Raw genomic sequence first — 55,957 nt, forward strand, 5'->3', positions numbered from 1 at the left:
TTGATCACGGTGATGTGCACGGGTGCGTGTCCGTTCGGTGGAGCGGTCGAGCGATGGGCTGTTACTGGATGACCGACGCGGTCTCGTGCTCTTCGGCGGCCTGCATGCTGCGCGCCGCCTGCGGGCTCACCTTCTCGGCGATCCAGTAGACGAGCAGGGCGATTCCGCAGCCGATGAACCAGGCGTACGACGCAGCGCCCTGAAGAGCGGGGATGAACACCGTGCTGGCCGCGAGCACCGCACCGACGGCGGTCGCGATGACGGCGTTCGGGTTGAAGCCCTTCTTGTACCAGTACCGGCCCTTCTCGCTCATCGTGTAGAGGTCGTCGACGTAGACCGTCTGCTTGCGCACGATGTAGAAGTCGCAGATCAGCACTCCGAACAGCGGGCCGATGAACGCACCCAGCGTGTCGAGCGTGTAGTGGATGATCTCCGGGCTGGAGTAGAGGTTCCATGGGGTGATCAGAACGCTTCCCACGGCGGCGATCATGCCGCCCATGCGCCACGAGATCTTCTGCGGTGCCACGTTCGAGAAGTCGAACGCGGGCGACACGAAGTTCGCCACGATGTTGATGCCCACGGTCGCGATGGCGAAGGTCAGGGCGCCGAGGATGATCGCGTAGACGTTGTCGATGCGGGCGACCGTCTCGATCGGGTCGGTGATCAGCTCGCCGAACACCGGAACCGTGGCGGCCGCGCAGATCACGACGAGGATCGAGAAGACCAGGAAGTTGAGCGGCAGACCGAGCAGGTTGCCGCGCTTGACCGCCTTGAACGACTTGCCGTAGCGCGAGAAGTCGCCGAAGTTCAGCATCGGGCCCGAGAAGTACGACACCACGAGCGCGATGGCGCCGAGCATGACGGGAACGGCGTCCCAGCCCTCGAACTGCACCGAGCCGAGGTTGAGGTCGATGTTCTCCCAGCCCGCCTGCGACACGAGGTAGATCGCGAGGATGATCATCACGACGTAGACGGCGGGTCCGCAGAAGTCGATGAACTTGCGGATCGACTCCATCCCTCGCCAGAAGACGAAGGCCTGCGCGACCCAGAGGATCAGGAAGGCGATCCAGCCGAGCAGCGACAGACCTGCGAAACCGACGGTGTCGGCATCCGCGATGCCCGCCAGGTCGGGCCACAGCTTGAGTGCCACGACCACGAGCGCCGCCGAGGCGAGGTAGGTCTGGATGCCGTACCAGGCCACCGCGATCAGGCCGCGGATGATCGCGGGGATGTTGGCCCCGAGAACTCCGAAGACCGTTCTCGAGATCACCGGGTACGGAACGCCGGACTGCTGGCTGGGTTTGGCTACGAGGTTGCAGAGGAAGTAGACGATCGTGATGCCGACGAGCAGGGCGATCAGCACCTGCCAGCTCGCGAGCCCGAGGGCGAACAGGCTGCCGGCCGTGACGTATCCGCCGACGCTGTGCACGTCGGACATCCAGAAGGCGAAGAAGTTGTAAGCGCTCCAGGTCTGCTTCTTGAGGGGCGCGAGATCCTCATTGCTGAGGCGCGGGTCGTGGAACGACTCGACGACGCCGCTGCCCGTGGGCAGGCCTGCGGCTTCGAGCACGTCGCCGGGCTTCTCCCCGTGGGGATGGATGACCTCGGTCATGGAATTCTCCGGTTTCTCATCAGTGATGCGACAGGTGTGTGGAGGGTGGTGGTCGGCGCACCGTAGTAGTCGGAACACGTTCCCTATCCGGCAGCTCCCCAGGGGCTCCGTCAGTGCTCATAAAGCTATTGCTTAACACCACGTCTGCGATTTCGCGCCTGTTACAGGCATGTGACAATTGACGGGTGGAGAACGCGCTCGAGTCGGATGACGGCGCCCTCAGCGCCAACGAGTCGCTCGGTCGACGCCTCCGCGAATTGCGCACCCAGTCAGGGCTGTCGCTTCGGGCGCTCGCCCGCTCCCTCGACATCTCGCCGAGCGCCGTCTCCCAGATCGAGACGGGCGTGATGGTGCCGTCGGTCAACCGCCTCATCGCGATCGTGACCGCGCTGGGCGTACCCCTGTCGGCCGCGTTCGAGGCTCCGGGGGCCGACTCGTCGGCATCCACCGCACCCGCCGACACCCTCGGCGACAGGCTCGCCGGCCTCGCCGACGACCCCGTCGAGGGCGACGGCTACGTCATCTCGCGCGCCGGCCGCACACCCGACATGAATCTCGAATCGGGCGTGGTCTACCGCCGCCTCTCCCCCGGCCCGGTTCCCGGCCTCGAGATCTTCGAGTCGACCTACCCGGCCGGCTCGACCGGCAGCGCCCACGGCGACCTCATCCGGCACGACGGTTTCGAGATCGGCAGCATCACCTCCGGCACGCTGACGATCACGTTCGAATCGGAGGACGTCACCCTCTCGTCAGGCGACTCCATCACGTTTCCCGCGACCAGGCCGCACCGTCTGAGCAACCGATCAGGCGAGCCCTGCGTCGCCGTCTGGGTGATCGCGCACTCGTAGCAGGTCGGGTCGCACGCGGGACGTGCGTTCGAGCTGTTGCTCGTGGCGCCACGCCGAGATGAGGCGGTGGTTGCCGCTCAGCAGCACCGGCGGCACTTCCCGGCCGCGCCACTGGGCGGGCTTCGTGTAGCTCGGATACTCGAGGAGTCCGTCTTCGTGCGACTCCTCGACAAGGCTCTCGGGGTTGCCGACCACGCCGGGAATGAGACGGCCGATCGCCTCGATCATCGCCATGACGGCCACCTCGCCGCCATTCAGCACGTAGTCGCCGAGGCTCACGAGGCGCACCTCCGCGCGTTCGGCCGTCTCGTCGAAGACCCTCTGGTCTATGCCCTCGTACCGACCGCATCCGAAGATCAGGTGCTCTCGCGTCGACAGTTCGCGCGCCATCGCCTGCGTGAAGACCTGGCCGGCCGGCGAGGGGAAGATGACGAGGGGCGGGCCGGATTCCTCGGGTGCGGCATCGAGGATCGCGTCGAGAGCCTCGCCCCACGGCTCGGGCTTCATGACCATGCCGGCGCCACCGCCGAAAGGAGTGTCGTCGACCTGGCGGTGCCTGTCGTGGGTATGGTCGCGCAGGTCGTGCACGCCGAGCTCGATGAGACCGGACTGGCGGGCCTTGCCGAGCAGCGAGATGTCGAGCGCGTCGAAGAAGCTCGGAAAGATCGAGACGATGTCGATACGCATCCTGAAAGCCTATCGGCGGCCGCCGGCTCGGGTTGCCGCCGAGCAGCGGCGACGCATCGGGCGGAGTTATCGATAGTCCGTCAGCCTCTGAGCGGCGGCATACCTGAATCTCCGCCCGAATGTCAGCTGTCCGACGGAATCAGCCCGGCGATCCGATGCCTGGCGGCCCAGCGATGCTCGTTCCGCCGCACAACGGCCCGGATCGCCCGCTCGACCGAAGACCATTGATTCATGACCTGGTCATATGTGACCCGGAGAACGATGTACCCCCGTTCGATCAACTCGAGGTCACGACGGCGGTCTTCGGCATAGGCCTGAGCGCTCGTGTGCCAGGCCTTACTGTCCAGCTCGACGACGAATCGCTCCCCCACCACGAGATCGACCCGACCGACCGTGCCGATCTGCACCTGCGTGAGGTATGGGATTCCCAGAGCTCGAAGCCGCAACCGCGCTTTCGTCTCGAGACCGGATTGAGCCGTCGCATCGATGAGGTCGAGATAGTGCCTGTATTTCTTCGGAAGGGACTCGATCACCGCACGCACGTCGTAGATGCCGACGAAGCGACTGTTCAGCGCCGAATCCAGTGCGACGATCACGTCTTCGCGCGGTTGACAGACGACGAGGTGCCGGAGCGCGGGGGCCACCCTGTCGACCGCGAGATCCAACTCACCGGGCAGAAGAACGGCCGTTCCGCGATGAAGTCGCACCCCGTGTCGCGCAGGATCGGTGAGGCGTACGGACCGGTCGTGAGGTGCAGCGATATGACTTGCATTCCGGCCCACGGCCACATGCAGTAGTCCGTCATCGACGCACCAGACACCCTTGCGTCGCAATGCCGAGACACAGGTCAGATGTCCGCCCACACGAACTGCCGCAACGAGTTCCGGCTCGGCGCGCGACGTCGCCCACCAACGGCGACGAGGGCTTGTGAGAAGGCCGGCTTTCACCGCTCGCGACACATCGGACGATGCGAAGCCGTGCGCCGAGAGGGTGCTGAACGAGGCGACACCGCCATAGCCATCGATGACGTCGAGTAGAGGCTGCATGAGTACATGTTGGCCGCTTCGAAAGCTGGGAAACGGCGTCTGAAGCGATCTGTGGAAAACACGAACGGGCGGAGTTCTCGACCCTCCGAACGCCTCTCGGCGCCGGTGGAACGAAATCTCCGCCCGTTCGGGTGAAGGGCCTACTCGGCCGGAGTTTCCTCGGCCGGGGACTCCGCAGTCGGAGCCTGCTCGTCGTCGTCGGACTCCGGGAGTTCCTCGAGGAGGCCCGGAGGCGGTGTGATGGTCATCGTGCCCGCGGCGATGTCGACCGCCGGAACGATCGCCTTGACGAACGGAACCAGCACCTCGCCGGATGCCTGTTCGATGACCAGCAGGTCTTGCGCCGGCATGTGGTTGACCTGGCGCACGACGCCGATCTTCTCGCCGTCGCGGATGACGTCGAGGCCGACGAGCTGGTGGTCGAACCAGGCGTCTTCTTCGGCCGACTGCTCGTCGGAGTCCTGGTCGATCCAGAGGATCGCCTTGACCAGCCCCTCGGCGGCCGTGCGGTCGGGCACGCCCTTGAAGAAGCCGACGGCGTGGCTGTTGAACCACTTGAGCTCGATGAGCTCGAGGGTCTTTCCGTGCCACGGCGAGCCGGTGGGAACCTGGAGGGTGAACACCGCGCCCGGCACGAAGCGTCGTGCCGGGTCGTCGGTGAAGAGCTCCAGCTTGATCGCTCCCTTGAGCCCGTGGGCCTTCAGGAGGCGACCAACCCGGAGTTGCTGCGTCTCGTTCTTAGAAATCGGTATCCACCACGTCTACACGAACGCGCTTGCCATCAGCGAGCGCGGCGACGAGTGTGCGGAGAGCCTTGGCCGTGCGACCCGCACGACCGATCACGCGGCCGAGGTCGTCGGGGTGCACGCGCACCTCGAGGACCTCGCCGCGCGGAGAGCTCTTCGCAATGACATGCACGTCGGCAGGTTTGTCGACGATGCCCTTGACCAGGTGCTCGAGAGCAGGAGCGAGCAAGGCTAGGCCTTCTCTGCTTCGGCCTCGGGAGCCTCGTCGGCGGCCGGCGCCTCTTCGGCGGGGGCAGGAGCCTCGACCTTGACCTCGGCCTTGGGCTTCAGAACAGGCTTCTTCTTCTCGTCGGCGACGAACGCCTCCTTGGGCTCCTTGACGCGAACGGTCGAGACCGCGTCCTTGTCGCCCTTGAACTTGCCCCAGTCGCCCGTGAGCTTCAGGAGCGCGGCGACCTGCTCGGTCGGCTGTGCGCCGACGCCGAGCCAGTAGAGGGCACGCTCGGACTCGATCTTGATGACCGACGGTTCCTCGGTGGGGTGGTACTGGCCGATCTCCTCGATGACACGACCGTCGCGCTTGGTGCGCGAGTCGGCAACGACGATGCGGTAGTACGGTGCACGGATCTTGCCCATGCGCTTCAGACGGATCTTTACAGCCACAATTCTTCCTAGGTTTTTCTCTCGGCCCTGCTGGGCCTAAATGTGGGTGAACTGGCAGCCGTGAGCGTGGGGTGCACACTCGGCGTAAAAAGTTCTCGAGGGTTCTGCCGCAACCTGATTAGAGGGTCGGGCGGGCAGACTCGACAGATCATTCTGTCAGATATTCGCCCTGCGCGCGTAATTCGAAGGTGCGATCGGCCCAGTCTGTCAGGATGAGGCGACCCGCTGCTATCGATCGGAGCCGCTCATGGAGATCTCGTTCGCTCACTCAGAACGCTCGACGCTCGGCATCGAATGGGAGATCGCCCTCGTCGAGCAGAGTTCCGGCGATCTCGTCAACGTGGCCGGCGAGGTGCTCCAGTCGCTTCGCGGCCCCGACGGCGAGGCCCATCCGCGCATCACCGAAGAGCTGCTGCTCAACACCGTCGAGCTCGTCACGGGCGTGCACACGCGGGTGTCGGATGCCGTCGACGACCTCCAGGGACAACTCGCCGAGGTGCGCGCCATCACCGACCCGCTCGACGTCGAGCTCATGTGCGCGGGAACCCATCCGTTCGCGCAGTGGTTCGACCAGCAGGTCACCGACAAGGAGCGGTACCACAAGCTCATCGACCGCACCCAGTGGTGGGGTCGCAACATGATGATCTGGGGCATCCATGTGCACGTCGGCGTGGAGAGCCGCGACAAGGTGCTCCCCCTGCTGAACGGCCTCCTCAACTACTACCCGCACCTGCAGGCACTGTCGGCGTCGAGCCCGTTCTGGGCGGGCGAGAACACCGGCTACGCATCGAACCGCGCCCTCATGTTCCAGCAACTGCCCACCGCGGGTCTCCCCTACCAGTTCTCCGAGTGGAGCGAATACGAGTCGTACGTCGACGACATGAAGGTGACGGGCATCGTCGACGACCACACCGAGGTGCGCTGGGACATCCGCCCCTCGCCCCAGTGGGGGACGATCGAGATGCGCGCCTGCGACGGCCTGTCGAGCCCCGAGGAGATCGGAGCGGTCGCCGCCCTCATCCAGTGCCTGGTCGAGCACATGTCGCAGCGGCTCGATGCGGGCGAGACCCTCCCGACCCTGCAGCCCTGGTACGTGCGCGAGAACAAATGGCGCGCTGCGCGCTACGGCCTCGACGCCGAGATCATCGTGGATGCGCACGGCGCCGAGAAATTGGTCACCGACGACGTGCGAGAGCTGCTGGTCACACTCGCGCCGATCGCCGAGCAGCTCGACTGCGTCGACCAACTGGCCCAGGTGAACCTCATTCTCGAACACGGCGCCAGCTATCAGCGCCAGCTGCGGGTCGCCGAAGAGAACGGCGGAAGCCTCAAGGCCGTGGTCGCGTCGCTGACTCGCGAGCTGCGCCACGGCCTCGGCAAGGCCTAGGCGTTCTTCTCGTCGCGCCAGGCGAGCAGATCCTTCACCGGTCCGAGGTCGATCGACGGTCCGGTGATGCCGAGGGTGAAGAGCGTGACGCCCACCTCGGCCTTCTCGTCGAGCACGGCCGCGTCGGAGGAGCCGAAGGCACCCGTCAGCTTGACGTCGTTGGAGATCTCGATCTCGGACACGTCGCGGCCCACGTCTGAGGCGTGCCCCTTCAGGACCTCGAGCTTGTGCTGCAGGGTCGGCACATCGGAGAAGCTGTGCCAGATCGTGGCGTGCTTCGCGACGAGCTTGAGGGTCTTCTTCTCGCCACCGCCGCCGATCAGCACGGGGATCCTGCGGGTGGGAGCCGGGTTGAGCACGCCCCAGCGCGCCTCGATGCGCGGGAGCGCCTCGCCCAGCGCATCCAGTCTCTGGCCCACGGTGCCGAACTCGTAGCCGTACTCGTCGTAGTCGCGCTCGAACCAGCCCGAGCCGATGCCGAACACGAGCCGGCCCTCGGCACCGGGGGTCTTGGCGCTGATGTGGTCGACGGTACGGGCCATGTCGGCGAGCAGGTCGGGGTTGCGGTAGCTGTTGCACGTGACGAGCGGTCCGAACTCGATCGTCGATGTCTGCTCGGCCCAGGCGGCGAGCATGCTCCAGCCTTCGAAGTGCAGACCCGCCGGGTCGCCCGACAGGGGGTAGAAGTGGTCCCAGTTGAAGGCGATGTCGACGCCGAGCTCCTCGAGCTGTCGCAGAGTGTCGCGGATGGTCGTGTAGTCGGAGTGCTGGGGTGCGATCTGGATGCCGATGCGCACGGGGCGCGAAGAGTGTGTCGTCATGATCAGAGCCTACTTATCCGTCGTGATCGCACACTCACCTTGCGGCATAGGACATCGCACCTCACAATGAACAGGTGAAGTCGATAGAGCCGAAGTCTGCGAACGTGCGCCCTCAGCGCACCCATCGCAACCTCGCCTCCCGGTTTCTCCCCCCTGCGGCCCTGCTGTTCGTCGGGGCCCTGGCCGTCGCCACATCGCTTCCCGCCGCCGCCTTCGGCCCCGGTTCGTCGTTCGGAATGACCGGAGCGACGGGCGGCCCGCAGTCAGCGGACCAGTCGCTCTCGGTCGATGCCTCCGCCGCCGACGCCAGCGTGCTGCGCGACGGCTACACCGTGAACACGCCCACCCCCACGCCGACACCGACGCCCGTGGCGAAGGCCGTCGCGGCGTCGACGGGCGGAAGCCCCGGAGGCTGGGGCTGCCAGCGGGACGCCCCCGCCGAGACGACCCGGCTCACCTGGCCCTACGACCACCCCGTGAAGATCGGCGACGGATTCGGTCCCCGCGCCGAGGGCATGCACGACGGCGTCGACATGCTCGCCGGCGACGGCACCCCGATCCAGGCGATCGGCGACGGCATCGTCACCGCGTCGGGCTACAACGGCTCGGCAGGCAACTACGTGGCCATCGCCACCATGGTCGGCGGCCAGCGTCTCTGCAGCATGTACATGCACTTCCAGGACGGCTCGGTGACCGTGACGGTCGGCCAGGAGGTCACCGCCGGAACCGTGATCGGTCTCACCGGCGACACGGGCAACGCGAGCGTCGAGCACTGCCACTTCGAGCTGTTCTTCGCCGACGGCGTGCGATTCGACCCGATCCCGTACCTCGAGGCGAACGCCAGCTACTGAGCGCGGCCCCTTCGGCAGGCTCAGGGAACGGCAGGCCAGTTCGTCGAGCTTGTCGAGACGCCCCCTTCGACAAGCTCAGGGAACGCCGCCTAGCGGCCCAGGAACTTCTGCAGCGAGGCCAGTTCTTCTTCGCTCGGCGCACCGGGCGCACCCTTGCCCTTGCCCAGCCCCAGACCGAAGCCGGAGCCGCCTGCGGTGACGGGCGCCGCATCCGGCTTGATGCCCGCGGCACGCGCCGCGTCTTCGGCCGCGCGCTTGGCCGGGTTGCCCGACTTCGAGCCCTTCTTCTTGGCGACCTGCTTGCGTCCGCCGTGGGCGCCGGGGACCGGGCCCATTCCGGGGATGTTCGGCATGCCGCCCTTGGCGACGGTCTTCATCATCTTGGCGGCCTGTTCGAAGCGCTGCACGAGCTGGTTCACATCGGTGACCGTCATGCCGGATCCCTTGGCGATACGCACGCGACGCGAGCCGTTGAGCAGCTTCGAGTTCTGCCGCTCGGCCTTGGTCATCGACTGGATGATGGCCTCGGTACGCACGATCTCGCGCTCGTCGAAGTTCTCGAGCTGCTGCTTCATGCCGCCCATGCCGGGGAGCATGCCCATCATCTTCTTGATGGAGCCTGCCCCGCGGAGCTGCTGCATCTGCGACAGGAAGTCTTCGAGGGTGAAGGTGTCGGTGGCGAACTTCTCGGCCATCTTCATGGCCTCGCCCTCGTCGAAGGCCGACTGGGCCTGCTCGATGAGGGTGAGGATGTCACCGAGGTCGAGGATGCGGCTCGCCATGCGGTCGGGGTAGAAGGGCTCGAAGTCGTCGAGCGACTCGCCCGTCGACGCGAAGATGATCGGGCGGCCGGTGACGGAGGCGACCGAGAGTGCGGCTCCACCGCGAGCATCGCCGTCGAGCTTGGTGAGCACGACGCCGGTGAAGTCGACTCCGTCCTGGAAGGCCTTGGCCGTGGCGACCGCGTCTTGACCGATCATGGCGTCGATGACGAACAGCACCTCGTCGGGGTCGACGGCCTTGCGGATGTCTGCGGCCTGCTTCATCATGTCGGCGTCGACACCGAGACGGCCGGCGGTGTCGACGATGACCACGTCGTACTGCTTGTCGATGGCGAACTTGATCGAGTCCTTCGCGACCTTCACCGGGTTGCCGGTTCCGTTGCCAGGCTCGGGCGCGAACACGGCGACGCCCGCCTGGCCCGCGACGACCTGCAGCTGGTTGACGGCGTTGGGGCGCTGGAGGTCGGCGGCGACCAGCAGCGGGGTGTGGTTGTCCTTCGCGAGCCACTTGGCGAGCTTGCCCGCCAGCGTGGTCTTTCCGGCTCCCTGGAGACCGGCGAGCATGATGACGGTCGGCGGCTTCTTCGCGAACTGGATGCGACGGGCTTCGCCACCGAGGATCGCCACCAGTTCTTCGTTGACGATCTGCACGACCTGCTGCGCCGGGTTGAGCGCCTTGTTGACCTCGTCGCCCAGGGCGCGCTCGCGCACCTTGCCGGTGAAGTCCTTGACGACCTCGAGCGCGACGTCGGCGTCGAGCAGGGCGCGCCGGATCTCGCGCACGGTCGCGTCGACATCGGCGGGGCTGAGCTTGCCCTTGGTGCGAAGGTTCTTGAAGGTCTCTGCGAGCCGGTCAGACAGGTTTCCGAAAGTAGCCATGGTGAGGCAAGTTTACCTGCCCGCCGCAGGGGGCGTCTCGACAGGCTCGGCGATCGGCGGGTCGTTAGCCTAGCTAATGAGTTAGGCTAACGATATGGCTCCACCTCTTTCGCTTCCCGCCCTCAGCTCGGAGCTGCGCGGCGTCACGATGCACCTCTCTCGCAGGCTGCGCAACGAGCGTGCCGACATCGATCTCGGCGACTCGCAGTTCAGCGTGCTCGCCTACCTCGTGCGCACGGGCCCCCACACCCCGAACGAGCTCAGCGTATGGGAGCACGTCACTCCCCCGTCGATGAACCGCACGCTCAACGTTCTCGAGACGGCCGGCCTCGTCTCACGAACGCCGGATGCCTCGGACGGCCGCAAGGTGTTCGTCACGGCCACCGAGAGCGGCGTCGCGGTCGTGAAGGAGACGAGGCGCCGGCGCGATGCGTGGCTGCACTCGCGACTCTCCGCGCTCACCCCCGCCGAACGACGCGTGCTCGAGGAGGCGACGGTCATTCTGAGAACGATCGTGGCTCCGTGAGCGCGATGTTCCGCTCGCTCTCGAGCGTCAACTACCGCATCTGGTTCGCCGGGGCTCTCGTCTCCAACGTGGGCACCTGGATGCAGCGCACCGCCCAGGACTGGATCGTTCTCACCGAGCTGACGAACCACGACGCGGCGGCGGTCGGCATCGTGATGGCGCTGCAGCTCGGCCCGCAGCTGCTCCTGGTTCCCTGGTCCGGCCTGATAGCCGACCGTCTCGACAGGCGGCGCACGCTGATGGTGACCCAAGCATCCATGGGTGTCTTGGGGCTGGGGCTCGGTCTCATCGTCGTGACGGGCGTCGCACAGCTCTGGCACGTCTACCTGTTCGCCCTGCTGCTCGGCATCGCCTCGGCGATCGACGCGCCCGTGCGGCAGACGTTCGTCTCCGAGCTGGTCGGCGGATCGAACCTCTCGAACGCCGTTGCCCTCAACTCCGCGTCGTTCAACGCGGCCCGCATGATCGGGCCCGCCGTCGCCGGCATCCTCGTGGCCGCGATCGGCGCCGGTTGGGTGTTCCTGCTGAACGCGGTGACGTTCGGCGCTGTTCTCGCGTCGCTCGCGTTCATCAGGGTCGATCAGCTGCGGGCGACCAAGCGCGCGCCGCAGGGTCGGGGCCAGCTGCTGGAGGGGTTCCGCTACGTGCGCTCACGGCCGGACCTGCTGATGATCTTCGTGATCGTCTTCATCATCGGCACCTTCGGCCTCAACTTCGCCATCTTCACCTCGACGATGGCGAGCGTCGAATTCGGCCGTGGGGCCGAGGCATTCGGGCTGCTCTCGTCGGTGATGGCGATCGGCTCCGTCGCGGGCGCCCTCCTGTCTGCACGCAGGGACAGGCCGCGGCTCCGGCTCACCTTCGTGGCCGCCGCCGCCTTCGGGGTGAGCTGTCTCGTCGCAGCGGTGATGCCCAGCTATTGGGGGTTCGCGGCCGTGCTCGTCTTCGTGGGCCTCTCGGCCCAGACGCTGATGACCACAGCGAACGGCACCGTGCAGACGACAACCGCTCCCGAGATGCGCGGGCGGGTGATGGCGCTCTACATGGCCGTCTTCATGGGAGGCACACCCCTCGGCGCCCCCGTCGTCGGCTGGGTCGCCAACACGTTCGGCCCACGCTGGGCCATCGGTGTCGCCGCCGCTTCTGGTCTCGTCGCGGCCGCGATCGGGCTCGGCTGGCTCATCGTCTTCCGGCACCTGCGGCTGCACTACGACGGCGCGGCGCATCCGAGGTTCGTCGTGAGCCACGACGGTCGGCCCTATGTGCCGCGTCGGTCGCCCGAGACGACGGAGGAGTTCGAAGAGGATCTGGCTCTCGATGAGGCGGATGCGCGCCGCACCTGAGTGCGGCCCGCCGCGTCACGCGATGTCGACGACGGTGACTCCCGATGACCGATCTCCCGCTGCGATGGCCTGGAGCGCGGCCGGCGCATCGACCAACGGGATGCGATGCTCGATGAGGCGCGCGGGGTCGAGGGCGCCGCTCAGCACGAGGTCGAGGAGCGCCGGGTAGTCCGTCGCCGGCATGCCGTGGCTGCCGTGCAGCGACAGTTCCTTGGCGATGATCGTCGGCAGCGGCACCACCGGCTCTGCCGAGAACAGGCCGATCTGCACCTGCCTGCCCAGGGGCGCGAGGGCGAGCACGCTGAGCCGCATCGTCGCCTGCCGACCCAGGGCCTCGACGGACACCTGCACGCCCGCTGGCGCCACGGATGCGATCGCATCGAGGATCTCCGACTCCGAGAGGCCGGACGAGTCGATCGTGTTTGCAACTCCGAGCGATGACGCCCGGTCGAGCGCGACGGGATCGATATCGACGGCGATCACCTCGGCGCCGAGAGCGACGCCGATCATCGCCGCGCTCAGCCCTACGCCGCCGCAGCCCACGACGAGCAGTCGCTCGCCGCGCTGGAGCCGTGCCCGGTGCACGAGTCCTCGATAGGCGGTCGCGAAACGGCAGCCGAGGAGCGCCGCAGCACCCGAGTCGAGCCCGTCGGGAACCCGGATGAGATTGATGTCGGCGTTGTGCAGCGCGACGAGCTCGGCGAAAGACCCCCAGTGCGTGAACCCGGGCTGGGTCTGATTGCGGCAGACCTGGCCGTTTCCGTCGGCGCATTCGGGGCATGTCCCGCAGGCCGAGACGAAGGGAACCGTCACCCGCTCTCCCACTCGGAAGTTCGTGACCTCCGGCCCCACGGCGGCGATGCGGCCGACGAGTTCGTGCCCGGGCACGTGAGGCAGGGCGATTCCATCATCGTGGCCGAGCCACCCATGGGCGTCGCTGCGACACACTCCCGTCGTCTCTACCCTGACGACGACTCCCGCGGCGGAGGGAACCGGGTCAGGCACCTCTCGGAGCTCGGGGACACCGCCGAACTCGGTGAATACAACAGCGCGCATGAGCCTCTTCCCTCTGGTGGAACGTCTCCGACGATACCGTTCTCGATGGCCGTCGGAGGCAGTCTCTAAACTCGGACTCATGCGCCACGGAATCGTCATCCTGCCCCAAGACCCCTGGTCGATCGCCCGCCGAAAATGGCAGTCGGCAGAAGGGCTCGGGTTCGACCACGCGTGGACGTACGATCACCTCTCCTGGCGATCCCTCGCCGACGAACCGTGGAACGCCACCATTCCCACGCTCACCGCGGCGGCCGTCGTCACCGAGACCATCCGCCTGGGCACCTTCGTCTCGTCGCCGAACTTCCGGCATCCGGTGCCGTTCGCCAAAGAGGTCGCCACGGTCGACGACATCTCGGGTGGCCGGTTCCTTCTGGGCATCGGCTCCGGCGGCACGGGGTTCGACGCATTCGTTCTCGGCCAGCGCGAGTACACGCCCCGCGAACGCCACGCGCGCTTCGCCGAGTTCGTGACGCTGCTCGACGAGCTGCTGCGACACGAGGGCGACAATGACCGGGGCATCGGCTTCGACGGCGAGTGGTACACGGCCGTCGATGCGCGCATGGTCGGCATCCCCGCGCAGCAGCCGCGAGTTCCGTTCGTGCTCGCCGCCAACGGCCCCAAGGGCCTTGCGCTCGTGGCCGAGCAGGGCCAGGGCTGGGTCACCACGGGCAAAGACGGCGCCACGGGCGAGGAGTGGTGGTCGGCGGTCACGACCCTGGTCGGCCGTCTCGACGACGCGGCCGACAAGGCGGGCCGCGACCCGGCATCCATCGACCGCTACCTGTCACTCGACTCGGGCGGCCAGTTCTCGCTCGAGAGCGTCGGTGCGTTCGACGACATGGTGGGGCGAGCGGCACAGCTCGGGTTCACCGATGTAATCTCGCACTGGCCGCGGGCCGAGGGCATCTACGCAGGCGACGAAGAGGTTCTCTACCAGGTGGCCTCGCGCTTCTAGGCGGCTAGCCGACGAGATTCTGCGCGAAGACGTGCGGCGTGAAGCCGGTGAGGTCGTTGATGCCTTCGCCCTGTCCGATGAGCTTGATGGGAATGCCCGTCTTCTCCTGCACGGCCAGCACGAAGCCGGCCTTCGCAGACCCGTCGAGCTTGGTGAGAACCAGTCCCGTCACGCCGGCATGCTGAATGAACGCCTCGGCCTGGGCGAGCCCGTTCTGGCCGGTGGTCGCGTCGAGCACGAGCAGCACCTCGGCCACGGGGGCCTGCTTCTCGATGACCCGGCGGATCTTGCCGAGCTCGTCCATCAGACCGCCCTTGGTCTGCAGGCGGCCGGCCGTGTCGATGACCACGATCTCCGTGCCGTGCAGCTTGGCGTACTCGATGGTCTGGAACGCCACCGAAGCCGGATCCTGCCCCTCGTGCTGCGGACGGACGATGGCGGCGCCCGCCCGTTCTGCCCACGTGGCCACCTGTTCGACGGCGGCTGCGCGGAAGGTGTCGGCGGCGCCGATCACGACCGAGCGGCCGTAGGTGGCGAGGAACTTCGCGAACTTGCCGATGGTCGTGGTCTTGCCGACGCCGTTGACGCCGACGACGAGCACGATGGCGGGGCGTTCCGACAGATGCAGCGTCGTGTCGAGCCGCGACAGCCGCTCCTCCATGGTCTCGCGGAGCATGCGCTGCAGGTCTTTGGGATCGGTCGTCTTGAAGCGATCGACCTTGGCCCGCAGGTCGCCGACGACGGAGTCGGTGACGTCGGGGCCGAAGTCGGCCTTCAAGAGTGCGTCTTCGAGGTCCTCCCACGTGTTCGCGTCGATCGTGGGCTTGGTGAACATGCCTCGGAGGGCGCCGGACAGAGACCAGGGGGTGCGTTCAGCCATGCGACAAGACTACCGGCGCGCCCCTAGCCGACGGCCTGCACGAAGCCGTCCGAGCGCTCGGCCTCGGCGGCGAGGTGAGCGAGCCTTTCTGGCAGCTCGAAACCCTTGCGGGCCATCGACTGGGCCCACAGGCGGCCAGCCCTGTAGCTCGAGCGCACCAGCGGACCGGCGAGCACCCCGAGGAAGCCGATCTCCTCGGCCTCCTGCTTGAACGCCACGAACTCCTCCGGCTTGACCCAGCGCGACACGGGCAGGTGGCGAGGGCTCGGTCGCAGGTACTGCGTGAGCGTGATGATGTCGGTGCCGGCATCGTGCAGGTCGCGCAGCGCCTGGCTCACTTCGGCCGGCTCCTCCCCCATGCCGAGGATGAGGTTCGACTTGGTGATGAGGCCCGCCGCTCTTGCCTGCGTGAGCACGTCGAGCGAGCGCTCATAGCGGAAGGCAGGGCGGATGCGCTTGAAGATGCGCGGAACAGTCTCGACGTTGTGGGCGAAGACCTCGGGCCTCGACGAGAAGACCTCGGCGAGCAGCTCGCTGTTGCCCGAGAAGTCGGTGGCGAGGATCTCGACGCCGGTGCCCGGGTTGCGCCGATGGATCTCCCGCACGGTCTCTGCGTGCAGCCACGCACCCTCGTCGGGCAGGTCGTCGCGGGCGACTCCTGTGACGGTCGCGTAGCGCAGATTCATCTTCTCGACGGATTCGGCCACGCGCCGAGGCTCGTCCGTGTCGTAGTCGGCGGGCTTGCCGGTGTCGATCTGGCAGAAGTCGCACCGGCGCGTGCACTGCGAGCCCCCGATGAGGAAGGTCGCCTCCCTGTCCTCCCAGCACTCGAAGATGTTGGGGCAGCCGGCCTCCTGGCAGACCGTGTGCAGTCCCTCGTCTTTCACGAGGTTCTGCAGGGCACGATACTCAGGGCCGAAACGGGCCTTCGTCTTGATCCACTCGGGCTTCTTCTCGATCGGCGTCTCGGCGTTGCGGATCTCGAGGCGAAGCAGCTTGCGCCCTTCGGGCACGGCGCTCACGCGGCGACCCCCAACGATGATGCGAAGCCCGCGAGCGCCGCCGAGTCGACGAACCGGTCGGAGACGAGCGGCGCGACCTCCTCGGGTGTGACGACACGACCGAGACACTCGCTCACCGTGGTCACCCCGGCATCCCGGATGCCGCACGCCACGATCCGCGCGTACGGCTCGAGGCTGTTGCTGCAGTTCAGGGCGAATCCGTGCATGGTCACTCCGTGGGCGATGCGGATGCCGATGGCCGCGATCTTGAGATCGGCGCCGTTCTTCGAGACCCACACCCCGGACCGCCCCTCGACCCGACCACAGTCGACTCCGAGTTCGATCAGGACGTCGATGAGCAGCCCCTCGAGCCGGCGCACGTAGCCCACGACATCGATGGGCTCGGCGAGTCTCAGGATGGGATAGCCCACCAGCTGTCCAGGGCCGTGCCACGTGATCTTGCCTCCGCGATCGACATCGATCACGGGAGTTCCGTCGATGGGCCGTTCCGAGGCATCCGTTCGTCGCCCCGCGGTGAAGACCGACTGGTGTTCGAGCAGTATCACCGTGTCGGGCGCGTCGCCCGCGACGACGCGCTCGTGGATGCCCCGCTGGAGCGCCCATCCATCGGCATATTCCACGGCATCGACACCGAAACCGGCCAGAAGAAGCTGAGTCATTCCGGCAGTCTAACTATTTAATGGACGCGGTCCAATTAATCATGCCGACTGGTTCTCGCCCACTCGCTGGCCGACCACGGCCGAGACGCCGTCCTGCCGCATCGAGACGCCATAGAGGGCGTCGGCGATCTCCATGGTGCGCTTCTGGTGCGTGATCACGATGAGCTGGCTCGTCTGCCGCAGGTCTTCGAAGATCGTGAGGAGCCGGCCCAGGTTGGCATCGTCGAGCGCCGCCTCGACCTCGTCCATGATGTAGAACGGGCTCGGACGGGCCTTGAAGATCGCGATCAGCAGTGCGACCGCGGCGAGCGATCGTTCGCCGCCCGACAGCAGCGACAGCCGCTCGATCTTCTTGCCCGCCGGCTTGACCGAGACCTCGATGCCGGTCGTCAGCAGGTTCGAGGGATCGGTGAGGCTGATGCTGCCTGTTCCGCCCGGGAACAGGATAGGGAACACCTCGTGGAATGCGGCCTTCGTGTCGGTGAACGCCTCGTCGAAGATCACCTGCATCTTCACGTCGATCTCGTCGATGATCGTCAACAGGTCTGCTCGGGTCTTCGTGAGGTCGGTGAGCTGCTCCGTGAGGAACTTGTGCCGCTGCTCGAGCGCGTCGAACTCCTCGAGCGCGAGCGGGTTGACCCGGCCCAGCTCGGCGAGGGTGCGCTCAGCCTTGGCGAGTCGGGCCTGCTGCGCGGCCCGGTCGAACGGGATGCCCGTGGGCTGCCCCTCCACAGGCTCGGGGTGCGGATCGGCATCCGGATCGGGGATGAGCTGGTCGGGGCCGTACTCGGCGACCAGCACGTCTTCGACGAGACCCAGCTCGCTGCCGACCCGCTCCAGCACGCTCGACAGGTGCAGCTTCTTCTCGTAGATCTGCAGCTCGAGACCGTGCACGTTCTCTGTGATCGCCTGCAGCCGCTCGCGCAGGGCCGCCTCGTCGCGGCGCAGGGCCAGCAGCTCCTGGTTCTGCTCCGCCCTCTCGGCCTCCGCCCGCGCCTGTTCGAGACGAGCCTCGGCCACCGATGCGTCGACCGAGGTGAGCACGGCCGGCAGGGACTGCACCACGTCGGTGGCGGCGTCGATCTGGCGGCGCCGAATGACCGCGCGCCTCGCCGCCTCCTCGGCCGCGGCCCTGTCCGCCTCGACCTGCTTCTCGAGCGCGACGCGCCTCGCCTCCTCGGCGCGCACCCGCTCGCGAGCGGTCTCGAGCTGCAGTCGCGCCTCGACCTCGCGCTCCCTCGCCCCCTCGAGTTCTGCGTACAGAGTGTCGCGCTGGCTCACGTCGAGCATCGGGCGCGGGCGGGATTGCGCGGTCTCGAGCTCGTCTTTCGCCGTCGCGGCCGCACGCTCTGCCTGGGCCACGGTCTCCTCCGACGCCGCCAGGGCGGTGCCGAGACGATCGAACTCTCCGGTCGAGGCGTCGAGCTGGGCCTTCAGCCGGGCCAGCTTCTCTGTCTGCGCCGCGAGAGCGGAATCGAACTCCCGAAGGGCGGCAAGCGCGTTCGCCGATTGCTCTTTCGCGACCTGCACGATGCCCCGCTGCTCGGCGAGCGCGAACTTCGCCCTCTCGATCAGCGAGACCGTCTCGTCGAGGCTCACCGATGCGGTGTCGCGCTCGGCCCTCAGCTCGATCCGGCTGCGCTTGGCTCCGGAGCCGCCGCGCAGAACATACTCGGTGAGAACGTCGCCCGAGCGGGTGATGAGGGTGACGCCCGCCTGGTGCGCCACCGACGGCCACACCTCGCGGGCCGTCGCGAGGTCGTCGACGATCAGCGTTCGGGCGAGCAGGCCCAGCACACCGGCAGGGGCCGCGATCACGTCGACGGCGGCGGTCGCGCCGGCGATGTCGGATGCGAGGGGAGACTCGTGCGCGTCGGCGTCGGCCACGACGATCTCGACCCGGCCGAGCTCGTCGCCGTGCGCCAGGTCGATGGCCGTGCGCGCCGCGTCGAGCGACTCGGCGAGAACGGCATCGGCGAGCGTTCCGAGGGCCGCCGCGATGGCCGCCTCGAAGCCCGGATCGACCGTGACGTTGTCGGCCACGAGCCCGAGCACGCCCGGAACCTTCGCGGCGATCAGGTCGCTGGTGCCGTCTTTCTGGTCGAGCGCCAGCGTCAATGCGCTCGTGCGAGCGGCGAGCGCGTCGCGTTCACGCTCGTGGCCGTGGAGGGTCTCGCGCAGGGTCTCGATCTCGGCCTCGGCCTCGAAGAGCCGGGCCTGCGCGAATTCGTAGGCCTCGTCGAGATCGGTCTCCGAGGTTCCCGAGACGGCGGCCTCGGCTTCGAGCAGAGCGAACTCGGCCTGCGCGGACTCGCGACGGGCGGTCGCGGCCTCGAGCGCGTTCGTCTGACGCAGCACCTCGCCGCGCACGGCCGCGAGTCGGGAGTTCGCCGTGTCGACCTGGCCCTGCAGCTTCGAGATCTCGAGGTCGTGCTTCGAGACGAGGGCGCTCTGCGCGGCGATCTCCTCGTCGACGGAGTCGAGGGCCGAGCGCGCCGACACGGAGCCGGCCTGCGCCGCCACCAGAGCCAGTTCGGCCGCGGCGACCTGGCCGCGAAGCCGAGCGATCTCGTCGACCGCGTCGGCGACCATCTGCGGTGTGACCGTGGGCCCTGTGGCCGCGCCCTCGGCATCCGAACCCAGCAGCGCGAGCCGCTGGTTGGCCAGGGTGTAGAGGCCGCGCAGGCGCTCCTGCACCGATTCGAGGCCGAAGCTGGTGCGGCGGGCGATGTCGACGGCGTCGCCCACCTGAGCACCCTCGATGCGGGCGACACGCAACTGGTTCTGCTCCAGGCGCTCCTGCAGCACGATGCGCTCGGTGCGGCGCTCGTTCTCGGAGCGCCCGTGGTCGGCGAGGGCTGTACGCAGGGTCACGACCTCGTCGGCGAGCAGCCGGGCCCGGGCGTCCCGCACGATCATGGCGATCGACTGGGCCTCTTTCGCGATCTCGGCCTGGCGACCCAGGGGTTTGAGCTGGCGCCTGATCTCGCCCGCGAGGTCGCTGAGCCTCGTGAGGTTCGCCTGCATGGCCTCGAGCTTGCGCTGCGTCTTCTCTTTGCGGCGTCGGTGCTTGAGGATTCCGGCCGCCTCCTCGATGAAGCCGCGCCGCCCCTCAGGGGTGGCGTGCAGCACGGCATCGAGCTGGCCCTGGCCCACGATCACGTGCATCTCGCGGCCGAGCCCGGAGTCGCTCAGCAGTTCTTGAACGTCGAGCAGGCGGCAGCCCTCGCCGTTGATCGCGTATTCGCTTCCCCCGTTGCGGAACAGGGTGCGGCTGATCGTGACCTCGGAATAGTCGATCGGCAGGGCGCCGTCGCTGTTGTCGATCGTGAGGATGACCTCGGCCCGGCCGAGCGGACCCTTGGTCGCCGTGCCGGCGAAGATCACGTCCTCCATCTTGCCGCCGCGCAGGGTCTTCGCGCCCTGCTCGCCCATGACCCAGGCAAGAGCGTCGACGACGTTGCTCTTGCCGGATCCGTTCGGACCGACGACGCAGGTCACGCCCGTCTCGAAGGCGAACGTGGTGGGGTGCGCGAACGACTTGAAGCCCTTGAGGGTCAGGCTCTTGAGATACACCCGGGACCCTCCGCTTCGTTCTGGCTGCCAGTGGTTGCTCTACGGTACCGAACCCGCGCCGCTGCGCGGGCGAGGCTCGTCAACAATGCTCGAACACGTAGTCGGGCTCGCCCTTCTCGACCAGGTCGCGGTCGCGCAGGATGGTCGTGGCGGGCCGGTCGTCGGAGGCGCACACCTCGTCGAACGGCACAGGCAGATCGTCGGTGTATTCGATGTCGATGACGGCGTCGCCGTAGACGTCTTCGTAGGCGCCGCACTCCTCGAATCGGAAGCACTCCTCGGTGACGGCGAAGTCGAAGTTCGCGGCACTGCGGCCGCGATCTCCCAGTTCGGCGGAGTTCTTCTGACCGATCGCCATGGCGTGCCCGTGGGCCCGTTCGGCGAAGAGCTTCGCGAGTGCGAGGTTGTCGTCGATGCTCAACCGGCCCTCGCTGCGCGAGTAGGTGTCGAGGTTGTCGATCTCGACCGCGTCGAACCCGCTGTCGGCGCACGCCTCGATCGATGCCCCGATCATGCGCGAGATGCGCTGCCTCTTCTCGGGAGTCGAGGTGTCGAGGATGAACTCGTCGGGCCAGTTCGGGTCGATGATCGCCGCGCCGTCGTCGTCTCGCAGCACGAGGTCGGGATTGTCGACGACCCAGCGCTCGTCGTCGCCGGGCTGCGACTGGAACCCGTTGACGTAGCAGATGGAGTACACGCCCTCGGCCGGCTCGGACGTGCTGTCGCGAGTGACGATCTTCACGTCGGAGTCGACGTCGTAGCTGCCTCCGAGCTGGTAGTCGGCCGGTTCGCCGAAGGGCGGGAGGGTGACGTCGTCTTCTGTCACCGTCCACGAGTCGCTCGGCGTGGGCGACGTCTGCTCGCCGTCTCGCGCATCCGTGGTGCACGCCGCGAGAAGGCCGAGGATCGCGACGGTCGCTGCGCCTGCGGCCAACGCCGTCGAGATCCTTGCCTGCATATCGCTCATGCTAGGCGGCGTACGCTTGAAGCGTCTGCTCGCTCCCGGTCGCACCGGGGCATCGATCCGATAGGACTCCCGCCGGAATGGCTCATCCCCCGCTCGTCTCCCCCGGCCCCGCGCTGACACCGGCCGAACTCAGCCGCTACGCCCGGCAGCTCACGCTCCCGCAGATCGGCATGGACGGCCAGCGCCGGCTCAAGGCCTCGCGCGTGCTCGTGCTCGGTGCGGGCGGGCTCGGATCGCCCATCCTCACCTCTCTCGTGGCGGCGGGCGTCGGAACCGTCGGTGTCGTCGACTCCGACACGGTCGAGCCCTCCAACCTGCAACGCCAGACACTGTTCGGCACGTCCGATGTGGGCCGGCGCAAGGCCGAGGCGGCGGCATCGGCCCTCACCGAGCTGAACCCTCTGGTCGACGTCCTCCCGCTGGCCGTCCGAGTGACGAGCGCGAACGTGCTCGCCCTCGTGGCCGATTACGACGTGATCGTCGACGGCACCGACAACTTCGAGACCCGCTACCTGGCCCACGACGCGGCCAAGCTGCTCGGCAAGCCCTACGTGTGGGGGTCGGTTCTGCGATTCGATGGCCAGGCGACAGTGTTCTGGGCCGCACCTCCGGCCTCGCTCGGCACGGGTGTCACCGTGCGCGACCTGTTCGCCGAGGAGCCCCCGGCCGTCGAGGGCGAGACCTGCGCCACCGCGGGAGTGCTCGGCTCGATCTGCGCGTCGATCGGCTCGGTTATGGCGACCGAGACCATCAAACTGCTGCTCGGCTTCGGCGAACTGCTGCTGGGCCGGCTGCTCGTGCACGACGGTCTGGATGCGACGTGGCGCGAGATCCGCTTCGGCCCGGCCGCTCGCGACTCGGCTCCCCGCGAGCGTGCGGCGGCCCCGTCGTCCGCTTCGGAGCTCTCGCCGGACACCACCCCGACACCCCCGGAATCCCCCGCGACCGACCAAACGAAAGGCACCCCCGTGACCCAGCCCGACGCATCCACCGCCCTGCCCGAACCGACCGCCGAGCGTATGACGCCCACCCAGCTGAAAGCCCTGCTCGACGCCCGCGAGCGCGGCGAGCAGAGCTTCGTACTGGTCGACGTACGCGAGCCGTGGGAACGCGACATCGTGCACATCGAGGGCTCCGAGCTGATCCCGATGAGCCAGCTGCTCAGCGACGAGGCGCGCGAGAAGATGCCGCAGGACGACCGCGTGATCCTCTACTGCCACCACGATGGCCGCTCAGGACAGGCCCGCGACTACATGGCGCAGAACGGCTGGTCGAACATCTCCGACCTCGGTGGCGGCGTCGACGCGTGGGTCGCCGAGGTGGAGCCGGAGAAGGCGCGGTACTGAGTCGGCACTCATCGGTCGCGGGTGACCGGCCCGACCGGAACGTCGCTGTGGGGAGTTGTCCCCATCGACCTTCTCCGCTCGGGTGCGTAGAGTCACAGGAATCCTAGGGCGAGGAGAAGGGGTCGGAATGTCTGGATTCGTTGGCGCGGACGTCGCCGAGCTTCGACGCCTCGCACGCACCCTGGCCCAGGGCGGTGAGCAGCTCTCCGGCATTCGCGCCTCGCTGTCGGTGACCGTAGGACAGTCGGCATGGGTCGGCCCCGATGGCGCGGACTTCACTGCCCTCTGGCACAGCAAGCTCGCGCCGGGACTCCAGAGTGCGAGCGTGCTGCTCGCCGCGGCGAACGAGACCGTGCAGCGCAACGCCGACGAGCAGGACGAGACGAGCGGAGGCGGGTCGGATTCGAGCTCGCCCCACGGCGCGACGCCGGCATCGTTCAGCCCGGGATCGGGAACCCCGGGATCGGATGGGACCCCGTCGACGACAGCCGATGGACAGTACACCGTGGGGCCGCCCTCACGACCCGACATTCCGTGGGACGAAGACTTCGAGTACGACTCCAAGGACCCGGGCCCAGGAGACTACGCGTCTGCAGCGAAATGGAAGGCCATGCTCGCGGGAGCAGGCGTGCTGAAACGCGATCTCGACGATGCGATGGACGCGTACGGGCACTATTGGGACAACAACGGCGATCCGCTCGAATTCGACTACGAGGAAGCGGTTCGGGAGGACTCCTCGATCGCCAGCAACGTCGACGGCGAGATCACCAGGGCTCAGGCGGCGGCCGAAGAGCTGATCGCATCCGGGCACGATACGTTCCAGTTCACCGGTGAACCGACGGCGTCGTCGGCGTACCCCGAGACGGAGAACTGGGCGAAGACGATCGGCGGCTACCAGCAGTGGAGCAGTGCGGATGTCTCCGTCTCTGGCGACCAGGTGACGATGACGGTGACGGTGCACGCCGAGGATCACTACAACTTCAACTCCGGGCAGAACGACATCGCGTCCGGTGAACCCGATGACGAGAACGGCAGGTTCACGGAACTCGGATGGGCGAAGCCATTCGACAGCTCAGGATCTGTGACTCGGACAGTCACCTGGACCATCGGAGACCCCACCTCGGCTGACATCTCGGAACCGGAGAAGCCCAGTGAACGCTGACGCCGCACAGACCCCCTCCCGCCGACCCGCCACAGTCGTGTTCGGCATGGCAGCGGCCGTGGTGACCGCTGCAGGACTCTTGCTCGGTGGCTGCGCGATCATCCCCCACGACTCGACTTCACGAAACCCGGAGAGCCCGATGACGACAGAGACCCCTATGCAGCGCGGCGGCACCGGCGAACTGCGAACCGACCTCGCACCGCTCACCTCCCGCTTCGAATTGCTGGAAGGCGCCGAGTCGGCCACCTGGATGTCCGGGCGAATGGGTGACGACTCGGTACCCGGACCGTCCACCTACTGGATCGACGCGATCGTCACTCTTCCCGAAGCCGACTACCAAGGGCTTCTCGATGACTACAAAGCCATCGAGACGACGACCCCACCCACGGTGGAGTCGCCCTTGGACGAGCAGCTGCCGGACGGCCAGTACCTCGCGTCGCCCGAACTCGACACCGCTTTCTCGAAAGACACGTTCAGAAGCACCGTGCACCTGTCTGCCGACGGCCGGACCCTCATCCTCCGCAGCGTCTTTCAGTAAGGCGTTTCATGCGCGACAAGGCGATTCTGCACGGATACCTCAAGCGGGCCAGAGACGGCCTGCTGCTGAAGGTCGAGGGGCTCAGCGACTACGACGCGCGCCGGCCGCTGACACCCACGGCCACGAACCTGCTCGGCCTGGTCAAGCACGTGGCGAGTGTTCAGCTGGGCTACTTCGGTGAGACGTTCGGTCGGCCCGCCGACCGTGTGGTGCCCTGGCTTGCCGACGACGCCGAACCGGATGCCGACATGTGGGTTCCTGCCGCAGAGTCGCGCGCCGAGATCGTCGAGTTCCACCACTACTCCGCGGCGCACAGCGACGCCACCATCGAGGCACTGAGCCTTGACGCCGTCGGCGAGGTTCCCTGGTGGCAGCCCGAGAAGCGGCAGGTGACGCTGCATCAGATCCTCGTGCACATGATCGCGGAGACGGCCCGGCATGCCGGACACGCCGACATCCTGCGCGAGACCATCGACGGCGAAGTGGGCCTGCGCTCCGGCGATCCAAACATCCCCGGCCGCTCCCCCGACGAGTGGGCCGCCTACCGCGCCCGAGTCGAAGCAGAGGCCCGCCGAGCCTAGCCAGTAGTTACCGGCGCGGACAGTAGTCACCGGCGCACCGGTACCCCTCGTCCGCAGTGGGCACTACTGGCTGCCGGGTGCCTAGCCTCCGGCGAACGGGGGCAGCACGTCGAGGCGGTCGCCGTCGCGGAGGACGATGTCGCGGTCGGTGGTGGTGACCTCGTTGAGGATGAACGAACAGCGGGCGAACACCGCGCGCGGGTCGTCGCCGAGTTCGTCGAGCAGGGCGCCGATCGTCTGCGCCTCGCCGATCCCCCTGGTCTCCTCGGCCACGCCCGTGGCGGCCTTGGCCGCGGCGAAGTACCTCACCTGCACCTGCACGTCAGCCGCCGATCGCACTCATGGAACGAGCCGGCTGCTCGAATCCGGCGGCGTTGATGCCATGGCCGGACGGCTTCGCCCACATCGCCGCGCGCCAGAGTTCGGCGATGTCGGAATCGGTCGCCCCGCCGCGCAGCGACCCGAGCAGGTCGGTCTCGCCCTCGGAGAAGAGGCAGCTGCGAACACCGCCCTCGGCGGTGACTCGCGTGCGACGGCAGTCGTCGCAGAAGTTCTCGGTGACGCTGGCGATGATGCCGACCATGCCGAGGAGCGCGCCGGTCGGATCGGACTTCTCTCGCACCTGGTACAGCTCCGCCGGGGCGCCGTCGCGCGGAGCCTCGTCGGGCGTGAGCACGTAGCGAACCTCGAGCTTCTCGCGGATCTGCGCTGCCGTGATCATGCAGTCGCGCGTCCACGAGTGGTCGGCATCGAGCGGCATCTGCTCGATGAAGCGCAGCTGGTGTCCGCCCGCGAGCGCCCACTCGAGCAGCTCGACGCCCTGGTCGTCGTTGATGCCCGGCATCAGAACAGCGTTGATCTTGGTGCGCTCGAGCCCGACGGTGCGCAGCTCGTCGATGCCCTCGAGCACGCGGTTGAGGAACGGGCGCCGCGTGATCGTGGCGAACGTCTCGGCGCAGATGGAGTCGAGCGACACGTTGACGCGGTCGAGGCCTGCGGCGGCGAGCGCCGCGGCACGACTCTTGAGTCCGATCGCGTTGGTGGTCAGCGAGATCTCGGGTCGCGGCTCGAGGGCCGCGCAGTCCTCGATGATCTCGACGAGGTCTTTGCGCAGCAGCGGCTCGCCTCCGGTGAAGCGGATCTGCCGCACGCCGAGGTATTCCACCGCGATGCGCGCCAGCCGCGCGATCTCCTCGCGGGTCAGCAGCTTGGGGCCGGCGAGGAACGGCAGGCCCTCGGCCGGCATGCAATAAGTGCAGCGCAGGTTGCACTTGTCGGTCAACGAGATGCGCAGATCGGTGGCCGTGCGACCGAAGCGGTCGAGCAGGCCCAGCACGGCAGGGCGATCGGATGCCTGGGGCTGGCCCAGGCGGATCGGGATCGTCGGCATGCCGAGCGTGATGCTCATTTCTCCAGCCTACGTCGTTCGCGGCGACGCGGACCGTGCGGCGGCCCCCGAAGTTCGCGAAAGATCAGAGGTTCGCCGAAGATGCGACGTTCGTCGAAGACACGACGCTCAGATCGTGCCGAGCCCGAAGGTGAGGAGTCGCGTGAATTCTGTACGAGGGTTCAGGAGCACCTCTCGCGTGGGCCCCTCCTCGACGATGCGACCCTCGTCGAGAACGATCACCCGGTCGGCGAGCGCCAGCGCGTCGAGGGGGTCGTGGGTCACGATCACGACCGCGCGCTCGGCGAGAACCTCGGCCAGGAGGCGGCGCATCGCAGGGGCCACACCCGCGTCCAGGGCGCCGAACGGCTCGTCGAGCAGCAGCAGTCGTGGCTCCGTCGCGAGCGCCCTGGCCACCGCGACGCGTTGGGCCTGGCCACCCGACAGCCGGCGCGGGCGCTGGTCGGCCAGCCCCGTGGCATCCACCCGGCGAAGCCATCGCTCGGCGATGCGTCGGGCCTCGGCCCGGTCGGCCCCTGCGCTGCGAGGGCCGAAGGCGACGTTGTCGCGCACGCTGAGGTGGGGGAAGAGAAGAGCCTCCTGCGCGAGGAGCGCGACGCCGCGGGCGTGAGGCGCCACCCAGCGGTCGCGCTCCTCGCCTCCCGTCGACACGAGCGTCGCGCCGTCGAGGCGCACGTGGCCGGAATCGGGCCGCACGAGGCCCGACAGCACGTCGAGGAGGGTCGACTTGCCGGCGCCGTTCGGTCCGAGAACAGCCAGGGTCTCTCCCTCGCCGAGCGTGAAGCTCACGTCGAGCCGGCCGGGTTCCACGACCGCGCGAACGTCGAGGCTCATCGGATCTCCCGCCGTCCGTACGTGACGACCATCACGACCACGGCCACCACCACGAGCACGAGGGCGAGCGCCACCGCGGCCTCGGGATCGGTCTCGCGCTGCAGGTAGATCTCGAGCGGAAGGGTGCGGGTGACACCCTCGAGACTGCCCGCGAAAGTGAGCGTCGCCCCGAACTCGCCGAGAGCGCGAGCGAACGCGAGCACCGCCCCGGTGACCAGACCGGGCAGGACGAGGGGCAGGGTCACCCGGCGGAAGACGGTGCTGGGAGACGCGCCCAGGGTGGATGCGACGGCCTCGTACCGGGATCCGGCCGCACGCAGGGCGGCCTCGAGGCTGAGCACGAGGAACGGCAGGGCGACGAAGGTCTGCGCGAGCACGACGGCGACGGTCGAGAACGCGATGGTGACGCCGAGCACCTCGAGCGGCGCGCCCAGCAGACCGCGCCGGCCGAAGGCCGCCAGCAGCGCGATGCCTCCCACCACCGGGGGCAGAACGAGGGGCAGCAGGATCAGGGCCCGGAGGATGCGCTTGCCGGGAAAGCTCGTGCGTGCGAGCACCAGAGCGAGGGGCACGCCGAGGACGACGCAGAGCACGGTGCTCGCCACCGAGGTGCGCAGGCTCAGGGCGAGGGCCGCGATCGACGAGTCGCTCGTGATGAGGGAGCCGAAGTGGGTCCAGTCGACGCGGGTCGCCAGGCTCACGATGGGCACGACGATGAGCAGGGCGCCGACGACGGCGACGGCCGCGACCCAGGCGGGGATGCCGCCGAGGGTCGAGCGCCGGGATGCGCGCTGCCGGGAAGCGCGCTGCCGGGATTCGCGCTGCCGGGATTCGCGCTGCCGGGATTCCGGCCGTCGGACGGTCTCGGACACTAGGGTTTCGCGAAGCCCGCCGCGGCGAGGATCTTCTGCCCGTCTGCGCAGGTGACGAGCGTCGAGAATTCGGATGCGAGGTCGGGCAGCGTCGACGCGGCGACGACGCCGATGGGGTACTTGTTCACGGCTCCGGAGGACTCGGGGAAGGTGACTCCCTCGACGGTGTCGCCCGCCGCCTCGACGTCTGTCACGTAGACGAGTCCGGCATCCGCCTCGCCCGACGAGACCTTGCCGAGCACGTCGGTCACGGCGGACTCCTCGCTCACCGGGGTGAGCGTGATGCCGGTGGCCTCTTCGATCTTCACCGTCGCGGAGCCGCAGGGAACCTGCGCGGCGCAGACGACGACCTTGGCCTCAGGCTTGGCCAGGTCCTGGAAGGAGGTGATGCCCTCGGGGTTTCCCGGGGGAACCGCGATCTCGAGGGTGTTGCTCGCGAAGAGCTCGGGCGTGCCGTCGATGAGGCCCGCGTCGGTGAGCTTCGCCATGTTCTTCTCGTCGGCGAACGCCACGACGTCGGCAGGCGCGCCCTCGGTGACCTGCGACACCAGGTCGGCGGAGCCCGCGAAGTTCAGCGAGACGGTCACTCCGGGGTGCGAGTCCTCGAACTCGGTGGCCAGTTCGGTGAACGTGTCTTTCAGCGAGGCTGCGGCGAAGACGGTGAGGGTCTGCTCCACGATGGGGGTAGCGCTCGTCTCGCTTCCTGCCTCGGTCGACCCGTTCCCTGAGCCTGTCGAAGGGGACGCGCACCCCGCCAGCAGCGTCGCGACCCCGGCCAGAGCGAGTATCGCGACAAGGGGTCGTTTGCTCATGAGGTGCTCCGAGATGCTTCGACGATGACGTTGGTGGACTTGATCACGGCGACGGCGACGGATCCGGGCTTGAGGTCGAGATCGCGCACGGCCTCCGTGCTCATGAGCGAGACGACCCGATGCGGCCCGCACTGCAGCTCTACCTGACTCATCACGACGTCGCTGGTGACGCGCGTGACGAGACCGACGAAGCGGTTGCGCGCCGAGCTGTTCATATCGGAGGGATCGACGGGGTTGGCCGCATGCTCCTGGGCCAGGTGTGCCAGGTCGACGCCGTCGACCACCTTGCGCCCCGCCTCGTCGAGGGATGCTTGGAGCACACCGTTGTCGATCCAGCGCCGGACAGTGTCGTCGCTGACCCCGAGAAAGAGCGCGGCGTCCCGAATCCGTATCTGCGTCACAAAAAATAGTCTATCTCCTCATTTACGGCAATCTCCGCCCATTACGCCGCGTTCGCGATAATCAGCTGCGCCGCCAGCACCAGGAGGACTGCGGCCCCGACCAGGAGCGCGACGACCGAGACCCGATTTCTGACTCGGCGCAGGCCGACGATGCCGAGCACGAGGGCGACCAGCGCCGCGACCACATTCAGAACGGATGCGATCACCGAGAAACCGAGATACCACGCCGCATCCTCGCTCGCGTCAGCCAGCGCCACAAGCGTGGCGATGACGAGGACCACCGCCACCACGAGCCCGATCGAGGCCAGCACCGTGAACACGATGGTCGCGACCCGCAACGGAGCGGGCAGGGGGTGAGCGGTCACGGGCGCTGCAGGCGACATTCGACACTCCTCGTTGACTGCGTACCGGCGAGCGAGTCGAGCTGGCCGGGCGACGCCGTGCTGTCGACCCTAGGCGCAGCGCGGTGGTCCGGTCACCCCCGCGTTCGGGGCGCATGTCGAACTATTCGGTCGCCCACCCGCGCCCGCGGGATAACCGATGGGCGAGAATGAGAACATGGCCTCGCTCTCGCTCGACCAGCACCGCGCCGCGGTGGAGGCGCTGCTCGCGCCTCTTTCTTTGGTGCGCGTCACCGAGTCGATCTCCCTCTCGGCCGCGCGCATCGCCGGGGCCCCCGACGTCTACCGCCATCGTGTTCTGGCCGAAGACATCGCCTCCCCCACCGATCTGCCGCCGTTCGACAACTCGCAGATGGACGGCTACGCCGTGCGCTCCGCCGAGCTGGCGGGGGCGACACCGGATGCGGCGGTGCGGCTTCGCGTCGACCCCCAGATCAACGCGGGAGACTCCATCTCGGAGCTGGAGCCCGGCACCGCCGCCCCGATCATGACGGGCGCGCCGCTGCCGACCGGCGCCGACGCCGTCGTTCCCATCGAGCGCGCGATTCCCGATCATTTCCGCTCGACGGGCGATGCGGAGGACAGCGCTGCACTGACGGTCGACTTCACCGCCGTCCCCCACTCCGACGAGTTCGTGCGACGCCGCGGCAGTGATGTCGCCCGGGGAGAGCTGCTGCTGACGGCGGGTTCCGCTCTCGGTCCGGCGCAGCTCGGCGTGATCGCAGCGACCGGGCTCACGAAGATCGACGTGCTCCGGCGCATCCGCGTGCTGCTCGTCGCCACGGGTCACGAGATCCGCGAGCCCGGCACCCCCCTCCGACCCGGCCAGATCTACGACTCGAACAGCGCCGTGCTGAGCCAGGCGCTCATCGAGTGCGGCTGCACCGTGGTGGCCTGGCCGTGCCGCTCCGACGACGCGGCAGACCTGCTGCACATCATCGAGAAGGGAGCCCCCACGGCCGACCTCGTGATCACCGTCGGGGGCGTCAGCGCCGGCGCGCGGGAGGTCGTGCGCGACGCCCTCGGCCCGCTCGGCGTCGAGTTCTCACACGTGGCCATGCAGCCCGGCGGACCGCAGGGCCTGGGTCTTGTGGAGGCGCCCGGCCATCCGGACGGCATCCCCGTGGTCACGTTCCCCGGCAACCCGGTGAGCGCCCTCGTGTCGTTCGAGATCTTCGTGCGGCCCATCCTTCGCCGCCTCGCCGGATTCGCCCGAACCGAACGCGAGACCCTGCGGCTGCCGCTGGCCGTAGCCGTCGAGTCGCCCGCCGGCAAGCACCAGGTGCGCCGCGCATCCATCGACCCCGACGGGCGCGTGCGACTCGTCGGCGGCCCGAGCTCGCACCTTCTTCATTCCTACGCGGCCTCGACCGCGCTTGTTCACCTGCCGGTCGGCCTCGGCCATGCCGATGCCGGCGACCCGGTCGACGTCTGGAGAATCGATGACTGACGAACCCGCTCTCACCCACGTGCGCGCCGACGGCGCCGTGCTGATGGTCGACGTGACCGACAAGGCCGAGACGTCGAGACGCGCGAGCGCCGTCGCCACGGTCATCACCCGCCCCGATGTGCTCGAGCTCCTGCTCGCGGGCGAGCTGCCGAAGGGCGAGGCACTGGCGGTGTCGCGGGTCGCGGGAATCATGGCGGCCAAGCAGACGTCGTCGCTCATCCCGCTGTGCCATCCGCTGCCCCTGTCGGGCGCCACGATCGACTTCGCACCCGACGGAGACCGGGTCGTGATCACGGCCACCGTGAAGACGCGCGGCGTGACGGGGGTCGAGATGGAGGCGCTCACCGCGGCATCCGTGGCCGCCCTCACGCTCTACGACATGATCAAGGCGGTCGACAAGCACGTGGTGATCACCGACATCCACGTCACGGCGAAGTCGGGCGGCAAGTCGGGCGACTGGGTCGCCGAATGACGGTCGACACCGGCAGGCCCGGCGGCGCTCGCGAGCGCACCGCCCGCGTCATCGTGGCGTCGACACGGGCTGCGACGGGCGTCTACGACGACCGCACCGGCCCGGTGATCGCCGAGTGGCTGCGCAGCCGCGGGTGGGCCGAGCCGCTGGTGCAGGTGGTTCCGGATGGCGACGAGGTCGCGGCCTCGCTCCAGGATGCCGTCGCGTCGGGTGCGGACCTCGTCGTGACGACCGGCGGAACGGGCGTCAACCCGAGCGACCGCACGCCCGAGGCCACGCTCCCCCTGCTCGATCGGGAGCTGCCGGGGATCATGGAGGCGATCCGGCGTCGCGGCGCCGCGTCGACGCCGCTCGCCGCGCTGTCGAGAGGGCACGCGGGCATCGCCGGGGCCACGACGTTCGTCGTCAACCTGCCGGGGTCGACCGGCGGGGTGAAAGACGGGCTGGCCGTTCTGGACGAGGTTCTCGACCACGTGATCGATCAGCTGCACGGAGGAGATCATGAGCGCTGAATCTGTGGGGGCTGCTTCGGCTGCGTCTGTGGGGGCGGCTGCTTCGGCTGCGTCTGCCGCTGCGGCTGCGTCTGCCGCTGCGGCTGCCGACTTCGGCGAGTCTGCACCCGCGGTCGTCGCGTTCGCTCGAGTCACCGATGAGACCGTGTCTGTCGACGAGTGCGTGGCCGCCGTCGAGAACGATCATGCGGGTGCCGTCGTGACGTTCGCCGGCGTCGTGCGCGACCACGACGAAGGCAAGGGCGTCACTTGGCTGCGGTACTCCGCGCATCCGACGGCGGACGCCGTTCTGCGCGAGGTCGTCGCCGAGGTCGCCCTCGCGCATCCGGGAACGACGATCGCCGCGGCTCATCGCGTGGGCGACCTCGCGATCACCGACGTCGCTCTCGCGTGCGCCGTCGCCTCGGCGCACCGAGGCACAGCCTTCGCGGCGTGCGCCGAGCTGGTCGACGAGATCAAGGCGCGCGTTCCGATCTGGAAGGAACAGGGGTTCACCGACGGCACGACGGAGTGGGTGGCCGCGCTGGGCTGAACTGGCGATTCATGCCGGAGTTGCTCGATTGCGCGTGGTCTTCGGCACCGGGTACCGGTACGATCTCGTTCATGAACTTCAACCGTTCCGTTTCGTGGTGGCTGCGATAGCAGCCGGTTGAAGCATGTTCACGGGCTGCATGGCAACTCGTGAAACGGCCCGAGTACTCCGTGCAGCTCCCAATGATCGGGAGACATAAATGGAGTCCTTCACTGCGACAGTGCGACGCTCGGCAGAGGTCGCGGCCACTGTGACCGAGCACCCGGAGAGGTTCCGGGTCCTCACGGGTGAGCGGCCGACCGGGCCGCTGCATCTCGGTCACTACTTCGGCACGATAAGGGAACGAGTGCGCCTGCAGCAGGCGGGCGTCGAGATGCTCCTCGTTCTCGCGGACTATCAGGTCATCACCGACAGGGATACCACGGCTCACGTGAGAGAGAACGTGCACAGCGCCGTGCTCGACTACCTCGCCGCAGGCATCGACCCGGAACGCACGACGATCTTCACCCATTCTTCGGTTCCGGCACTGAACCAGCTGATGCTCCCATTCCTGAGCCTTGTCACCGAGGCGGAGTTGCATCGCAATCCAACCGTCAAAGCGGAACTCTCAGCGTCGGGGCGTGCCTTGAGCGGGCTGCTTCTGACCTATCCGGTGCACCAGGCAGCCGACATCCTTTTCTGCAAAGGCAATCTCGTGCCCGTGGGCAAGGACAACCTCCCGCATGTGGAGATGACTCGCGTCATCGCCCGGCGGTTCAATGAGCGTTATGGAGAGGTCTTTCCGATTCCGGATGCTCTGATCACCTCGACGCCCGAAGTCCCGGGCCTCGACGGTCGGAAGATGTCGAAGAGCTACGGGAACGCGATCGCGTTGTCGATGACATCGGACGAGACCGTAGCGGTGATCCGTCAGTCACGCACCGATGAAAACCGGCGGATCAGTTTCGACCCCGTGAGTCGGCCGGGCGTCTCGGCGTTGCTGTCGACGGCCGCGTTGTGCCTAGGTGTTGAGCCGGCCGAGCTGGCCGACGAGATCGGTGATGGCGGCAGCAGCGCCTTGAAGACCATGACGGCCACGGCCGTGAATGATTTTCTGGCACCAATGCGCGAACGTCGACGCGTCTTCTCCTCCGATGTGGATCTCGTGAGAGCGATCCTTCGCAGCGGCAACGAGGCTGCAATGACCGTGGCGGAGGCAACACTCGATCAGGTGCGCGAGGCGATGGGAATGATCTACTGAGCCCCGGAGGACATCAGGGGCGAACTCGCTGGATCACGTGTTCTCCTTCAACTTGAGTGGTCATGTACGACTATGGAAGCCATCGTCGGTGAGGTCATGCGTCATGCATCTGCCCGAACCATCTCCACAGGGGGCGAGCTGTGACGACGATGAGCAACGCGAACAGGCTTTGACTGATGACGCCGAAGTACGAGAGTTCGCCGACGACAGCGAAGACGGTCCAGTTCACGGCGATGTCGGCGACGATCACGGCGCTTCCGAGCACGACGCCGGAGCGTCGTCGACAGATGATCAGCACAGCGGTGGCCGGATCCAGGATCGTCAGTGTCACCCAGAACAGCCGAACGCCGACAGGGAAGCCGCTGTAGGCGTCTAATCCCCCGATGATCAGATCCGCCGTGTGAGTGGTCGTTCCAACGAGAAACCCGATCACCCACAGGGCCTGGACCCCTCTGAGCACTTGTGCTGATGCGGGGAGAGCAATCATCCGCTCATGGTACCGAGCCACGAAGGACAGTCGAGCAGATGCCGATAAGACGACACCGTCCTCCTTCACCGAAAAGTACTTTAGAACACTTGTTCTATTCTAGGTCGAATGGTATTCTATGTACATGGAATTCCTGTTCGATCAGCTACGAGCCATCGAGGCTCGGCTATCGAACGCGTGCGCGTCCGTGAACCTCGCGGGCGTGTCCGGCGACGAGCTGAAAATTCTCATGCGCCTTGCGTCGGTGGTGAAGAATGCAACCGACCGAGTGCTCGCGCTCGGAGCAGCGGAGATCCATCAGCGTTCACGTCGCGAACTCGGGCCCGCAGGCATGGCGAAGGCCGAGGGGCACGTCAATCCGCAGAACATGATCGCTCTGCTCACCGGATGCTCGAGGTCAGAGGCGAAGAAGCTCGACGGGCTCGGCAGATCGATCATGCAGGCGACTCCCCTCCCACAGTCGAACGAGGGTCCCGCCGAGTCTGACGATTCGCCGATCGTCCCACCGTGGCATGCCGCAATCAGTGCTCGAATGATCGCCGGCGAGATCACGCCTGATCGCTTCGAAGCGCTCCATTCGGGACTGGGAGAGCCGACCGCAGAGGTGTCGGCCGCAGAGCTGTCGGCCGCCGCGGAACAGGTTCTGTCGTTTCTTCATCCCGAAGACCTGCCAGAAACCGTCTACCGAGACTCCCGTGCGGCCCGAGCCCTTCTCGACCGCGCAGGAGTGGCCGAGATGGAGAACGAGCAGTACACACGGCAACAGGCGAAGATCTGGCGCGACCGCGAGGGCATGGTGCACCTCAGCGCAGTCTTCGCCCCAGAAGACGGAACGTTCGTGAAGGGCGCCCTCGACCTCCTCCTCGGGCCACGGATCGGTGGTCCGCGTCTCGCTGACAAGAAAGCCATGGCCGCGGCACAACTGGTGCACGACGACCCGCGCACAGTAGAGCAGCTCACCGCCGGCGCGCTTGTCGCGCTCGTCAGGGCCGGAGCAGCCGTGGAGCACAGCACTGTTCTCGCGAAGAAGCGCCCCACGGTCCAGATCGTCGTCACTGCCTCCGAGTTGACCAGGCCCGACGGCGATGGCATCGCGTTCATCGAGGGCACCGGCATTGCCGTCACCATGAAGACGGTCGATCGACTGGTCTGCGAGACGGGCTACCAGCCCGTCGTCATTGCCGCCGACGGGTCACCGCTCGATCTCGGTCGCGAACATCGACTCTTTCAGCCTGCTCAACGCCTCGCTCTGAACGCGGTCCAGGGCGGATGCGTGTGGCCCGGCTGCGAGAAGCCGCCATCGTTCTGCGAGATTCACCACATCGAGCATTGGCATACAGGAGGGAAGACCGACATCCACGACGGCGTGCTTCTCTGCAAACACCACCATCTGCTCCTGCACTCGAACGGGTGGAGAATCCACCGCGTCGCATCCTCCGTCGACGACCGATACGAGAACAGGTACTGGCTCACTCCCCCTCGATCGATCGATCCTCGACAACGACCTCGGCGATTGCGATTCTCCGGCGCGGTACGGCACAACCCCTCTCTCGCCGCAGGCGCGGCCCATGCCGAGAAAACAAGGCGGGCATGACCTCCGGCTCGGTTTACACGCTCGACACATGCGTGGGGTGTACTGGAGGACAGCACCACAGCAATCCTTCGGTACGAGGAGACGTACATGGACCTCAACACCGTGACCCGGGTCATTCCCGCTCGAACACGCACCGATCTCAGCAGCCTCGGCGGCGGAGCCGTCCCGCTCGCCGGGGGAAGTGTGCTGTTCGCCGAGCCGAACCCGAGCATCCACACCCTCGTCGACCTGCAGACCTTCGGCTGGCAGCCGTTTGTCGCCACCGACGAGGGGCTCGAAGTCGCCGCGACCACGACGCTGACCCAGCTCTCGACGCTGCCCGACGACCACGGGTGGCGGGCGCATCCACTGTTCCGCCAGTGCTGCACGGCCCTGTTCGGCTCGTTCAAGGTCTGGAACGTCGCCACCGTCGGCGGCAACATCTGTACGGCCCTGCCTGCCGGGCCCATGACCTCGCTCTTCAGCGCACTCGACGCGCAGGCGCTCATCTGGAAGGCCGACGGCAGCGACCAGCGCGTTCCGGTGAGCGAACTCGTCACCGGCAACACGACCACCGCTCTCGAGCCCGGCGACGTCATGCGCTCCCTGCACGTTCCCGCCCGATCGCTCCGTTCCGTCACGGCGTACCGCAAGATCGCCCTCTCGGCGCTCGGCCGCAGCGGCGCGGTCGTCATCGGCCGCCTCGACCCCGTCGACGGCGGTTTCGTGCTCACGGTCTCGGCGGCCACCGTGCGACCGGAGCAGCTTCGCTTCGCCGCGCTGCCCACGGCATCCGAGCTGCGCGCTGCGATCGAGGGCATCGACAGCTGGTTCACGGATGCGCACGGCGCGGCCGATTGGCGGCTCGCCGTGAGCGGCGTGCTGGCCGAGGAGATCCGGCTCGAACTCGCCGAAGGAGACAAGCGATGACGTTCACGATCAACGGCGAGGTGTTCGATTCCGAACCCCGCTCGGGCCAGAGCCTGCGCACCTTCATTCGCGACCAGCAGCACTTCGAGGTCAAGAAGGGCTGCGACACCGGCGACTGCGGCGCGTGCTCGGTGCTCGTCGACGGCACGCCCGTGCACTCCTGCGTCTATCCGGCGTTCCGGGTCGAGGGCAAAGACGTGACCACGGCCGCCGGACTCGGCCTGCCCGGCGACCTCTCGCCCGTGCAGCAGAAGTTCGTCGATCATGCGGCGTTCCAGTGCGGATTCTGCACCGCCGGCATGGTCGTCACCGCGTCGACCTTCGACGACGCCGACATGAACGACCTGCCCCGCCTGCTCAAGGGCAACCTGTGCCGGTGCACCGGCTACCGCGCCATCGACGAGGCCATCGACCACGTGCACACCGACTCGTGCGGCGTCGAACTCGAACCTCATGCGCGCGAGGCGGGCGCCCCGCTGCCCGAGTCGCGCACGACGCCGGTCATCAAGACCCGGCCGCGCGCATCCGGCGCCGACACCCCGCTGATCGAGGCGCCACCCATCGACGCACCATCGGTCGACGCGCCATCGATCGAGTCGCCCGCGTCCGGCGCACCCATCGGCACCTCCGTCGGCGCACCCGCCGGCGAACGGGTGGTCAGCGGCCAGGAGCCCTTCACCCTCGACGTCGCGATCCCCGGGCTGCTGCACCTCGTGGTTCTGAAGTCGCCGCACGCGCACGCGCGCATCACGGCGATCGACACGACGCGCGCATCCGCGCTGCCCGGAGTGCACGCCGTACTGACCTACGAGCACTCGCCCCAGACCCTCTTCTCCACCGCGCGTCACGAGTCCCGGCTCGACGACCCCGACGACACGCTCATCCTCGATCACGTCGTGCGCTACCGGGGCCAGCGCATCGCCGCCGTCGTGGCCGAATCGGTCGGCATCGCCGAGGCCGCTGCGCGTCTCATCGAGGTCGAGTACGAGGTGCTGCCAGCCGTCTTCGATCCGCACCTGTCGACGCTCGACGGGGCCCCGAGCATCCACGGCGACAAGAACGCGACGACGTCGCGCATCGTCGACCCGCAGCACAACCTGGTGGCCGAGCTGCACGGCGAGTACGGAGATGTGGCGAAGGGGCTCGCCGATGCCGCACACACCGTGAGCGGCACCTGGCAGACCCAGCGGGTGGCGCACACGCACCTCGAGACGCACGCCACCATCGGATGGATCGACGAGGCCGACAGGCTGGTGCTGCGCACGAGCTCGCAGGTGCCGTTCCTCGTGCAGACCGAGATCTGCAGGCTCTTCGACCGCGACCCGTCGACCGTTCGTGTCTTCACGGCACGGGTCGGGGGCGGCTTCGGCGGCAAACAGGAGATCCTCACGGAGGACATCGTGAGCCTGGCCGTTCTCGCGACGGGGCGGCCCGTGCAGTACGAGTTCACCCGCGAAGACGAGTTCACGCTCTCGCCCACCCGGCACCCGATGGAGGTGCAGGTCACGCTCGGCGCCGACGCCGCCGGCCTCCTCACCGCGATGAAGGTCGAGCTGCTCTCCGACACCGGCGCCTACGGCAACCACGGCCCGGGCACCATGTACCACTCGTGCTCCGAGTCGATCAGCCTGTACAACGCCCCGAACAAGCGGGTGGATGCCCGGTGCGTCTACACGAACAACGTTCCGTCGGGTGCCTTCCGCGGCTACGGCCTCGGGCAGGTGATCTTCGCGATCGAATCCGCGCTCGACGAGCTCGCCCGGGTGACGGGCATCGACCCGTTCGAGCTGCGCAGGCTCAACTCCGTCACGGCCACCGATCCCCTGATCGTCACGCACGTCGAGGGCGACGACCTGATCCTGGGCGGATACGGGCTCGACCAGTGCCTCGACCTGGCCGAGCAGGCGCTCGCCCGAGGCAACTCCGCGGTTGCACCGGCGGGTGCCGAGTGGCGGGTGGGACAGGGAATGGCCTCGTCGATGATCGCCACGATGCCGCCTCGCGGGCACTTCTCCGAGGTCACCGTCACCGCAGACGCCGACGGCGGCTACACGATCGGCGTGGGCACGGCGGAGTTCGGAAACGGCACGACCACAGTGCACACCCAGCTCGCCGCGACCGCGCTGTCCACGTCGCCCTCGCACATCCGGGTGAAGCAGAGCGACACCGATGCGGCCCGCTACGACACGGGCGCGTTCGGGTCCGCGGGCACGGTCGTCGCGGGCAAAGCGGTGCTCGCCGCCGCGCAGGCTCTCGCGCGTCAGCTGCGGCAGCTCGCGGCCGACCGCACCCAGACCGCACCCGACGACTGGACCCTCGACGACGGCACCCTCTCGTCAGCCGACCGCCGGCTCTCGATCTCCGAGCTCGTCGCACCCGACGGACTCACGGCCACGGCCAACGAAGACGGGGCGCGGCGCTCGATCGCGTTCAACGTGCACGCGTTCCGGGTCGCCGTGAACACGCTCACCGGCGAGGTGCTGATTCTGCAGTCGATCCAGACGGCGGATGCCGGATTCGTGCTGAATCCCGCCCAGCTGCGGGGCCAGATCGAGGGCGGCGTGGCGCAGGCCATCGGCTCCGCGCTCTACGAGGAGATCATCAACGACGGCGAAGGAACGGTGCTCACCACCGTGCTGCGCAACTATCACATCCCCCAGCTCTCCGACCTGCCCGTCACCGAGGTCTACTTCGCCGACACCCGCGACCCGCTCGGACCGTTCGGCGCCAAGTCGATGAGCGAGGCGCCATACAACCCCGTGGCCCCGGCCCTGGCGAACGCCGTCGCCGATGCGATCGGTCGTCGACCCATGGAGCTGCCGATGTCGCGCGACCGCATCTGGCGCCTCTTGCAGAACTAGCTTCAGAACGATCTGCAGCGCCCGACGCGGCGTGGGTCAGCGCGACTGAAGACGAGCGGATGCCGTGGCCACGTCGCGCGCGACGTCGGCCTCGCGCACGCGGGTCAGTTCTCCATTGCGCACGACGGCGGAGCCGTTCACGAGCAGTAGCGCCAGCGGAGGCTGAGCGCCGAGGGTGAGGGCGGCCACCGGGTCGGCGATGCCGGCGTGCTCGATTCCGTCGACCTTCCACAGGGCCAGGTCGGCGAGCTTGCCCACCTCGATCGAACCGATCTCCCGGTCACGACCGAGCACTCGGGCACCGCCCATGGTGGCCAGGCGCAGCCCCGTGCGACCCGCCATGCCGTCGGCGCCCGCGCGGAGCCTGTTCATGAGCACCGCCATGCGGATCTCGGTGCCGAGCTGGCCGGACTCGTTCGACGCCGAGCCGTCGACGCCGAGACCGACCGGCACCCCGGCGGCGAGTAGCTGCGGCACCGGCGCGATTCCGGCGGCGAGCCGCGCGTTCGACGAGGGGCAGTGCGCGACGCCGGTTCCCGTCGCGGCGAAACGCGCGATCGCCGTGTCGTCGAGGTGCACGCAGTGCGCCATCCAGACGTCGTCGCCGAGCCAGCCGAGGTCGTCGAGGTACTCGGTGGGCGTGCGGCCGAACTTCTCGGCGCAGAACGCGTCCTCCTCCACCGTCTCCGAGCCGTGGGTGTGCAGTCGAACGCCGAGCGAGCGGGCGAGCACGGCCGACTCCCTCAGCAGATCAGAGGTCACCGAGAACGGCGAACAGGGCGCGAGGGCGATCTGCGTCATGGCGTCGCGGGAGGGATCGTGGAACCGGGACACCGCGTCGACGCTGGCCTCGAGGATCGCCGACGTCGTCTCGACTGCGAAGTCGGGCGGCAGCCCTCCCTGGCTTCGCCCGAGATCCATCGACCCGCGGGTGGCGTGCAGGCGGATTCCGAGCCGCCCGGCCGCGTCGACGATCGCGCCCAGGATGTCGCCGGAGTTCTGCGGGAAGACGTAGTGATGGTCGGCGAGCGTGGTGCATCCCGATCGAGCCGCCACGGCCATGCCGCCGAGAGCGCCGGCCGCCACGACCTCGGCGTCGATCTTCGACCACATCGGGTAGAGCGCGGTCAGCCAGTCGAAGAGGATCGAATCCTGGGCGATGCCTCGGGTCAGCCATTGGTAGAGGTGATGGTGGGTGTTGATCAGACCCGGAGTGAGCAGGTGCCCCCGCGCGTCGATGCGCGTCACCGGCCCTTCGAGCGCCCACTCGGGTGCCGATCCGGAGCCGACCGCGACGATGTCGGTGCCGTCGATCACCACGTGGCCGGAGACGTGCTCGGTGTCGGCGGCGTCGACCGTGGCGACATACGCGCCCTCGATGACGGTGCGCGCGCCGGTCACAGCCGGGCCTCCCGGGTCGCGTCTGTTCGAGTCGAGTCCGTTCGAGCCGAGTCCATTCGAGCCGATGCAGAGAGGGCCGATTCCGTGCGATGGATGGGCCCGGTCTGCGTGCGCAGCGACGTCCCGGCCGAGCCGGTTCGACTCGCGATCACCTCGGCGAGGATCGACACCGCGGTCTCCTGCGGCGTGCTGCCGCCCAGGTCGAGACCGATCGGCGAGTGCAGGCGCCCGAGCTCGGCGGCGCTCAGGCCCGCGTCTTCGAGAGCCCTGACGCGACGCTCGTGCGTCGTGCGCGACGCCATCGCCCCCACGAACGCCACGGGCAGTCGCAGAGCCAGTGACAGCAGGGGGATGTCGAACTTCTCGTCGTGGGTGAGCACGCAGATCACCGTTCGCGAGTCGATCGGGGTCGTGCGCAGGTACTCCGACGGCCACGCCACGGCGACCTCGTCGGCCGACGGAAAGCGCTGCGGCGTGGCGAACAGAGGCCGCGCGTCGCACACCGTCACGTGGTAGCCGAGAAGGCTGCTGGCGTCGGCCAGCGCGGCCGAGAAGTCGACGGCTCCGAAGATGATCATGCGGGGGGCGGTCGCCGCCACGACGAACAGCACCCGCAGCGGCTCACCGTCGCAGTCGATGTCGAGGGTTCCCGACAGGCCCGACGCCACCCGCGCCGTGAGTTCGTGCAAAATGCGCTGCGCGGTGGCGAGATCGAGCCCGTCGCGTTCGACCTCGGTCGCCGAGGCAGTGTCGGCGATGACGGTTCCCACCGCTGCGCCGGCGACCACGACGGCGATGCCCGCGGGGCGCCCGTCGCGGGTGGCCTCGAGCTCCTGCACGACCCGGTCGCCGAGCCGCCCGCGAGCGCCCGACATCGCGACCTCGTGCACGAACACCTCGATGCGGCCGCCACAGCTGAGGCCGGCGGCGAAGGCGTCTCCGTCGGTGAAGCCGAACTCGGCGAGAACCGGCTCCCCCGTCTCGAGCACGCCCTCCGCCGCCTGATAGACGGCGCCCTCCACGCAGCCGCCCGAGATGCTGCCGAGCACACGCCCCAGGTCGTCGACGGCCATCGAGGTGCCGAGGGCCCGCGGGGCCGAGCCATCCACTGTCGTGACGGTCGCGACGGCGAGTCGACGGCCCTCGCCGAGGGCCTCGAGCAGGTCGTCTGCGATGTCGAGCATGGGAGCGTCTCTTTCGGCGAGGAGGGCGGTGGAGAGGCCTCGTTGCGACTGCAACAATCCTGACACACGGAGGTGCTAGAACTGGTCAATGCTTCTCATCCGCAATGCCGTGACCACCCTGATCGACGAGACCCGCGAGAGCGCCGCAGACCTGGCTCTGGTCGACGGGTTCGTCGTCTCCGACGCGATCGCGGCGACCGGCGACAGCGATGAGACCGAGGTGCTGGATGCATCCGGTTGCGTCGTGACGCCGGGTCTCGTCAACGCGCATCACCACCTGCTTCAGAGCGCGTTCAGAACGCTGCCGGGCACGCGCGGCGTCGTGATGAGCGAGTGGCTGAAGACGATGGCGGCAGCCTATGGCGCGGTCGGCATCGACCCCGAGCTCGCGCGCACCGCGGCCCTCGTCGGCGTCGCCGAGGGGCTGCTGTCGGGTGTCACCACGGTGGCGGACCACCACCTCACGTGGCCGGAGGGATGCGACGACTTAGGGGTCGCTCGCGCCACCGCGTCGGCGGCCGCCGAGCTGGGCGGGCGCCTGGTCTTCGTGCGCGGCTCCGCCCGCGACGACCCCGAGCAGGCTGCCCTCTCGGCAGAACGCATCGTCTCCGATCTGGTGGCCAATGCGGAGGGCGGCGTATCGAACGACGGGATGCTGCAGCTCGCCGTCGGGCCGGCCGGGGTGCACAGCGACAGCGAGCAGACGTTCCGTCTTCTCGGCGAGGTGGCCGAGCGGCACGGGCTGCGCCGCCGGACGCAGGCCAACGAGCAGGTCGACGTGGCCATCGCGCTGGAGAAGTACGGCCGGCGCCCGATCGAGCTGCTCGACGAGTGGGGCTGGCTCGCGCCAGACGTCACGATCGCCCATCTCTGCGCCGTGACCGATGAGGAGATCGCGCGGCTCGCATCCGCCGGCGTCACGGCGACGCACGCGCCCGGCTGCGATCTGCCGATGGGCTGGGGAATCGCACCCGTCGCCGCCCTGCGCACCGCGGGCATCCCGGTGGGCCTGGGCACGAGCGGGGGCGGCAGCAACGACGCCGGGCACCTGCTCGCCGACGCGCGCCTGGCCATGCAGGTCGCGCCGCTCGTGGGCCCGGCGCTGGCCGCGCGCGAGGTGCTCGGCATGGCGACCGAGGGTTCGGCGCAGGGGTTGGGCCGAAACGAACTGGGCCATCTTCGCCACGGGGCCGCCGCAGACCTCTGCGTCTGGGACGTGTCCGGGGTCGCCGACGCGGGGGTCGCCGATCCCGTCGCCGGCCTGCTCTGGGCGAATCCCGGCCGACGCCCGAAGCACGTCGTCGTGGCCGGCCGCGTGGTCGTGCGCGACTACGAGCTCGTCGACCACGACCAGCGCGAGCTGGCCTCCCGGCTCAGCGCAGTTCTGGCCACTCGAAGCGCTTGATCTCGAGCAGCGCCTCCGAGAGGGCGGCGCTCCAGTGGTCGAGCACGCGCGTACCGAGCTCTGGGCTCGCGCGGCGCGGGTCGCCGATCACGCCGTTCTTCGACACGTCGTTCGTGAGCCACGCCGTGGGAACGGCCCCCTCGAGGGTGAGGTGGGTGAAGCCCGCGAACAGGCTTCCCAGTGCCACACCGTCGGCTGCCGCCACGTCGAGGTCGACGAGGCTCTCGTCGATCGCCATCACGACAGAGGTCTCAGACTGCCCGCCGTGGATGCTGAAGCCCTCGTCGTCCCAGGTCATGCCCTCGGGCTCGCCGAGATGCATGGCGCTCACGGGAAAGACCTGCAGGCCGGTGGCCGCCCGGATGTCTCGCGACACCATCTCGAGAAGCTGCGGCTGGCCGCCGTGCGCGTTCACGAACACCAGCTTGCGAAAGCCCGAGGCGGCGACCGATTCGCCGACGTCGAGCAGCAGCGAGATGAGGGTCGACGCGCTGAGGGTCATAGTGCCGACGCGGCCCGCGTGCTCGTTGGACTTGCCGTAGCGAAGCGTCGGCAGGATCCACACGTTGGAGTCGTCGGGCAGGCCGGCGACCGCGCGCGCCGCGACCGTCTCCGCCACCAGCGCATCCGTGTCGAGCGGAAGGTGCGGGCCGTGCTGCTCGAAGGCGCCGATCGGCTGGATGACGACGGCATCGGTCATATCGATCGCCGCGACTCGCGTGGTCGACAGGCGGGCGAGCAGGGGCGTATGCGGCATCAGGCGGGGCCGGCGAGCGCGCGGAGGCTCGCGAAGAGCACGGCCTTGTCGGAGTCCTCGAACTCGACCTCTCCGCCGCTCTTCACGAGGTGTTCGAACCCGGTCGTCGCGCCGAGCTCCTGCGACCCCAGGTCGTTCGCCATGATCGTCACGGCGTAGAGGCGCTCGGTCTCGGAGGTGTTCTTGATGTGGTGCACCGAGCCGCTGGGCAGGATGAGCACGTCGCCCGCGGTGACCTTCACCGAGTGCTCGTCGCTGAAGGCCTCGCCCTCGCCCTCGAGGAACACGAAGATCTCGACGGAGTCGGGGTGTGAGTTGTCGGGCTGCACGCCCGACGGGTCCCAGATCTCGAAGAAGACGCTCGCGGGAGAGTCGTCGTCGGGGCCGGCGAGCGGCACGAGGCGCACGGTGTCGCCGGGTGTGATGCGGTGGGCCTTCAGATCGCTGAGGTGCTTGAGGATGGGTGCGGCGGCCATGGGGCTCTCCTGTGCTTGTTCGGGGTGTACGTGTACGGGTGTGCTTGTTCGGGGTGTCGGAACGGATTTCGTGGTCAGGGTTGTGGAAGCGCCTTCAGGAGCGCATCCGGCGTCGTGGTGAAGCCGAAGCACTGGCGCACGTTGTAGACCGTGGCGGCCAGGCAGAAGTCGGGGGACGTCGTGGCGCTGGCCTGCTCGATCATCACGCAGTCGTATCCGCTGCACGCGGCGTCGGTGAGAGTGGCGAGCACGCACTGGTCTGCGTTGACACCGGCGAAGAGCAGCGAGTCGACACCCAGGGAGCGGAGGATGCTGTCGAGCGGGGTGTCCCAGAATCCGCTCATCCTGAACTTGTCGACGTGGATGTCGGTGGGTGCGACCTCGAGGCCGTCGACGATGGCCGCGCCCCAGCTTCCCTTCGTGAGCACGGCGTCGCCGTTCTCGGTCGGGTCGCCGATGCCGCCGCCCGAGCCGTCGGCGTCGTAGACGTGCAGCACGTTCGCCGGCAGATTGAGCCGGTCTGGTCGGTTGCCCCAGTTGAGCCAGATCACGGGAACCCCGGCGGCCCGAAGCGCGGGAAGGATGTCGTTCAGCGGCTCGACGGCGGCGAGCGCCGGGGAGACGTCGACGCCGATGCCGTCGAGCCAGCCACCGGGCGCGCAGAAGTCGTTCTGCATGTCGACCACGATGATCGCGCTGCGGTCGAGGTCGACGGTGAGCGGCTGGGGCAGGGCCTCGAGGTCGACGGGCTGCGGAGTGCGGCCGGTGCGGGTGAGGTCGACGCGGCCGTCGTCGACGGGCCAGCTGTGCGGCGTGAACGGGCCCTTCATCAGCGGGCTCCGGCGAGTGCAGCTGAGGCCAGGGGCGCGCCCGTGGTGATCTCGGGAAGGATGCGGTGGATCTGGCGGCTCGCCTCGGCGGCCAGGGGGTCGATCGCGTCGCCGCTCACCGAGCGCAGCACTCCCCCGATGTAGACCTTCTTGAGGTTGCGCAGGCCGCACGCCAGCACGTAGCTCGACATCGGCTCCCACAGGGGCCCGATGTCGGGCGACCGGGGATCGACGACCACGAAGTCCGCGAATTTGCCGGGCTCGAGGGAACCGACCCTGTCGTCGAGCCTAAGGATCTCCGCCGAGCCGAGCGTGTGCATCCGCAGCATGTCGGCCGTCGAGAGGGAATCGGGGTCGCCCGTCGTGGCGCGCACGGCGTACATGCCCATGCGCATGTTCTGCCACGGGTCGGAGATGTCGGTGCAGGCCTGGTCGTCGAGGCCCATGCCGACCCGGATGCCGAGGGCCCGGATCTCGGGGATGGCCGCGACTCCCGAGGCGAGTCGGCCGTTGGCGTTCGGCTGCCACGACATGCTCGCTCCGCCCTCGGCGGTGCGGCGCAGGATGTCGGGCGTGGTCTGGATGAAGTGTCCGAAGATGAAGTCGGGCCCGAGTGCGCCTGCGGCCTCGTAGCGGTCGAATTTCTCGCGCTGCAGTTCGACCGCCTCACGCGTCTCGAGCAGGTGTGCCTGGTTGATGAGCCCGAAGCGACGCATCGCCTCGACCTCGATCTCGGCGCAGTCGGGGTTCGGGGACCACTGGCCGGCTCCCGAGATCGCGGCACGCAGCATGAAGTCGCGGTCGAGCGATTCGCAGTGCGCGACGACCTCGCCGAGCCGGGTGAGAACGTCGTCTCGGGTGCCCACGGTGTCGTCGATCATCACGGAGTTCACGAAGCGGATCCCGCTGTCGAGCTTCGCGTCGGCCTGCCGGGTGAGGTACTGGAGGGGGCGCAGCTCCTGCGGCCCGTCGTCGATGCGTCGGCCGTCGACGAGCGGCTCCCACGCGAGCCTGCCGTCGGTGAAGTCGAACGCCGTCGTCACGCCGTTGTTCAGCATGTCGAAGGCGCCGTGCAGGGTGCACCAGTAGATCTGCTCGGGCGTCGCCGCTCCGGTCACCGCGAACATCGCGGTGCACCAGCCGTAGAGCGTCTCGTTCACGCCGAGTCCACGTGAGCCGCTGGTGAAGAGATGGCTGTGGGCCGAGACGAATCCCGGAGCGACGAATGCGCCCGCCACATCGACGACCTCGACATGCGCGTCGACCCGGGGAGGTTCGCCCTCCCCGAGCGACGCGATGATGCCGTCCTCCACGAGCATCCAGCCGTCGAAGATGGTCTCCGGGGCGCCGTCCGCCACGGGCAGCAGAGTGGCGCCCGTGATCAGGATGCTGCGTGGTGTCGTCATGATTACTTGGTGAAGCCGATGGAGTCGTCGATGAACTCGTTCGTCGCGATGTCGTCGGCGGTCAGGCCCTCGGTCGGTGCGCTTCCGATCCCCTCGTAGATGGGGGTCGCGAGGTCGACGAACTTCTGCAGGCGGTCCATGTCGAAGTTTCCGACGACATCATCCGATCCGTTGCCCACGAGTCCGAGCTCCTTCTGGGTCTCGACCGAGTAGTCGGCGACGCCCTGCGAGTAGACCCAGCCCGTGTCGTACTGCTCGACCAGGTCGAGGATCAGGCCGTTCGCCGTGGAGGGGTCGCTGTAGTAGTCGACATCGGCCTGCTGCATCACGGGAACCAGCGCGGCGAGGCACGGCTTCAGGTCCTCCATGTCCTCCGTCCGGGCCGACACGACGACCGGATAGATCTCCCAGCCGGCGTCGTTGATGAGCTGGTACTTGACCGGCTTCATCCAGGACGAGACCTCGTTCTCGTAGATGTAGGGCTCGGCGCTGGCGTAGCCCTGCTGGGCGTCCTTGCCGCCCGCGGCGACGAAGTTCGCCGGGGTGCCGTCGTAGCCGCCGTCGGTCTGCTCCTGCTTGAGCAGTCCGCTGCCGATCAGGTATTCCATGTAGGCCGATCCGCCGAAGTAGCGCACGAAGGCGTCGGTCTTGCCGAGGTCTTCGATGGTCTCGACGTCGGGGTAGGTGGCCGGGTCCCACATGATCATCGTGGGCGTCTTGTCGAGCGGTGCGAACACTCCGACGGTCGGCTGGGCGACCGAGTTCTGCACGGCCTCGTCGCTGTAGACGTAGCCGAGCGTGATCGTGTCGTCGGTGTACATCTGGGCGGGCACGGTCTGGAATCCGATGGCCGGACCTCCGGCGCGGACCTCCAGGTCGACGCCGGTGTACTCGCCGCCGGCCATCAACGGTCCCGAGACCGTCTTGGCGTCGGTGTCGACCGCGACCGCCGACGGGTCGAGCATCTCGTAGAGGCTGCCGTGCTCCGCCTCCGGGTTCCAGTCGGTCTGGATCGAGATGGTGGCGGGACAGCCTGCCGCCTTCAGGTCGACCGATCCGATCTCCATGCTGCTCGAGCTGGTCGCCTCCGGGGTCGAGCCGCCGCTGCAGGCGGTGAGTCCGATGGCCGCGGTTCCGATGAGGCCGAAGACCAGGAAGGCCTTCGAGTGGCGTGACGTCATGAGTGTGCTCCCGGTGCGGGTCGTGTGCGTGTGTGGGGGAATCAGGATTGGTCTGACCATCTGACTCTGGCCACGGTAGGCCATGGAAATAGCCGACATTCGTCGATGACGACAAAAATAACGAGCCCGAAATACTCCCGAAATATGGGTCGAACCGCGTTGCCGAGCTCAGCCGCTCGACCCCCTAACATGAGGTCATCAGAGGGAGGAGACACCTGCATGGCCGCTCTCATCACGGGTATCGCCTCGCACATCGAGCGGCTCATCGTCGACGGCGAGCTGCAGCCCGGCGACCGCATTCCGCCCGAACGGGTGCTCGCGAAGACACTCGGCGTCTCTCGGGCCTCCCTGCGCGAGGCCATGCACGACCTCGAGTCGCGCAACCTCATCGACCGGCGCCAGGGAAGGGGCACGACCGTCGCCGAGCCCACAGCCGAGCGGCTGTCTCTTCTCGATGAGCTGTCGAAGCAGGAGGTCGAGCAGCGCAACGCGGCCGAGCTGCGCGACATCGTCGAGCCGACCATCGCCTATCTGGCCGCGACCCGGCGCGCGACCACGAACATCCAGAGCCTCGAGGAGACCCTTCGCAGAAGCGCCGACGTGCTGAGCGCCGACGAGTCGCTGCGACTCGACGTCGAGTTCCACCTCGAGCTGGCGCACGCCGCACACAATCCCCTGCTGAGCACCCTGGTGGGCGTGACCAACGACTGGACCCTCGAAACCCGTCGCCACTCGCACGCGACACCGGATGCCCGTCGGCGCTCGATCGAGGGACACCGCGGAATCCTCGATGCCGTGGTCGCCGGAGAGCCGGCGGCGGCGCGCCTCGCCATGGAGAACCACCTCGGCGATGTGCGCCGGCTCGTAGCGGACCGCGCGATCGACGCCGGGTCCGAGGCCCTCTAGAGAATCAGAGCTCGAGCACCAGCCGGGGGCACGCGGCCCGCGACACGCAGATCATCATGACCTCGTTGTCGGCCTGCTCGTCGGGGGTGAGCACGGAGTCGCGGTGATCGACCTCGCCCGACACCACCGGGGTCTCGCAGGTTCCGCAGGTCCCCTCCCGGCACGACGAGAGCACCAGCACACCGGCCTCCTCGACCACGTCGAGGATCGACCGGTCGGTCGGCACCGTCAGCGTCTCCCCCGACAGGGTGAGCTCGACCTCGAAGGAGTCGTCGAGAACGGGCGCCCCTGCCTCGCGCGCCTCGAAACGTTCGAGGTGCAGAGTGCCGTGCGGAAGAGAGGCGGATGCGTCCTCGACCGCGGCGAGCAGCCTGGCGGGTCCGCAGCAGTAGACGAGCGTGCCGTCGCCAGCCCCGGCGACGAGAGCGGCGACATCCATTCGCTCGTCGACGTCGGCGGTGTACGCGCGCACCCGGTCGCCGAACTGCTTCTCGAGCTCGTCGAGGAACGCCATCGTGCTCCGGCTGCGTCCGGCGTAGGCGAGAGTCCAGGTCGCTCCGGCCATCTCGGCGGATCGGATCATGGGAAGGAGGGGCGTGATGCCGATGCCCCCGGCGATGAAGAGGTAGCTGTCGGCGGGCACGAGATCGAAATGGTTCAACGGGCCGCGCAGTCGCACACGGCTGCCCACCGCCAGCTCGGTGTGCATCGACAGCGAGCCGCCCCGTCCGTCGTCGTCGCGAAGCACGCCGATGCGGTACGACTGCCTGTACGCCGGATCACCGCACAGCGAATACTGCCGCTCGACGCCATCGCGGATGACCACGTCGACGTGGGCTCCGGGCGTCCACACGGGCAGCTCGGAGCCGTCGGCGGCACGGAACTCGATGGTCTTGACGCCGTCGGCGACCTCGACGATGCGGCTGACGACGGCGGAGATCTCGGTGAGGTGCACAGACATGGATCGAGGACTTTCGGTGAGGATCGGGCGACGTTCTCTCCAGACAGTACCTCGCGCACGGCCCCGACGAGACCGTCGTCGTCGAGCATTCCTCGCATCGTCACCGGAGGAAATGTTCGTGTTACGTCGTCGAAATATCCACCTCTTAGAGTGAACTCACCACCGGCCGGCGCGGGCCCCAGAAGTTCATCGGGAGGCACAGAATGAGCGCACTGCCGAGAGACATCTCCTTGCTCCGCTCGGCGACCCTCGACGACGGCTCCGTCGTCGACGTCGAGATCACGGCCGACACGGTCACCGCGATCCGTCCGGCGGGCAGCGCCACGCCGGTCGCCGCATCCGAGACCCTCGACCTGACGGGCTTCGTGCTGCTCACCGCACCGGCCGAACCGCACGCCCACCTCGACAAGGCACTGTCGTGGGACCTGATCGAACCTCCCATGGGCGACCTCGGGCTGGCCATCGATTCGTGGAAGACCTACTCGGCCACGATGAGCGTCGAGTCGATCGCCGACCGCGCCCGCCGGGCAGCCCTGATGCTGCTGCAGAACGGAACAACCGCCGTGCGCTGCCACGTCGACGTGCTGTCGGGCGACGAGCCCCTTCGCGGCGTGCAGGCGCTGGTTCAGGTGCGCGACGAGCTCAGCGAGCTGATGCACATCGAGCTCGCCGCCCTCGCCGGGCCCACGATTCCCACGGCCGACGTCGAGGCCGCCCTCGACCTCGGCGTCGACCTCGTCGGGGGCGCCCCGCATCTGGCCGACGACCAGAGCGCCGATCTGCAGAGGCTGCTCGCCATCGCGTCCGCGCGCGGTGTCGGCGTCGACATCCATACCGACGAGAGCCTCATCGGCGGCTACACGCTCGCCGAACTCGCGCGCACCGTGCGCGACTGGCCCGACTCGATGCCCGTGACCGCGGGCCACTGCGTGCGCCTCGGCACCCTCGAACCGGGCGAACTCGATCGTGTCATCGACGAGGTGCTGGCCAGCGACATCGGAATCGTGACCCTGCCGATCACCAACCTCTACCTGCAGGGCTGGCAGCATCCGGTGTCGACGCCGCGCGGCCTCACGGCCGTGCGCAGGCTTCTGGATGCCGGGGTGCGGCTGGGTGCGGGCGCCGACAACGTGCGCGATCCGTTCAACCCCGTCGGCCGCAGCGACGCGCTCGAAACCGCCTCACTCCTCGTCACCGCCGGACACCTCACCCTGACCGAGGCGTATGCCGCCGTCAGCACGGGGGCTCGCTCGGTGATGAACCTCGAAGTGCGCGCCGGCGTCTCCGTCGGTGCGAAAGCAGAGTTGCTCGCCGTACGCGGCGACAATCTTGCGGATGTGGTCGCGAACGCGCCCGCCGACCGGTACGTGATCCACGCGGGGCGCCTCGTCGCCTTCAGCGAGGTCACGCACCACACAGCCCTCCCGGCTCGAACCTCCGAGCCGTCCGAACTCCTTCTCGAAAAGAGGTGATGAGCCGAATGACGCTGACGACAGATCCCCCTGTGGCCACAACGACGACCGAGCTTCTCAATTTCTCCGACGTCGCCATGACGTTCCCCAACGGCACGACCGCGCTCTCCGGCGTCGATCTCACGGTCAAGAAAGGCGAGTTCGTCACCGTGGTGGGCCCGTCGGGATGCGGCAAGTCCACGCTGCTGCGCATCGCCTCCGGGCTCACCCCCGCGACGGCCGGTGAGACGCACGTGGCGACCAAGCGCATCGGCTACGTCTTCCAGGACGCGACCCTGCTGCCGTGGCGTACCGTGCAGGCGAACGTCGAACTGCTCGCCGAACTCAACGGCATCCCCAAGAAGGCCCGCGTCGCCGAAGCGGCGAAGGCCATCGAGCTCGTCGGGCTCAAGGGGTTCGAGAAGCACCTGCCGAAGACGCTCTCGGGCGGCATGCGCATGCGCGCCTCCCTCGCCCGATCCCTGACGCTCGACCCCGAGCTGTTCCTCTTCGACGAGCCGTTCGGCGCCCTCGACGAGATCACCCGCGAGCGCCTCAACGACGAACTCATCAAGCTCTTCACCGAGCAGCAGTTCGCCGGCCTCTTCATCACGCACTCCGTCTCCGAGGCCGTGTACCTCTCGACACGGGTCGTCGTGATGTCCGGCCGGCCGGGAAAGATCGTCGAGACCTTCGACGTTCCCTTCGCCTACCCCCGCGACCCCGAGATCCGCTTCACCCCCGAGTTCGCCGAACTCGCCGGCGAGGTCTCCCACGCACTCCGAGAGGGACACTCATGACCACCACCGCTCCCCCGACCGGGCCCGTCACCACCAGCAACCCGAAGATCAGAACCATCTCCCGGGCGTCTGAGATGCCCGCACGCCGAGGCGCGCGTTTTCCGTCGTGGGTGCCGCCCGTGCTGGTCTTCGTCGTCATCATCGCCCTGTGGTACTTCGTCAGCTACGTGGTCATCGACCCGAAGCAGTCGTTCCTCGTGCCGCCGCCGCACACGATCTTCACCGACGCGTTCTTCGACCCGAAGACGCTGGGAGACATCTCCGAGGCGCTCGCCCGATCGGCCGGCGTCGCTCTGACCGGGCTTGCTATCGCGATCATCATCGGTCTGCTCTGGGCCATCGCCATGAGCCAGGCACGGTGGATCGAGCGTTCGCTCTTCCCCTACGCCGTCATCCTCCAGTGCATCCCGATCCTCGCTCTCGTGCCGCTCATCGGCTTCTGGTTCGGCTTCGACTTTCCCGCCCGCGTGATCGTGTGCGTCATGATCGCATTGTTCCCGATCGTTGCCAATACGCTCTTCGGCCTGCAGTCGGTCGACAAGGGCCAGCGCGAGCTGTTCCAGCTGCAGAAGGCGAATCGCTGGACCGTGCTGACGAAGCTCGAGTTCCCCGCAGCGCTTCCCGCGATCTTCGCGGGCATGCGCATCTCCGCTGGCGCCTCCGTCGTGGGTGCGATCGTCGGAGACTTCTTCTTCCGTCGTGGCGAGCCCGGGCTCGGAGCGCTCATCAGCAACTACCAGTCGCGCGTGCAGGGCCCCGAGCTCTTCGCCGCGATCATCACGGCAGCGCTCTTCGGCGTCGTGGTCTTCCTCGTCTTCGGCTGGCTGGGCAAGCTCGCCGTCGGCAAGTGGTACGACTACAGCAAGTAGGCGCCGGGCGACAGCACGCCCCCTCGACTCATCCGTCACTCAGCAGCACCCGTTCACAGCACCGAACAGCACCCTCCACACCCTGCACATCACACAAGGAGAAGACATGCGTATCACTCGATCGAGGTCACTCATGGCCGCGGGCGTTCTCGCCTCAACCGCACTGGTCCTCACCGGCTGCGCCTCCGGCGGAACCGACACGGCCACCGACGCCGCGTCGGATCTCACCATCGGCGCGATCGACCTGGCCGCAGCCGGCTGCCCGGCGACCGTCACGATCCAGACGGACTGGAACCCGGAATCGGAGCACGGCCACCTCTACTCCATGTTCGGAGACGACGCGGTGATCGACGCCAGCAACAAGAGCGTCTCCGGGCCTCTTTATGCCAGCGGCGAGTACACGGGTGTCAACCTCGAAGTGCGCGCCGGCGGCCCCGCCATCGGCTTCCAGACAGTCAGCTCGCAGATGTACACCGACTCCGACATCACGCTCGGTTACTCCAACACCGATGAGTCGCTCCGACTCTCGCCCGACATGCCCACCACGGCGGTCTTCGCTCCCATGGAGATCAACCCCCAGATGATCATGTGGGATCCAGCGACGTACCCCGACGTCGAGACGATCGCCGATCTCACGAAGGCCGGCGCCGTCATCAAGTACTTCGGCGGCGCCGCGTACATGGACTACTTCATCGGAGCCGGCATCGTGCCCGAGGCCCAGGCCGACGGCGGCTACGACGGCACACCCGCCAACTTCGTCGCCTCGGGCGGCAAGGACGCGCAGCAGGGCTTCGCGAGCGCCGAGCCCTACATCTACGAGAACGAGGTCGACTCCTGGGACAAGCCGGTGAAATTCCAGCTGATCCACGATGCCGGCTACCAGATCTACGCATCCGCGGTCACCGTGCGCAGCGGGGAGCTCGAAGAGCTGAGCCCGTGCCTCACGGCACTCGTACCCGTTCTGCAGCAGGCCGAGGTCGACTACTTCGACGACCCCGCCGCCACGAACGCACTGATCCTCGACCTCGTCGACCAGTACGACACCGGCTGGGTCTACTCCGAGGGCGTCGCCGACTACTCGGTGAAGACCATGCTCGACCTCGGACTGGTCAGCAACGGCGACAACGACTACATCGGCGACTTCGACGAGGCCCGCGTGCAGAAAATCATCGACAGCGACACTCCGATCTTCACCAAGCTCGGAACGCCGCCCGTCGAGGGCATCACGCCCGCCGACCTGTTCACCAACGAGTTCCTCGACCAGAGCATCGGTCTCAAGTAACCCGCGACTGCACCATCGTCGGCCCTCCGCCTGCCGTCCGATGCTCACTTCGTGTGGGCGTCGGACGGCGGGCGCAGGGCCATCACCATTCGGCACCATCTAAGGACCCGCACCATGACCGACCTGCCCGAGAACATCACCTCCCTCGCCGCCGAGCTCACCGACATCCTGGGTGAACGGGGAGTGACGACGGAACTGCGAGCCCGCGAGAAGGCCTCGGCCGACGGGTCGTACCTGTCGCCGATCATCACCGAGCAGCTCCCCCTCGGGCTTGCAGACATCGTCGCCTTCCCGACCACGGCCGAGCAGGTGGCGCAGGTCGTCGCCGCAGCCGTTCGCCACTCCGTGGGAGTCACGCCTCGAGGCAAGGGCACGGGCAACTACGGCCAGGCCATTCCGATCGAGAACGGCCTCGTACTCGACCTGTCGAAGCTGCGCGGGGTCGTCGAGGTCGGCAACGGCTTCCTCACCGCCCTCGCCGGCACCCCGATCGTCACGATCGAGCAGGCCGCCCGTGAGTCGGGCCAGCAGATTCTCATGTATCCGTCGACGGCCCAGTCCTCGATCGGCGGTTTCCTCTCGGGCGGCTCCGGCGGCACCGGGTCGATCGCCCACGGCTCCAACCACGAGGGCTTCGTGCTCGCGCTCGACGTGGTGCACGCCACCGCGGATGCGCAGCTCGTGCACGTCGACGGCGACGAGGCGCAGCCCTACGTGCACACCTACGGCACCGCGGGGATCATCGCGCAGGCGACGATCGCCCTCGAGCCGCTGCAGGACTGGCGCGGACTGTTCGCCAGTTTCGACACCTTCAACCAGGCCATCTCGGTGATCCGCGAGATCGGACGGCTCGAGCCGACGCCGCGACTCGTGTCGGCCGACCTCCCGGTTCTGGCCAATGCCCTCCCGGCCGACCCGGGCATCCCGAAAGACCGGGCGAGCCTGCGCGCGATCATCGACATCGCGGCTGTTCCGGCCGCGACCGCCCTCATCGAGGCCGCCGGCGGCCGCGTCGAGGAGGTGCGCGAGGGCGCTCAGACCGCGATGAAGCTGAGCATGATCTCGTACAACCACCCGATCGAGTGGCTGCAGAAGAGCGACCCGGGAAAGTACTTCCACATCGAGGTCGCCGGCGACGCCCTCGTCGACCGCATCGACGAGGTGCACGCCGTGTACCCCGGCGGCATGCTGCACATCGAGGCCCAGAAGAACCGCCCGATCGGCATGCTCGCGGGAATCTACGAGAGCGCCGAGAAGGTCTACGAGGGCTTCGACAAGCTCGCCGCGATCGGCGTCGGTGTGCACAACCCGCACATCTGGTTCGTCGACC

55 protein-coding genes and 1 pseudogene (2 of these 56 cut by a window edge) are annotated in these 55,957 nt (G+C 68.0%); 25 read left to right on the forward strand and 31 right to left on the reverse strand.

What is annotated here, in order from left to right; translation table 11 throughout:
• Together QCD70_RS08645 and QCD70_RS08650 are read right to left on the reverse strand one after the other, a co-directional pair.
• A protein-coding gene (locus tag QCD70_RS08645) for an aspartate/glutamate racemase family protein (protein ID WP_301215113.1) crosses the window boundary here: on the reverse strand, nt 1-20 show its 5' portion. It extends 721 nt beyond the left edge of the window; only the first 20 of its 741 coding nucleotides appear in the window; the start codon lies at nt 18-20; its stop codon lies off the left edge, out of view.
• A 41-nt stretch (nt 21-61) separates the two neighbouring features.
• Complete coding sequence (locus QCD70_RS08650; RefSeq protein ID WP_301215115.1) at nt 62-1,612, reverse strand: NCS1 family nucleobase:cation symporter-1; 1,551 nt, start codon at nt 1,610-1,612, stop codon at nt 62-64.
• A gap of 185 nt (nt 1,613-1,797) precedes the next feature.
• Here QCD70_RS08650 and QCD70_RS08655 point away from each other — a divergent pair, with 185 nt between their 5' ends.
• Nucleotides 1,798-2,460, forward strand: a complete 663-nt coding sequence (locus tag QCD70_RS08655; RefSeq protein WP_301215117.1) for a helix-turn-helix domain-containing protein — start codon at nt 1,798-1,800, stop codon at nt 2,458-2,460.
• Here the strand turns inward: QCD70_RS08655 and trmD are convergent.
• From trmD to rpsP, 5 genes are all read right to left on the reverse strand, one after another.
• Nucleotides 2,416-3,147: a tRNA (guanosine(37)-N1)-methyltransferase TrmD gene (gene trmD, locus QCD70_RS08660; RefSeq protein WP_301215120.1), complete on the reverse strand. Its 732-nt coding sequence runs from the start codon at nt 3,145-3,147 to the stop codon at nt 2,416-2,418. The two genes, QCD70_RS08655 and trmD, sit on opposite strands and share 45 nt — an antisense overlap.
• Before the next feature lie 122 nt (nt 3,148-3,269).
• On the reverse strand, nt 3,270-4,193 hold the full coding sequence (locus tag QCD70_RS08665; protein WP_301215123.1) for an endonuclease domain-containing protein: 924 nt from the start codon (nt 4,191-4,193) through the stop codon (nt 3,270-3,272).
• Nucleotides 4,194-4,333: 140 nt separating this feature from the next.
• Complete coding sequence (gene rimM, locus QCD70_RS08670) at nt 4,334-4,945, reverse strand: ribosome maturation factor RimM (protein ID WP_301215299.1); 612 nt, start codon at nt 4,943-4,945, stop codon at nt 4,334-4,336.
• Nucleotides 4,932-5,168, reverse strand: a complete 237-nt coding sequence (locus QCD70_RS08675; RefSeq protein ID WP_055931512.1) for an RNA-binding protein — start codon at nt 5,166-5,168, stop codon at nt 4,932-4,934. The genes rimM and QCD70_RS08675 overlap by 14 nt, the downstream gene beginning before the upstream one ends.
• A 2-nt stretch (nt 5,169-5,170) precedes the next feature.
• Nucleotides 5,171-5,602 carry a 30S ribosomal protein S16 gene (rpsP, locus tag QCD70_RS08680; RefSeq protein WP_055946789.1) on the reverse strand — a complete coding sequence of 144 codons (432 nt, stop codon included), beginning with the start codon at nt 5,600-5,602 and terminating at the stop codon, nt 5,171-5,173.
• A gap of 247 nt (nt 5,603-5,849) precedes the next feature.
• Here rpsP and QCD70_RS08685 point away from each other — a divergent pair, with 247 nt between their 5' ends.
• Complete coding sequence (locus QCD70_RS08685) at nt 5,850-6,989, forward strand: glutamate--cysteine ligase (protein ID WP_301215126.1); 1,140 nt, start codon at nt 5,850-5,852, stop codon at nt 6,987-6,989.
• Here QCD70_RS08685 and QCD70_RS08690 read toward each other — a convergent pair.
• On the reverse strand, nt 6,986-7,810 hold the full coding sequence (locus QCD70_RS08690; RefSeq protein WP_301215128.1) for an LLM class F420-dependent oxidoreductase: 825 nt from the start codon (nt 7,808-7,810) through the stop codon (nt 6,986-6,988). The two genes, QCD70_RS08685 and QCD70_RS08690, sit on opposite strands and share 4 nt — an antisense overlap.
• 74 nt (nt 7,811-7,884) lie before the next feature.
• On the opposite strand from QCD70_RS08690, the gene QCD70_RS08695 reads away from it, so the two are divergent.
• Nucleotides 7,885-8,661 (forward strand): M23 family metallopeptidase, encoded by a 777-nt coding sequence (locus tag QCD70_RS08695; RefSeq protein WP_301215130.1) that lies wholly within the window; start codon nt 7,885-7,887, stop codon nt 8,659-8,661.
• Between the two features lie 89 nt (nt 8,662-8,750).
• Here the strand turns inward: QCD70_RS08695 and ffh are convergent, their stop codons facing one another.
• Complete coding sequence (gene ffh / locus QCD70_RS08700; protein WP_055946799.1) at nt 8,751-10,322, reverse strand: signal recognition particle protein; 1,572 nt, start codon at nt 10,320-10,322, stop codon at nt 8,751-8,753.
• Between the two features lie 94 nt (nt 10,323-10,416).
• Here ffh and QCD70_RS08705 point away from each other — a divergent pair, with 94 nt between their 5' ends.
• Together QCD70_RS08705 and QCD70_RS08710 are read left to right on the forward strand one after the other, a co-directional pair.
• Entirely contained in the window at nt 10,417-10,848 is a 432-nt protein-coding gene (locus tag QCD70_RS08705) for a MarR family winged helix-turn-helix transcriptional regulator (protein ID WP_301215133.1), read from the forward strand.
• A 5-nt stretch (nt 10,849-10,853) separates the two neighbouring features.
• Nucleotides 10,854-12,191 carry an MFS transporter gene (locus tag QCD70_RS08710; protein WP_301215301.1) on the forward strand — a complete coding sequence of 446 codons (1,338 nt, stop codon included), beginning with the start codon at nt 10,854-10,856 and terminating at the stop codon, nt 12,189-12,191.
• Between the two features lie 15 nt (nt 12,192-12,206).
• Here the strand turns inward: QCD70_RS08710 and QCD70_RS08715 are convergent, their stop codons facing one another.
• Complete coding sequence (locus tag QCD70_RS08715; RefSeq protein WP_301215135.1) at nt 12,207-13,247, reverse strand: alcohol dehydrogenase catalytic domain-containing protein; 1,041 nt, start codon at nt 13,245-13,247, stop codon at nt 12,207-12,209.
• A gap of 79 nt (nt 13,248-13,326) precedes the next feature.
• Between QCD70_RS08715 and QCD70_RS08720 the strand changes: the two genes are divergently transcribed.
• A complete protein-coding gene (locus tag QCD70_RS08720; protein WP_301215137.1) occupies nt 13,327-14,202 on the forward strand; it encodes an LLM class flavin-dependent oxidoreductase in 876 nt (291 codons plus the stop codon).
• A gap of 4 nt (nt 14,203-14,206) precedes the next feature.
• Here QCD70_RS08720 and ftsY read toward each other — a convergent pair whose 3' ends face one another.
• From ftsY to QCD70_RS08745, 5 genes are all read right to left on the reverse strand, one after another.
• A complete protein-coding gene (gene ftsY, locus QCD70_RS08725) occupies nt 14,207-15,082 on the reverse strand; it encodes a signal recognition particle-docking protein FtsY (protein WP_055931483.1) in 876 nt (291 codons plus the stop codon).
• Nucleotides 15,083-15,105: 23 nt separating this feature from the next.
• The gene (lipA, locus tag QCD70_RS08730) at nt 15,106-16,104 is read right to left on the reverse strand and encodes a lipoyl synthase (RefSeq protein ID WP_055931480.1); all 999 of its coding nucleotides are present in this window, start codon (nt 16,102-16,104) and stop codon (nt 15,106-15,108) included.
• A complete protein-coding gene (gene lipB / locus QCD70_RS08735; protein ID WP_301215144.1) occupies nt 16,101-16,763 on the reverse strand; it encodes a lipoyl(octanoyl) transferase LipB in 663 nt (220 codons plus the stop codon). Before lipB ends, lipA begins: the two co-directional genes overlap by 4 nt.
• Before the next feature lie 39 nt (nt 16,764-16,802).
• Entirely contained in the window at nt 16,803-20,339 is a 3,537-nt protein-coding gene (gene smc, locus QCD70_RS08740; protein WP_301215146.1) for a chromosome segregation protein SMC, read from the reverse strand.
• A gap of 79 nt (nt 20,340-20,418) precedes the next feature.
• Nucleotides 20,419-21,297: an endo alpha-1,4 polygalactosaminidase gene (locus QCD70_RS08745; protein ID WP_301215148.1), complete on the reverse strand. Its 879-nt coding sequence runs from the start codon at nt 21,295-21,297 to the stop codon at nt 20,419-20,421.
• An 86-nt stretch (nt 21,298-21,383) separates the two neighbouring features.
• On the opposite strand from QCD70_RS08745, the gene QCD70_RS08750 reads away from it, so the two are divergent.
• The 4 genes from QCD70_RS08750 (at nt 21,384) to QCD70_RS08765 (ending at nt 24,933) form a co-directional block, all read left to right on the forward strand.
• Complete coding sequence (locus QCD70_RS08750) at nt 21,384-22,652, forward strand: ThiF family adenylyltransferase (protein ID WP_301215150.1); 1,269 nt, start codon at nt 21,384-21,386, stop codon at nt 22,650-22,652.
• Between the two features lie 127 nt (nt 22,653-22,779).
• Nucleotides 22,780-23,814 carry a hypothetical protein gene (locus QCD70_RS08755; protein ID WP_301215152.1) on the forward strand — a complete coding sequence of 345 codons (1,035 nt, stop codon included), beginning with the start codon at nt 22,780-22,782 and terminating at the stop codon, nt 23,812-23,814.
• 139 nt (nt 23,815-23,953) lie between these two features.
• A complete protein-coding gene (locus QCD70_RS08760) occupies nt 23,954-24,352 on the forward strand; it encodes a hypothetical protein (RefSeq protein ID WP_301215153.1) in 399 nt (132 codons plus the stop codon).
• An 8-nt stretch (nt 24,353-24,360) separates the two neighbouring features.
• Nucleotides 24,361-24,933 carry a DinB family protein gene (locus QCD70_RS08765; RefSeq protein WP_301215154.1) on the forward strand — a complete coding sequence of 191 codons (573 nt, stop codon included), beginning with the start codon at nt 24,361-24,363 and terminating at the stop codon, nt 24,931-24,933.
• A gap of 81 nt (nt 24,934-25,014) precedes the next feature.
• Here QCD70_RS08765 and QCD70_RS08770 read toward each other — a convergent pair whose 3' ends face one another.
• The 7 genes and pseudogenes from QCD70_RS08770 to QCD70_RS08800 form a co-directional block, all read right to left on the reverse strand.
• A complete protein-coding gene (locus QCD70_RS08770) occupies nt 25,015-25,254 on the reverse strand; it encodes a MoaD/ThiS family protein (RefSeq protein WP_367316708.1) in 240 nt (79 codons plus the stop codon).
• Between the two features lies 1 nt (nt 25,255).
• Nucleotides 25,256-26,341: a GTP 3',8-cyclase MoaA gene (gene moaA / locus QCD70_RS08775; RefSeq protein ID WP_301215156.1), complete on the reverse strand. Its 1,086-nt coding sequence runs from the start codon at nt 26,339-26,341 to the stop codon at nt 25,256-25,258.
• A 144-nt stretch (nt 26,342-26,485) separates the two neighbouring features.
• Nucleotides 26,486-27,175 (reverse strand): annotated as a pseudogene (locus tag QCD70_RS08780) (sulfate/molybdate ABC transporter ATP-binding protein); the annotation flags it as partial.
• Nucleotides 27,172-27,936 (reverse strand): ABC transporter permease, encoded by a 765-nt coding sequence (locus QCD70_RS08785; RefSeq protein ID WP_301215305.1) that lies wholly within the window; start codon nt 27,934-27,936, stop codon nt 27,172-27,174. The pseudogene QCD70_RS08780 and the gene QCD70_RS08785, both read right to left, overlap by 4 nt.
• Nucleotides 27,937-28,046: 110 nt before the next feature.
• On the reverse strand, nt 28,047-28,859 hold the full coding sequence (gene modA / locus QCD70_RS08790; protein ID WP_301215158.1) for a molybdate ABC transporter substrate-binding protein: 813 nt from the start codon (nt 28,857-28,859) through the stop codon (nt 28,047-28,049).
• Nucleotides 28,856-29,260: a TOBE domain-containing protein gene (locus tag QCD70_RS08795; RefSeq protein WP_301215160.1), complete on the reverse strand. Its 405-nt coding sequence runs from the start codon at nt 29,258-29,260 to the stop codon at nt 28,856-28,858. The genes modA and QCD70_RS08795 overlap by 4 nt, the downstream gene beginning before the upstream one ends.
• A gap of 41 nt (nt 29,261-29,301) precedes the next feature.
• Nucleotides 29,302-29,643, reverse strand: a complete 342-nt coding sequence (locus QCD70_RS08800; RefSeq protein ID WP_301215162.1) for a hypothetical protein — start codon at nt 29,641-29,643, stop codon at nt 29,302-29,304.
• Nucleotides 29,644-29,818: 175 nt separating this feature from the next.
• Here QCD70_RS08800 and QCD70_RS08805 point away from each other — a divergent pair, with 175 nt between their 5' ends.
• The 5 genes from QCD70_RS08805 (at nt 29,819) to trpS (ending at nt 33,867) form a co-directional block, all read left to right on the forward strand.
• Nucleotides 29,819-31,111 carry a molybdopterin molybdotransferase MoeA gene (locus QCD70_RS08805; protein WP_301215164.1) on the forward strand — a complete coding sequence of 431 codons (1,293 nt, stop codon included), beginning with the start codon at nt 29,819-29,821 and terminating at the stop codon, nt 31,109-31,111.
• A complete protein-coding gene (moaC, locus tag QCD70_RS08810; RefSeq protein ID WP_301215167.1) occupies nt 31,104-31,583 on the forward strand; it encodes a cyclic pyranopterin monophosphate synthase MoaC in 480 nt (159 codons plus the stop codon). The genes QCD70_RS08805 and moaC overlap by 8 nt, the downstream gene beginning before the upstream one ends.
• Nucleotides 31,580-32,095, forward strand: a complete 516-nt coding sequence (locus QCD70_RS08815) for a MogA/MoaB family molybdenum cofactor biosynthesis protein (protein WP_301215169.1) — start codon at nt 31,580-31,582, stop codon at nt 32,093-32,095. The genes moaC and QCD70_RS08815 overlap by 4 nt, the downstream gene beginning before the upstream one ends.
• Nucleotides 32,085-32,627, forward strand: a complete 543-nt coding sequence (locus QCD70_RS08820; RefSeq protein WP_367316709.1) for a molybdenum cofactor biosynthesis protein MoaE — start codon at nt 32,085-32,087, stop codon at nt 32,625-32,627. The genes QCD70_RS08815 and QCD70_RS08820 overlap by 11 nt, the downstream gene beginning before the upstream one ends.
• A 199-nt stretch (nt 32,628-32,826) precedes the next feature.
• A complete protein-coding gene (gene trpS, locus QCD70_RS08825; RefSeq protein WP_301215171.1) occupies nt 32,827-33,867 on the forward strand; it encodes a tryptophan--tRNA ligase in 1,041 nt (346 codons plus the stop codon).
• 94 nt (nt 33,868-33,961) lie between these two features.
• Here the strand turns inward: trpS and QCD70_RS08830 are convergent, their stop codons facing one another.
• Nucleotides 33,962-34,198, reverse strand: a complete 237-nt coding sequence (locus QCD70_RS08830; protein ID WP_301215173.1) for a hypothetical protein — start codon at nt 34,196-34,198, stop codon at nt 33,962-33,964.
• A gap of 280 nt (nt 34,199-34,478) precedes the next feature.
• Between QCD70_RS08830 and QCD70_RS08835 the strand changes: the two genes are divergently transcribed.
• The 3 genes from QCD70_RS08835 to QCD70_RS08845 all read left to right on the forward strand — a co-directional run bounded on the left by QCD70_RS08835 (nt 34,479) and on the right by QCD70_RS08845 (nt 39,718).
• Nucleotides 34,479-35,948: an HNH endonuclease signature motif containing protein gene (locus tag QCD70_RS08835; RefSeq protein ID WP_301215175.1), complete on the forward strand. Its 1,470-nt coding sequence runs from the start codon at nt 34,479-34,481 to the stop codon at nt 35,946-35,948.
• 87 nt (nt 35,949-36,035) lie between these two features.
• Nucleotides 36,036-36,857: an FAD binding domain-containing protein gene (locus QCD70_RS08840; protein WP_301215177.1), complete on the forward strand. Its 822-nt coding sequence runs from the start codon at nt 36,036-36,038 to the stop codon at nt 36,855-36,857.
• Nucleotides 36,854-39,718, forward strand: a complete 2,865-nt coding sequence (locus QCD70_RS08845; RefSeq protein ID WP_301215179.1) for a molybdopterin-dependent oxidoreductase — start codon at nt 36,854-36,856, stop codon at nt 39,716-39,718. The genes QCD70_RS08840 and QCD70_RS08845 overlap by 4 nt, the downstream gene beginning before the upstream one ends.
• Nucleotides 39,719-39,754: 36 nt before the next feature.
• Here QCD70_RS08845 and QCD70_RS08850 read toward each other — a convergent pair whose 3' ends face one another.
• On the reverse strand, nt 39,755-41,119 hold the full coding sequence (locus tag QCD70_RS08850; protein ID WP_301215181.1) for an 8-oxoguanine deaminase: 1,365 nt from the start codon (nt 41,117-41,119) through the stop codon (nt 39,755-39,757).
• A complete protein-coding gene (locus QCD70_RS08855; protein WP_301215183.1) occupies nt 41,116-42,303 on the reverse strand; it encodes an XdhC family protein in 1,188 nt (395 codons plus the stop codon). The genes QCD70_RS08850 and QCD70_RS08855 overlap by 4 nt, the downstream gene beginning before the upstream one ends.
• Nucleotides 42,304-42,391: 88 nt before the next feature.
• Here QCD70_RS08855 and QCD70_RS08860 point away from each other — a divergent pair, with 88 nt between their 5' ends.
• Nucleotides 42,392-43,708, forward strand: a complete 1,317-nt coding sequence (locus QCD70_RS08860) for an amidohydrolase family protein (RefSeq protein ID WP_301215185.1) — start codon at nt 42,392-42,394, stop codon at nt 43,706-43,708.
• Here QCD70_RS08860 and QCD70_RS08865 read toward each other — a convergent pair.
• The 5 genes from QCD70_RS08865 to QCD70_RS08885 all read right to left on the reverse strand — a co-directional run bounded on the left by QCD70_RS08865 (nt 43,677) and on the right by QCD70_RS08885 (nt 48,358).
• Entirely contained in the window at nt 43,677-44,465 is a 789-nt protein-coding gene (locus tag QCD70_RS08865) for a creatininase family protein (protein ID WP_301215187.1), read from the reverse strand. The two genes, QCD70_RS08860 and QCD70_RS08865, sit on opposite strands and share 32 nt — an antisense overlap.
• Complete coding sequence (locus tag QCD70_RS08870; RefSeq protein ID WP_301215189.1) at nt 44,465-44,941, reverse strand: cupin domain-containing protein; 477 nt, start codon at nt 44,939-44,941, stop codon at nt 44,465-44,467. Before QCD70_RS08870 ends, QCD70_RS08865 begins: the two co-directional genes overlap by 1 nt.
• 74 nt (nt 44,942-45,015) lie before the next feature.
• A complete protein-coding gene (locus QCD70_RS08875; RefSeq protein WP_301215191.1) occupies nt 45,016-45,771 on the reverse strand; it encodes a cysteine hydrolase family protein in 756 nt (251 codons plus the stop codon).
• The gene (locus QCD70_RS08880; protein WP_301215193.1) at nt 45,771-47,177 is read right to left on the reverse strand and encodes an amidohydrolase family protein; all 1,407 of its coding nucleotides are present in this window, start codon (nt 47,175-47,177) and stop codon (nt 45,771-45,773) included. Before QCD70_RS08880 ends, QCD70_RS08875 begins: the two co-directional genes overlap by 1 nt.
• A gap of 2 nt (nt 47,178-47,179) precedes the next feature.
• A complete protein-coding gene (locus tag QCD70_RS08885) occupies nt 47,180-48,358 on the reverse strand; it encodes an ABC transporter substrate-binding protein (protein ID WP_301215195.1) in 1,179 nt (392 codons plus the stop codon).
• Nucleotides 48,359-48,577: 219 nt separating this feature from the next.
• On the opposite strand from QCD70_RS08885, the gene QCD70_RS08890 reads away from it, so the two are divergent.
• Nucleotides 48,578-49,264 (forward strand): FadR/GntR family transcriptional regulator, encoded by a 687-nt coding sequence (locus tag QCD70_RS08890; RefSeq protein WP_301215197.1) that lies wholly within the window; start codon nt 48,578-48,580, stop codon nt 49,262-49,264.
• Between the two features lie 4 nt (nt 49,265-49,268).
• On the opposite strand, the gene QCD70_RS08895 is transcribed toward QCD70_RS08890, so the two are convergent.
• Nucleotides 49,269-50,225 (reverse strand): PDR/VanB family oxidoreductase, encoded by a 957-nt coding sequence (locus QCD70_RS08895; protein ID WP_301215199.1) that lies wholly within the window; start codon nt 50,223-50,225, stop codon nt 49,269-49,271.
• A 203-nt stretch (nt 50,226-50,428) separates the two neighbouring features.
• On the opposite strand from QCD70_RS08895, the gene QCD70_RS08900 reads away from it, so the two are divergent.
• The 5 genes from QCD70_RS08900 to QCD70_RS08920 all read left to right on the forward strand — a co-directional run.
• Nucleotides 50,429-51,697, forward strand: a complete 1,269-nt coding sequence (locus tag QCD70_RS08900) for an amidohydrolase family protein (protein ID WP_301215201.1) — start codon at nt 50,429-50,431, stop codon at nt 51,695-51,697.
• An 8-nt stretch (nt 51,698-51,705) separates the two neighbouring features.
• A complete protein-coding gene (locus QCD70_RS08905) occupies nt 51,706-52,476 on the forward strand; it encodes an ABC transporter ATP-binding protein (RefSeq protein WP_301215203.1) in 771 nt (256 codons plus the stop codon).
• Nucleotides 52,473-53,345, forward strand: a complete 873-nt coding sequence (locus QCD70_RS08910; RefSeq protein WP_301215205.1) for an ABC transporter permease — start codon at nt 52,473-52,475, stop codon at nt 53,343-53,345. The genes QCD70_RS08905 and QCD70_RS08910 overlap by 4 nt, the downstream gene beginning before the upstream one ends.
• A 106-nt stretch (nt 53,346-53,451) precedes the next feature.
• Nucleotides 53,452-54,627 (forward strand): ABC transporter substrate-binding protein, encoded by a 1,176-nt coding sequence (locus QCD70_RS08915; protein WP_301215207.1) that lies wholly within the window; start codon nt 53,452-53,454, stop codon nt 54,625-54,627.
• A gap of 114 nt (nt 54,628-54,741) precedes the next feature.
• Nucleotides 54,742-55,957 carry the 5' portion of an FAD-binding oxidoreductase gene (locus QCD70_RS08920; protein WP_301215209.1) on the forward strand. It continues 104 nt past the right edge of the window, so the window shows 1,216 of its 1,320 coding nt (coding positions 1-1,216); the start codon lies at nt 54,742-54,744; its stop codon lies off the right edge, out of view.

Source organism: Agreia sp. PsM10, assembly GCF_030433855.1.
Taxonomy (GTDB): Bacteria; Actinomycetota; Actinomycetes; order Actinomycetales; family Microbacteriaceae; genus Agreia.

Excerpts from the sequence above, each read along its gene's own strand:
- QCD70_RS08685 (WP_301215126.1), top strand. The coding sequence starts at position 5,850 with ATGGAGATCTCGTTCGCTCACTCAGAACGCTCGACGCTCGGCATCGAA.
- QCD70_RS08895 (WP_301215199.1), bottom strand. The coding sequence starts at position 50,225 with ATGTCTGTGCACCTCACCGAGATCTCCGCCGTCGTCAGCCGCATCGTC.
- QCD70_RS08705 (WP_301215133.1), top strand. The coding sequence starts at position 10,417 with ATGGCTCCACCTCTTTCGCTTCCCGCCCTCAGCTCGGAGCTGCGCGGC.
- ffh (WP_055946799.1), bottom strand. The coding sequence starts at position 10,322 with ATGGCTACTTTCGGAAACCTGTCTGACCGGCTCGCAGAGACCTTCAAG.
- QCD70_RS08665 (WP_301215123.1), bottom strand. The coding sequence starts at position 4,193 with ATGCAGCCTCTACTCGACGTCATCGATGGCTATGGCGGTGTCGCCTCG.
- QCD70_RS08900 (WP_301215201.1), top strand. The coding sequence starts at position 50,429 with ATGAGCGCACTGCCGAGAGACATCTCCTTGCTCCGCTCGGCGACCCTC.
- QCD70_RS08860 (WP_301215185.1), top strand. The coding sequence starts at position 42,392 with ATGCTTCTCATCCGCAATGCCGTGACCACCCTGATCGACGAGACCCGC.
- QCD70_RS08845 (WP_301215179.1), top strand. The coding sequence starts at position 36,854 with ATGACGTTCACGATCAACGGCGAGGTGTTCGATTCCGAACCCCGCTCG.
- QCD70_RS08910 (WP_301215205.1), top strand. The coding sequence starts at position 52,473 with ATGACCACCACCGCTCCCCCGACCGGGCCCGTCACCACCAGCAACCCG.
- ftsY (WP_055931483.1), bottom strand. The coding sequence starts at position 15,082 with ATGGCTGAACGCACCCCCTGGTCTCTGTCCGGCGCCCTCCGAGGCATG.
- QCD70_RS08840 (WP_301215177.1), top strand. The coding sequence starts at position 36,036 with ATGGACCTCAACACCGTGACCCGGGTCATTCCCGCTCGAACACGCACC.
- QCD70_RS08750 (WP_301215150.1), top strand. The coding sequence starts at position 21,384 with ATGGCTCATCCCCCGCTCGTCTCCCCCGGCCCCGCGCTGACACCGGCC.
- QCD70_RS08885 (WP_301215195.1), bottom strand. The coding sequence starts at position 48,358 with ATGACGTCACGCCACTCGAAGGCCTTCCTGGTCTTCGGCCTCATCGGA.
- QCD70_RS08915 (WP_301215207.1), top strand. The coding sequence starts at position 53,452 with ATGCGTATCACTCGATCGAGGTCACTCATGGCCGCGGGCGTTCTCGCC.
- QCD70_RS08745 (WP_301215148.1), bottom strand. The coding sequence starts at position 21,297 with ATGCAGGCAAGGATCTCGACGGCGTTGGCCGCAGGCGCAGCGACCGTC.
- trpS (WP_301215171.1), top strand. The coding sequence starts at position 32,827 with ATGGAGTCCTTCACTGCGACAGTGCGACGCTCGGCAGAGGTCGCGGCC.
- QCD70_RS08755 (WP_301215152.1), top strand. The coding sequence starts at position 22,780 with ATGTCTGGATTCGTTGGCGCGGACGTCGCCGAGCTTCGACGCCTCGCA.
- moaC (WP_301215167.1), top strand. The coding sequence starts at position 31,104 with ATGACTGACGAACCCGCTCTCACCCACGTGCGCGCCGACGGCGCCGTG.
- QCD70_RS08880 (WP_301215193.1), bottom strand. The coding sequence starts at position 47,177 with ATGACGACACCACGCAGCATCCTGATCACGGGCGCCACTCTGCTGCCC.
- QCD70_RS08835 (WP_301215175.1), top strand. The coding sequence starts at position 34,479 with ATGGAATTCCTGTTCGATCAGCTACGAGCCATCGAGGCTCGGCTATCG.
- QCD70_RS08815 (WP_301215169.1), top strand. The coding sequence starts at position 31,580 with ATGACGGTCGACACCGGCAGGCCCGGCGGCGCTCGCGAGCGCACCGCC.
- QCD70_RS08690 (WP_301215128.1), bottom strand. The coding sequence starts at position 7,810 with ATGACGACACACTCTTCGCGCCCCGTGCGCATCGGCATCCAGATCGCA.
- QCD70_RS08820 (WP_367316709.1), top strand. The coding sequence starts at position 32,085 with ATGAGCGCTGAATCTGTGGGGGCTGCTTCGGCTGCGTCTGTGGGGGCG.
- QCD70_RS08890 (WP_301215197.1), top strand. The coding sequence starts at position 48,578 with ATGGCCGCTCTCATCACGGGTATCGCCTCGCACATCGAGCGGCTCATC.
- QCD70_RS08765 (WP_301215154.1), top strand. The coding sequence starts at position 24,361 with ATGCGCGACAAGGCGATTCTGCACGGATACCTCAAGCGGGCCAGAGAC.
- QCD70_RS08720 (WP_301215137.1), top strand. The coding sequence starts at position 13,327 with ATGCGCCACGGAATCGTCATCCTGCCCCAAGACCCCTGGTCGATCGCC.
- QCD70_RS08855 (WP_301215183.1), bottom strand. The coding sequence starts at position 42,303 with ATGCTCGACATCGCAGACGACCTGCTCGAGGCCCTCGGCGAGGGCCGT.
- modA (WP_301215158.1), bottom strand. The coding sequence starts at position 28,859 with ATGAGCAAACGACCCCTTGTCGCGATACTCGCTCTGGCCGGGGTCGCG.
- QCD70_RS08800 (WP_301215162.1), bottom strand. The coding sequence starts at position 29,643 with ATGTCGCCTGCAGCGCCCGTGACCGCTCACCCCCTGCCCGCTCCGTTG.
- QCD70_RS08715 (WP_301215135.1), bottom strand. The coding sequence starts at position 13,247 with ATGCGCGCTGTTGTATTCACCGAGTTCGGCGGTGTCCCCGAGCTCCGA.
- QCD70_RS08905 (WP_301215203.1), top strand. The coding sequence starts at position 51,706 with ATGACGCTGACGACAGATCCCCCTGTGGCCACAACGACGACCGAGCTT.
- QCD70_RS08760 (WP_301215153.1), top strand. The coding sequence starts at position 23,954 with ATGACGACAGAGACCCCTATGCAGCGCGGCGGCACCGGCGAACTGCGA.
- QCD70_RS08870 (WP_301215189.1), bottom strand. The coding sequence starts at position 44,941 with ATGGCCGCCGCACCCATCCTCAAGCACCTCAGCGATCTGAAGGCCCAC.
- QCD70_RS08875 (WP_301215191.1), bottom strand. The coding sequence starts at position 45,771 with ATGAAGGGCCCGTTCACGCCGCACAGCTGGCCCGTCGACGACGGCCGC.
- QCD70_RS08805 (WP_301215164.1), top strand. The coding sequence starts at position 29,819 with ATGGCCTCGCTCTCGCTCGACCAGCACCGCGCCGCGGTGGAGGCGCTG.
- lipB (WP_301215144.1), bottom strand. The coding sequence starts at position 16,763 with ATGACTCAGCTTCTTCTGGCCGGTTTCGGTGTCGATGCCGTGGAATAT.
- QCD70_RS08710 (WP_301215301.1), top strand. The coding sequence starts at position 10,854 with ATGTTCCGCTCGCTCTCGAGCGTCAACTACCGCATCTGGTTCGCCGGG.
- QCD70_RS08865 (WP_301215187.1), bottom strand. The coding sequence starts at position 44,465 with ATGCCGCATACGCCCCTGCTCGCCCGCCTGTCGACCACGCGAGTCGCG.
- moaA (WP_301215156.1), bottom strand. The coding sequence starts at position 26,341 with ATGAGCATCACGCTCGGCATGCCGACGATCCCGATCCGCCTGGGCCAG.
- QCD70_RS08650 (WP_301215115.1), bottom strand. The coding sequence starts at position 1,612 with ATGACCGAGGTCATCCATCCCCACGGGGAGAAGCCCGGCGACGTGCTC.
- trmD (WP_301215120.1), bottom strand. The coding sequence starts at position 3,147 with ATGCGTATCGACATCGTCTCGATCTTTCCGAGCTTCTTCGACGCGCTC.